Source organism: Cecembia rubra, from assembly GCF_003014575.1.
GTDB lineage: Bacteria > Bacteroidota > Bacteroidia > Cytophagales > Cyclobacteriaceae > Cecembia_A > Cecembia_A rubra.
On sequence record NZ_PYGF01000001.1, the window covers coordinates 172,507 to 230,177 of the forward strand.

Here is a 57,671-nt window from a genome sequence, read left to right on the forward strand (position 1 = left end):
CTGCAACCCATATTTTGATCACCCTTGGTACATCTTGGGTCTATGAATTTGGTGCCCAAGGGCAAATCGTAGCCAATTGCCATAAACAGCCCTCCAGCCTCTTTGAAAAGCGGTTGCTTAATCCCGATGAAATAAAAAAAGCATTAGGAAGCTTTTTCAACTTATTTAAACAATTCAACCCTAATGCCATTGTTTTACTCACAGTAAGTCCGGTCAGGCATATAAAGGATGGCATACCTGAAAACCAGCTGAGCAAGTCCATTCTTCGGCTTGCAGCCCACAATTTATCAGAAGACTTTGATTTTGTCCACTATTTTCCAAGTTATGAAATCATGATGGATGAGCTAAGGGACTATCGGTATTACAAAGAAGACCTTATTCATCCCAACAGTCAAGCCGAAGATTATATTTGGGAAAGGTTTAAGCACACATGGATAGATCCTAAATCCTATCCTTTGATTCAGGAATTTGAAGGTATAAGAAGGGACTTGGACCATAGACCTTTTAATCCTGAAAGTCCGACCCATCAGAAGTTTTTGGATAACCTTCAAAAGAAAATTGAAAAATACAGTAGGGATTTTGATTTTTCCAAAGAAATAGATCACTTGAGAAAGCAAACTAGGTATAGGGGAAAATAGGGGATTGGAGTAGTTTAAAACTTATTATTCCAAATAATAAGCCTGCCATCATGCCGGTTAGGACCTCAATCCTAGAATGCTTTTTTAATTCTAATCTTGACCAAGTTGTGCCCATAGCCAATATCAAGACAAGAATTCCTATGCTACAGGAAATACTTAAGAATCCCATTCCTGCAAAGAATGAAATGGCTGCATGTAATGAAGCCTTGATTTTTAAGTTAACCAAAGCCAGTAGTAACAACATCATAAAAAATATGAGGGTATTGACAACCACGGTTTTTGGGAAGTTCAAAAAATAGCATGCAAACAATAAAATCAGAAAAAGCAATACCGCAAAGGGATAGAATCCTTTTCTTTGGTTTTGATCAGATACATCAAAATTGGTGTAACTACCTTTTTTAATTTTTCTCAAATTATGAATGATAATCGGGAAGGTAATTAATCCCAAAACTAAAATTGACAATAGACAAGCCTTATCTTTTGGAAGATTGGCCATTCCCATCACAAGTACATAGGTGGTTCCCAAAATCAGAGGGTGGCCGATTATGGTCAGGAACCATGCAATTTTTTGTTTCATGAATGAATACTTCCAAGGGCTTCTTCAGCGAGTTTTTGATATCCAAGGTCTGATGGATGAATCCCATCAGCTGCAAAAAATTCTTTTGGGAAATTGTCTTTAAGAGGCAAATAAACTAAAATATCATTCTCTTTTGCTAAATCTTGGATTTCCATGGTCAGCATTTTCCTATGCCAAAACAGGAAAAATCTTATTATTGCAGGAAGTGCAGGGAAAAGATGGACCGGAGGAACGGAAGGTATAATTATTTTCTTCGTTCTATAGGTCTGTGAAAGTAATTGAATAAAGCCTTTCAGTTCTCTTCGGAACTTTGAAGGTGGGGTAAATTTGAAGCAATCATTTGCTCCGATAAGTAGAATTGCTTTTTCAATAGGGAAGGGTATTTCTTGTTTGCCATGCGCCAAAAGTCTTTTAAGTTTATTGGCCTGCTGTCCATTCTTTCCCAAGTTGTAAACCGATAATTCTTTTCCCAATAACTGGTAGAGTTGATGGGCATAGGTTGATTCTTGTTTGCTTGCACCTACCCCTGCAGCTGTGGATTCTCCAATAATGAGTAAATTGGCTTGATTTTGTTTGCCTTGTAATGACAAAAACTCAGAATGAGCAGGCAATCTGCCAATTTTCTGTCTTAGTTTTTTTCCAAATAAGTAAAGTATAGGAAAAATGGGAATCAACAAAATCAATTCAAAAAAGTAAAGAATTCTGTTTACAATCATTATTCTGCTATTATCATTTTATAACAAAAGGGTTGAATTGCTTCAACCCCCTGATTTTTTAGCTTTGTAACCTTCCTGAAGTAAAACCTGGAGAACTTTTTCCCTATGGTCACCTTGTATGAGGATATCGCCATCTTTGGCACTTCCTCCTACACCACATTTTGTTTTAAGTAATTTCCCCAATGTTTTAAGATCATCTTCCGAACCGATAAAACCTTCTATAAGTGTTACCTGTTTTCCCCCTCTTGATTTTTTATCCAACATAACTTTTAGGTTTTGTTGCTGTGGGGCTAAGGTTTCCTGTTCTGATTCGGCATCCAAGCTGTATTCAAAATCTTCACTGGTAGAATAGACTACTCCATCCCTTTTTTTCCAGTCATTGTTTTTCTTTTTACTCATTTTACTTTTTGGATTTCATGGTCCATACCGGTCTTTTGGCGGCATTGACCACGTCTTCTGCAATACTGCCACTCAATAAATGAAGGAAACCTGTCCTTCCATGAGTGGCCATGGCAATCATATCAGCATCAATATCTTCTGCATATTCCAAAATACCGTCTTCTTCGGTGGAACTGTTGTAGACAACTTTTGATGCGGCATTGATCTCAAAATCATCGATAAAATCTTCCATTTTGCCCATAGAGGTTCTAGTACTTTCAAACATGCTGGGAGTATTGATTTTGACAAGATGTAATTCTGCATCAATGGTTTCAATAGCCGATTTGAGCCTTTTGATAACATCTGATGGCACATCATTGAAATCACTGGCGAATACCACCTTTTTGATTTCTTCCGGAGATACTGGGCCTTTGATCGTTATCACTGGGCATGTTGCATTTCTTACAACTTTCTCAGTATTGCTTCCTATCAAAACTTCTTCAAGTCCTGAGGAGCCTTTACTCCCCATAACTACAATATCTGCCTTGATTTCAGCTATCTCCTTCGCGATACCCGCAAAGGGGTTCCCGAAAACCATTTTGGTTTCGAATGTATAGCCCTCATTTTTAAGCTCTTCTTCAAAAGCAGCCATCTGCTTTTTTCTTTTTTCAATGAGTTCGATCATAAAAATCTGGGTTCCTTCACTGCTAAAAGCTCCCACCTCTCCATAAGAATTAAAACTTTGCGGAGTAGGCAATTCAATCACATGGAAAAGTTTTAGTTTATTTTTGGATTTTTTTGCAAGGCCTTTTGCAAATTCCAATGCATAGCCCGCTTCTTCTGAAAAATCGTAGGGTACGAGAATTGTCTTCATATGGTTGGTTTTTGAATGATTTTGGAAAATACAAAAAATCCATCAATACATATAATCTGATGAGAATTTATGTGAAAAATATTAGTCCTAAACCAAAAAGTATTACCCAGAATAAGGTTGAGAGGGCCATTTTCTTCAAGTATGGATCCAGTTCTATAGCTATGGTTTTGGACTGTACAGCTTTGCCTACTGAAATCATTAAAGGTAATACCAATAAGGCCAATAAGCTGCCCCAGGCTTGATTTGCCCATGCAAACAAAAGGATTGCAAAATTGCCTGATAGGATGAGCAGCCAATTGTAGGTAATGGCCTTTTTCCTTCCAATCCTTACAGGAATCGATCGCTTCCCGGCTTTTTTGTCAGATTCAATGTCCCGGATATTATTGATGTTCAGGACAGCAGTACTGAAACAGCCCAAAGAAACTGCCGGCAAAAGAATGCTTGTACTAAATTCTAGGTGGTGCAGGAAATAACTACCGGCTACCCCTAATAATCCGAAAAAGATAAATACGGAAATGTCTCCCAATCCCACATAACCATAGGGGTTATTGCCTGCAGTATATGTTATGGCTGCCCAGATAGCAGCCAAGCCAAACACCAAGAATAACAAAAACAATTTGATATCCTGCAATGACAGGTACAACAATAAGAGGCCAGAAATTAAGGAAAGCAAACTCAATAATATGATGGCCTTTTTCATTTCATGAAGTTGGATGACTCCGGATTGTACCGCTCGGACAGGACCCTCTCTTTCTGCACTGTCAGCACCATGTATACTGTCCCCGTAATCATTGGAAAGATTGGAAAGAACTTGCAGGAATATGGTTGTAAGCGCTGCCAATACTAGTACTTCCCACCTAAATGCTTGATGGTAAGCCGCCAAAAAAGAGCCCATTAAAATACTGGATAGGGCCAGGGGCAATGTTCTCAAACGAAGGGCATGAAGCCAGGCCTGCTTTTTGTTTTGAAGGGTAACTTGCACTTTGTGTTTTTTTGTAAAACTAATAAAAAACCTGCATCCTTATCACAGAATGCAGGCTGAATCATATTGTAGTAATCAAGAATCAAGCTGTAACCAAATCAATGATTTCTTTATCGGTTGGTTTGACAGATGATGGGAAGAACTTCACCAATTCACCTTTTTCATTGATAAAGTATTTGCAGAAATTCCAGCTAGGCTCCTTTTCATTCCAACCGTTCAGGTCCTTATCTGATAGCCACCTGTACAAGGGGTGTTTATCAGCCCCTTTGACTGAGATTTTATCCATCATTTTGAATGTGACCCCATAATTTTCTGAACAGAATTGCTTGATTTCTTCATTGTTGCCTGGTTCCTGACCACCAAAATTATTGGCAGGGAAACCAAGGATCAATACCTTGTCTCCATGCATTTCATGGAGTTTTTGTAGGTCTGCATATTGTGGGGTAAAGCCACATTTAGACGCCACATTGACCAGAAGAAGCTTTTTGCCTTTGAATTGGGAAAAGTCAACTTCTTCTCCATTGATATCATTCAATTTAAAATCGTAAATAGATTTTTCCATAAGCAATTGCTCAAGGGTTGAGATAAATTCAGGATTTTGTTTCTGTACACTGGAGGTACAGGCAATGGAAATAACGGCTAAAGCAAATAAGATTTTTTTCATATTACATTCTGTCTGGGACTTTAATGCCTAATAAACTCATTCCTTTTCTGATTGTTTTCGCAGTAAGAGCAGAAAGTGCAATCCTGAAAGCCTGAATAGAGCTGTTTTTTTCATTAAATATCGGTAATTCTGCGTAGAATTTATTGTATTCCTTGGCCAGATCAAATAAATACTGAGCCAAAACAGAAGGTGAATATTCTTCACCAGCCTGCCTGATTTTTTTCTCAAAATCATTAAGAATTACAATCAGGTCCCTTTCGGAATCTTCCAATTGGTTGATTTCCTCAAAGCCCTTGGAAGAATAATCAACCCCTATTTGATCTGCTTTTCTCAAAATTGAAGCAATTCGGGCATGCGAATATTGGATAAATGGACCGGTATTTCCCTGGAATTCGATGGATTCCTGAGGATTGAAGAGCATGCGTTTTTTTGGATCTACTTTCAATAGGAAATATTTCAGTGCACCCAAACCCAAGATCTCATACAATTCTGCAGCCTGATCGGCAGTGAAACCATCTATTTTCCCTAATTCTTTGGTATGACTCTCGGCAGTTTCAACCATTTCCTGGATCAGGTCGTCAGCATCGACCACTGTTCCTTCTCTGGATTTCATTTTTCCGGTAGGCAGGTCTACCATGCCATAGGACAGGTGGTAAAGCCCATCTCCGTAGGGTCTCCCTAGTTTGCGCATTATTTTGAATAGGACATCAAAATGATAATCCTGCTCATTTCCTACCACATATACGGATTTGTTGATCTGGAAATCATTGTATTTTAGGTCACATGTTCCCATATCTTGGGTGATATATACCGAGGTGCCATCAGCCCTGAGGACAAGCTTCTCATCCAACCCCTCATCAGAGAGATCCACCCAAACGGAGCCATTTTCCTTTTTATAGAAAACTCCTTTTTCAAGACCTTCTTCCACAATATTCTTGCCTAATAGATAGGTGTCTGACTCATAATAAAACTTATCAAAATCTACCCCCATCTTTTTGTATGTGACATCAAAACCTTCATAAACCCAGGAATTCATCAATTTCCAAAGGCTTACAACCTCTTTGTCGCCAGCTTCCCATAGTCTCAGCATTTCTTGAGCCTCCAACATAAGGGGAGCGTTTTTCTTAGCTTCATCTTCGGAAAGGCCTTTTTCTACCAGTTGATTGATCTGCTTTTTGTATTCCTTGTCAAATATCACATAGTACTTCCCAGCTAAATGGTCACCTTTTAATCCGGAAGACTCAGGGGTTTCACTATTGCCAAAGTGCCTGTAGGCTACCATTGATTTGCAGATATGAATTCCTCTGTCATTAACCAGGTTGGCTTTGATTACTTCATAGCCGTTGGCTTTCATGATTTCAGATACCGCAAATCCGAGGAAATTATTTCTTAAATGTCCCAAATGCAAGGGCTTATTGGTGTTAGGCGAAGAATATTCAACCATAACACGCTTTCCCTTGGTTGAAAGCTGACCAAAAGAAGGATTGTTGTATAATTGACCAAAGATCTCAATCCATGAATTTTGGCTTACGCTGATATTGAGGAACCCTTTTACAACATTGAAAGCTGGCACAACAGCACAGTTTTGCAGCAAATATTCACCCAACTTTTGACCTGAAGCCTCAGGATTGAGTTTGGTTAACTTTAGATAAGGGAAAACCACAAATGTAAAAGTGCCTTCAAACTCCTTCCTTGTGGGTTGGAGTGAGAGCTCATTTATACTGATTTCTTGGTCAAACAGGTCTTTGAATGCCTGGTGTAAACTGGAAATTATTTGTTCTTCTAGATTCATTTTATTCAAATGCCTTATAGGCTATATAAATTTATTTTTAAACCGAAAATCCTGCAAAGAAAGGTTTAGAATCTTCCTAATCACCATCCATTGCGGTTTATTTTTTTTTTACCGCCAAGTCCGCAAAGGAGGTTATACATTGATTTCCTTAGCGTTCATTGCGGATTTATTTTCCGCTAAGCCCGCAGAGGAATGATCATATTCCGTCTTTCTCTAAGTCCATTGCGGTTTATTTTTTTACCGCCAAGTCCGCAAAGGAGGTTTTACATTGATTTCCTTAGCGTCCATTGCGGTTTTAATTTATCCGCCAAGCTCTCAGAGGAATGATCATATTCCGTCTTACCCTGCGTCCATTGCGGTTTATTTTTTTTTACCGCCAAGTCCGCAAAGTAAAACTTTCACTACATTTTTCCTTAGCGTTCATTGCGGTTTTGATTTATCCGCCAAGCCCGCAAAGGAGGTTTTACATTGATTTCCTTAGCGTCCATTGCGGTTTATGGTTTTCCCTTCACATCAACCTGCAAAATGAGGATTAGAAATTTTCAACCAAGGATTTGGTGGTGGCTTCAAGAATATCAAAAGCATTTTCTGCCATGATATTTTCTGTGTCCAAAGTTGGATTTACTTCCACAATTTCCCAGCAACATACCCTTTTATCCTTGATGAGTTCGGCATTCAATTTCAAAGCCTCTTCAACAGTAAGACCATTGGGAACCGGGGTTCCGGTACCTACAGAAATAGAAGAGTCCAGGCTGTCCACATCAAAGGAAATATAAATCTGTTCGCAATCCTGCAGGATATGCAAAGCTTCTTTAGCCACTTTGTCGACACCCAAAGTCCTTACATCATCAGTGGTGAAGTTCCTGATGCCATATTTTTTTATTAGGAAATCTTCCGGCTCCTCAGTGTCCCTCACAGAAATAAATACAATATCCTCAGGCTTAATTTTAGGGAATTCACCTCCGATTTTCTTAATTTTTTCCCAAAACAGGATAGTATCTTCTAAAGGGTCATTCACTTGGCATTCAATGTTATCTGCCTGAATGCACATTGCCAGAGGCATACCATGCATATTACCAGATGGAGTAGTATAGGGAGTGTGTAGGTCAGCATGTGCATCAATCCAGATTACACCCAGTCTCTTTTCCGGATTGGCAGATTTAATTCCCATGATGGTACCTGCTGCGGTAGAGTGGTCTCCGGCCAGCACGATAGGGAATTTCTTTTCCAATCTAAGTGATTCAATGGTGCTGTACACATTTTTCAATACCTGATACACACCATCAATGTATTTGGCATGAGGGTGTCTGTTGCCCTTCCACAAAAAGCTGTTGGCATCAGGTACATTAATTGGGTCAAACTGGGTAAAAAAATCTGAAGTTTTGTCCAGGCTGGCAATTTTTAACGCATCGATTCCCATGCTGGCACCTCTTGTACCTGCTGCGATTTCCGAGCGGACTTCAACCAATTTGATATCTCTCATTTTATTTCTTTGGGTTTATCTCAATCAAACAATTAAGTGCCCCAAAAGTAGCTATTTGAGCATCAAGCACCAAGCAATTGAAATATTAGTAGGAGAGAGAAAAGGTATTTTCCTTTACCATTGACAAAATTCAGCGTCGTACTGAGAATTTAACATTTAGGAAAATGTACAAAAAGAGAATGGTGTCTTATGAGCTGCATCATTCTAAGACGGAGCCTGCAGAGTCGAAGAATCTCCCATAAAATCGGCGAATCTTCACTTCACTCAAAGTAATGTACATTTCTATCATTGGTAGTTAAGTGAAGTATCCCCTAAAGTCAGGGGGACACTTTATCCTCTTACCTCGGATTCAGGATGACGACCCTATATCTTATTTCCTATCAGAATTTCATCCAATTTTCAAAAATCATTGATCGATGCAGAGAATTATTTTATTCCTAAAATTAATTGGTTAAGGTAGGGAACATTAGACCAAATTTATGCTCTTGTAAACTGCGTGGTATTTATTTCCCGAAAAATTTTAAATTGAGCCGTTAATTAATTCCCTTATTGTGAACATTAGAGATAAAATAGGTTGGAAAACTGCAGCTGGACTCGTTGTTGCCAATATGATCGGAACCGGAGTTTTTACCAGTTTGGGTTTTCAAGTTGCTGTCAGTCAGAATACATGGAGCATTATCCTTCTTTGGTTGATAGGTGGAATGATGGCTTTGATCGGTGCATTTGTTTATGCTGAATTAGGTACACATTTTAAGAAATCCGGGGGAGATTATATTTTCCTGTCCAGGTCTATTAATCCATCTGTAGGGTACCTTTATGCATGGATTTCCCTGACTATTGGGTTTCCAGCTCCTGTGGCTATCGCTTCTATGGCTATGGTCCAATATTGGCAACCATTAATCGGTCCTGAATTCAGTTTAGTGATGGGTATAGTTTCCATCATTGCCATGAGCATCTTCCATTCCTATTCTGTACATCAGTCCGGCACTGTTCAAAATGTTCTTACCGCAATAAAAGTTGTTTTTGTTTTTTCTTTGATTGTCATTGGTGTCTGGTGGGCATCAACACTATCCGTACCTTCTTTCGACTTCAGTCCAACTTGGAAAACTGAAATGTTGAAGCCTGGCTTTGCCGTATCCCTAATTTATGTGTTTTATGCCTATACAGGCTGGAATTCTGCGGCCTATATAGTAGAAGAAATAGACCAACCCAGGAAAAACCTACCGAAGGCATTGATTTCGGCTACAATTTTGGTAATGGTAGTTTATGTATTGCTTCAATTGATATTTCTTAAGCATGCTAGCATAGATCAACTTACAGGGAAAGTTCAGGTTGCAACATTGGCATTTGGCAATATTTTTGGGACTCAAGGTGTCTTTTGGGTGAGTTTGTTTATTGGAATTCAATTGATTGCCACCATAAGTGGCTATACTTGGGTTGGACCTAGGATTACCAACGCCATGGCTAAGGAATTTAGATTATGGAAGCCTTTGGCCAAGACCAATAAAAATGGAATACCTGTAAGGGCTGTTTGGTTCAATACTTTTTTAAGCTTTTTGCTGATGTTGACCGGCTCCTTTGAAACAGTCCTCTTGTATGTGGGTTTTGTGTTGCAGTTGATGGGGACCTTTACCATAGCCTCATCCTTATTGGTTAAAAAGGCAGAGGGATTCAAAAGCCCTTTGAGACCTTGGTTACAGATTATTTATATCATATTCAGCCTTTGGGTAATGATATTTATGTTTTATGACAGACCTAAAGAAAGTCTCATAGGGCTTGGGTTTATCATAATCGGATTTGTCCTGTATTTATTTGATAGCAAAACAATAAACCAAAAGATTTTAAAGAATAATGATAGGCTCTAAATTACCTGATATCGGGACAACCATTTTTACTGTGATGTCTAAGTTGGCCTTAGACTATAATGCAATCAATCTTTCTCAGGGTTTTCCAGGGTTTGACACTTATCCTTATCTAAAAGATTTGGTAGAGGAGTTTATAAACCAGGGATACAATCAATATGCACCGATGAGCGGTGTGCCTGAACTCAAAAGCAGGATCGCTTCAAAGGTTTTGAACTTACATGATGTGGAGTTCGATCCTGAAGATGAGGTCACTGTGGTCTCAGGTGCAACTGAGGCCCTTTATGCAGCAGTAACCGCAACAGTTAGGAGAGGGGATGAGGTCATAATTCTTGAGCCTGCATATGATAGTTATGCTCCTGCAGTTAGACTCAATGGGGGTATTCCGGTATTTGTACCTTTAAATATTCCGGATTTCTCTGTGGATTGGCAAAAGGTCAAGGATGCCATCACGGAAAAAACACGTCTGATCATGGTAAATACACCCCATAACCCTTGTGGTTATGTCTGGACACAAGAAGATTTAGATCAGCTAGCCGAAATAACCAGAGATAAAGAAATATACTTTGTCAGCGATGAGGTATATGAGCATATTGTGTTTGATGGAAGAAAACATTTGCCACTTTTATCCCATCCGGAATTGAGGGAAAAGACCTTTTCATGTGGTTCCTTCGGAAAGACTTTTCATATTACAGGATGGAAAATCGGTTACTGCCTCGCCCCCAAACCATTGAGTGTTGAATTCAGGAAAATTCACCAATTTCTCACTTTCAGTACCAGCACTCCAATGCAATATGCCCTTGCAGAATTCCTGGAAGATCCCAGCAGGTACCTTTTTTTAGATCAGTTTTATCAAGAGAAAAGAGACTTATTTTGTAATGGTTTGAAGCAGACAGCATTTAGGTTTACTCCCACCCGGGGCAGTTTTTTTCAGATTGTCTCATATGCCCATCTTTCAGAGGAAAGGGATTATGATCTAGCAGTAAGGATGACCAAAGAAATTGGAGTTGCCAGTATTCCGGTATCCGTTTTTTATCATGACAATAAGGACCACAAATTGTTGAGGTTTTGTTTTGCTAAAGGCAATGATATACTGGAGGAAGCATTGGGAAAACTTCAAAAGCTTACTTTTTGATAGTCCCCAATTGGGTCAGCAAAATAACTGTTGAATGGGCCTGGGCCAAGTATTTTCCATTTTTAATGGGTTTGGCTTCATCCCATAAACATATATCTCTGGGATAATCCTGGGCAGTATCTATCCAAGCCTTCCATTTTGTTTTGTATTTACCAATTGAAGTAGGCAGTTCAAACTCAATTTCTTGGTGGAAGGCATTAAAAATGTAATGTAAGGCCATTTCTCTATTGATTGAAATGACTGTTACAGCAATACTGTGGGAATTATAGGACCAATCTGGTTGATGGAGTTTAGCACCATGCCAAGTGATCAATGGTTGATTGAGGAGGTCTTTTAAGCTCATATTGAATTCTGGATGAGCCGTTCCTCTTTTGAGGCGTGTCTGTATAAGCATTTTAGTAAAGCGTAACATGTCAGGATGCTTTTCTATAAGACTCCAATCAAACCATGCAATCTCATTATCCTGACAGTATGCATTATTGTTGCCCAATTGGGTACGGCAAACCTCATCACCCATGAGGATCATCGGCGCTCCCATAGAGAGTAGGTTGACCACATGGAAATTTTTTATCTGCCTTTTTCTCAAGGCTAAGATTGTTGGATTGTCCGTGGGCCCTTCTGTTCCAAAATTCCAACTCAAATTTTCATTATGCCCATCCCTGTTTTCTTCCTTGTTGGCGAGGTTGTGTTTTTCGTTATATGAAACCAAATCATTTAAAGTAAACCCATCATGACAGGTGACAAAGTTGATGCTTTGTTCGGGGATGCTGTCTTTTTTCTGGTAGAGATCAGGACTACCTATAAGCCGGGTCACAAATTCACTTACCTTTCCTTTGTAACCGTTTAAAAATCCCCTGATATCATCTCTGAATTTACCATTCCATTCCTTCCAGCTGTCCCCAATGAATTTACCTACTTGGTAGAGACCTGCCGCATCCCAGGCTTCTGCAATCAATTTGGTGCCTGCAAATACCGGATCTGATTCAATGTCCCATAAAATTGGGGGATTTTCAACTGGATTGCCATTCTCATCTCTGGAAAGGATGGATGCCAGGTCAAATCTAAAACCATCAACGTGCATGTCCCTTACCCAAAAATGAAGGCTGGAAAGGATTAATCTCCGTACAATGGATTGATTGGCATTTAGGGTATTTCCTGTACCGGAATAGTCCAAATATTTGGACTTGTCCCCATTGAGGAGGTAATAGACACTGTTGTCGATGCCTTTAAAAGAATAAGTCGGCCCATCCTCCTTGTTTTCGCCCGTATGGTTGAAAACTACATCAAGTATTACTTCTATTCCAGCTTTGTGAAATGCTTTTACCATATCCCTGAAATCATCCAATACCTGCAAGGGATTGTCAGGGTCAGAGCTATAGCCTTGATGCAATGAAAAGAATGAAACCGGACTATATCCCCAATAATTACTTAACCCTTCAGGAGCATCCTGGACATCAAATTGGAAAACAGGCAAAAGCTCCACAGCGGTTACTCCCAGTTCTTTTAAATAGGGAATTTTCTCAATTAATCCCAGAAAAGTACCTCTTTTGAAGGAATCAACTCCTGAATTTTGGTTTTTGGTAAAGCCCCCAACATGAAGCTCGTAGATGATAGTCTGTGAAAAAGGAGTTTTGGGATGATGATCATCTTCCCAATCATATTTTTCAAGGTCCACTATAACGCTCTTCATGCTTGGAACCTGATCCAGTCCAAATTTTGCCAAGGCCTTTCTGTCATAATTTTTAGGAATGGATACCGATTTCCCATAAGGGTCTAATATCAACTTTGATGGATCAAATCGATGGCCCTTTTCAGGTAGATAGGGTCCATAAATTCTGTAACCATACAATTGGCCTGTGGGGACACCTTCAATAAAAATATGCCAATAATGGTAAGTTTTGTTTTTTGATTTATCAAGATTGAAAACTTGGGAAGGATTGATATCATCAACATGGTCAAAAAAGAGTAAATCTACTCCTGTAGCATGTTTGGAATAAATTACAAAGTTAATCCCACCGTCCAATTTTGTGGCGCCAATAGGAAAACTTTGTCCGAATTTTGCTTCAAAATTTCGATTCAAATTTTTGTTCTTCAATGGTAAAAAATGGTTGACTCTGCATGCATTTATTTTTCAAAGTGGAAATTAAGAAAAATTATGGGCTTGAAGCCAGCTTTTCAATATTTATAATCAATCTGCATGATTGTCCGCTTTCTTGTCAGTAGAATAATCACAATAGAATAAACCTTCGATTTCAAACCAATATCAATGAATAACTTGTCCGCAGAGGCGGATCCAATATCTGTTAATATCAGATTGATTCAAGACCCAATTTAAATTGGTTACTGGTCTAATTGCGGATTTACATATCAATCTGTATGATCCCCCTTATAAATGATTACCCTGAAGAAATAAGGATTTCTATTTAAACTACTCACATAATGTTAAAAATTGCTTTTTTTGGCTAAGAAAAGATGCTCAGGTTATGGAAAGGAAGTGGGATCTTAATTGTTCCTGCCCTAAGATCCCACCTGTTTCTTTGGTTTAATTGAAAATATACCTAAGTCCAAGCTGCATTTGCCAGACGTCACCAATGTTTGCTGTTCTTACAAATGACCGGGAAGTAAATCCATTTCCTGCAAGGTTTAGACGGTATGTTGGCACATTGCTGACCGGATCAATCTCAACTATTCCGATAGGGCTTTCGTTCGCTAAGATTTGTCCAACTCCCCAATTGTTATTCAGTAAATTGGTGAAATTGAAAATATCTGCCCGAAGTTGTAAAGTGTTTCTTTTGCCACCTGAATTAATAAAAAACTCCTGCATAAAGGACAAATCCATCCTGCCTACTAATGGAAATTGAACAGCATTCCTTATAGCGTACATTCCCCTTCTGGAACTTAAATGAGCGTCCTGCATTATAAAATCATTGAAAATTCTCCTTTGATCGTCAGCAGATAGGGTAGTTCCATTAAGGCTCAAAGGGGCAAACTGCATTTCCTGTAATTGTGTCTCTGTCGGTACAAAAATCAGATCATTCCCTGCGATCAAGTCCCCATTGATATCTGTATTGTAAACATAAGAATCTACCCCCTGATTTCTTAACTCATAGAACAATGATAATGCAGTCGCATAATTTTTGCCATACTCTTTTCTATACCCTATTGAACTGATCAGCCTGTTTCTTTGATCATCTAAAGAAAATCCAAGCTGAGGAAAATTACCACCTCTTACCGAATGGATGTTTTCGTAAGACAGGAAATGCTGGGTATTGCCATCTACCATATTTTTTGCGACGGCATAAGTATAGGCTGCCATTGCATGAAGCCCATTATCAAAGTATTTTTTCAACTGGAATGTCAAGCTGTAGGAATATCCCTGAGAGGTATTGTCCATTACTACAGCATTGGTGATGTTAGGGTTTCGTCTATTGGCCTCATCTGAAAATCCATACAGAGGCCTATTATCCGGACCGGCCATATTTCGGCTTGGAGGCAACAGATTGGAGTCATAAAAAATAAGATCATTAACTTGGGCTGTATAAATCCCTTCAAGGGTACCCACTATGCCACCAAAGATTTCTTTATCAATACCGATATTAGTTCTCCAAACCTGTGGATTTCTGAAACGTGGGTCGATGTAAGCCAGATCATAGGTTTCAGGAGAACCGCCATTGACAGGAATATAGGCGTTAGGATCTGGGTTAAAGGGAAAATTGGTTGTATTATCTTCTCTTATCTGGCCTTGCAAGATTCCGTTGGTATTGACCATGTTTGAAATATTGACATATATCGGTCTACCTGAGAAAAGCCCTGTACCACCTCTTATCTGGAATGTCCTGTCCCCGAGTACATCCCAATTGAAACCCAGGCGCGGGCTCCACATAAATTGTGGATCAGGCAACCTGTCTGTCCTTATCGAAATAGGTTCTCCATTGGGCCTTCTAAAGTCAAGGTCAGCAGCTTCAGGATTGAACCTGGCAGTTTGGTTATAAAAAGGCACATCCAATCTTAGGCCCAAGGTCAATTTGAAATCAGTGGAAAGGTTGATTTCATCCTGGATGTAGGCACTTGCGATGTGAGCTCTGGTAATAGCTGTAGGTATGGACCCATCAGGTAATGCGGAATATTGTCTTTGGAACCTCCTTAATTCAACCTCTTCTCCTGCTACATCCCTATAAAAATCTTCTAGAGAATTGTATACATAATGGCCAAAAAATGTGGGAGTGAAGGTATATTCAAAATTAAAAAACTCATAATTTATACCCGCTGTGATGCTGTGGTTATTTAGATAAGCTGAGAAATTGTTTTGAAATTGCCAGACATCTGAATCCAATGCCCTGTTTGGGGATAATAAATCAGTTCCAAATGTAATATAGTTTCTTCCATCCTGAAGAATGTCCACCATTGGGAAATTACCTCCTTCCCAGCTTCTGAAATTTCTATTAGAGGTAAGTCCAAACCGCAGTTCATTAGAGAATTTATTTCCAAACGAAGAATTGAGCTCAATTATGCCAGAGTAAATGTTGTCATTGAGTAGATAATTGGAGTTTTGGAAATTTAGGGAAAAAAGGTTTTGGTTTCTTCCTCCAAATCCGAGGGAAGTTCTTGCCACTGGCCGGTCTCTCGAAGAGATCAAGGTGTTGAACCTGGCGCTGAGCTGATGTTTTTCATTGATGTTATAATCGAATTTGATCAAGAATTTATCAGAAATAGTAGGCAAGTTGTAATCTTCATAAAGTCCAGGGTCATAATTGAAATTGCTGACCAAAAAATTCCTGAGTTCATCCATGTCAGATTTTAAAACCCTGGTCACATTGGCACCGGTCCTACCGGGGGCATCGGCAATAAAAGGGGAATTGGGATCTGATCTCCTTTCGGATTCTCCTGATACAAAGAAAAAAAGTTTGTTTTTGATAATTGGACCACCTAACCTGAATCCGAACTGTTGGACCAGAAAATCATCTGTCACCACATCAGAGCCTCTGGCATTATTGCCCACCATGCGTTCATTTCTTGTATTAAAGAAAGCAGAACCTCTGAACTCGTTATCTCCAGAGCGTGTAATTGCATTGATGGAAGCCCCAGTAAAGCCACCCTGGGTTACGTCATATGGAGCTATATTGACTTGAATTTCTTCAATGGCATCAAGGGAAATTGGTGTAGAATTCGTGGGTGCTCCCGGTATAGAGCCGGTCAACCCAAAGGCATTGTTGAATATACTCCCATCCAAGGAAAAATTGATAGCTTTAGGATCTTGCCCTGCAAATGATTCTCCATTGGATTGTGGCGTTAATCGGGTAAAGTCCTGAACACTTCTGCTTAGGGTGGGCATTGTTGTAAGGGCTTCCCTATTGATGGTGGTTGCCGCACCTGTTCTCTCATCATTCAATAGATTATCCCTAAAACCGGCTATTGTTACAGCATCCAATTCAAATTCCTCATCACTCAATTTTACGTTAAGGACGTAACGTTGGCCCAGAGAAAGGGAAATATTATCATATATTTTTTTTTCGAAACCAATAAATGAAATCTCCACCCTATAGGGTCCACCCGTCCGCATGTTGGGAATATTAAATCTACCATTGGATTGGGTTACCATTGTATAGGAAGTTCCGGAGGGTGTATGAACCGCTTGTATAGTTGCTCCGGGTAAGGGTTCTTCCAGGTCATCTGTAATCAAACCGGTCATGCCAGCACTAGTTACGCCTTGTCCATAAGAGATGAAATAGTTAAGCTGAAAAAGTGTAAGTATACAATAGAGTATTTTGTAGTAAGTTGATTTCATAATATTAGACTTTGGTTTTAGTTACATTTTCTTAACCCAATATTATGCCTATATGGAAACAAGTGAATAAGTTGGTTAAAATGGAATTTTGAGGATAAAAAATCCATGAGTTGGGGAATTATTATTCCTCAAATTGGGGAATTTTACCCCTTGTTATGGGTTTAATGAATACTAGGCAACAAATACCACCCATAATCTTTTGGCACAGCAGATTATGTAATGGGTGAAAAAAAAAATATTAATAATCCCTATAAAACAGGTAGGAAATATAGGAATATTGTTTTTCAGATTTTACCTTTGCGGATAAATAGGGCTTTATAAAAATCATACTAAATCGATATGATATGTGTGATATAAAAGTTCCTATCAATCGACTACTTGAATAGAAATATTTATGAAAAAAAAATTACTGCTGAAATTCCTAATATTCCTTCCTGTTATCCTTGCTAATGCACAGGTGGTCATTACTGGATCAGTCCGGGATGAAGCAGGTCATCCTATAATAGGCGCAACTGTACTGATTGAGGGTACAAGTGATTATTCCATTGCTGATGAAAGCGGGAAGTTCAGGTTGGTCACCAATAAACAAGCCCCTTTTAATATTTTGGCGAGTTTCGTCGGGTTCAAGTCCTCCATTATCCAAATTTCAAATGTGCTTGAAAATGAGTCTGTTATTACACTAGTTGAGGATAATTTATTGGAAGAGGTCTTGATTACTTCTAGACGGAGACAAGAAGAAATACAAGCTGTTCCGATTGCAGTTTCGGTTGTATCGGGGGCATTAATGGAGGAAACCCAGGCTTTCAATGTCAATAGACTAAAAGAGCTTGTACCAACTGTACAGCTTTATTCTTCCAACCCGAGAAATACCACCTTGAACATTCGAGGACTTGGATCCACTTTTGGTTTGACCAATGATGGAATTGATCCAGGGGTAGGGTTTTATGTAGATGGGGTATTTTTTGCACGACCTGCGGTAACAGCGTTGGACTTCATTGATATTGACCAGATTGAGGTGCTTAGAGGTCCTCAGGGTACCCTATTTGGAAAAAACACTACAGCAGGTGCATTCAATATTACAACCCGAAGACCAAGATTCCAGCCTGATGCTACCATAGAATCTAGTTTTGGGAATTTTGGATTTATTCAGGCAAGGGGTTCGGTCACCGGAGCACTATCCAAAAAATTTGCGGGAAGGTTATCATTTTCTGGAACCAAAAGGGATGGGCTGATATATAATGTAGCAACACAGAAATACACCAATAATCTGAACAATCTTGGTGTAAGAGGCCAATTGCTTTATATCCCTTCAGAAAATGTAGAAGTTTTGGTGGCGGCCGATGTCACCAGACAAAGACCAGATGGCTATGCACAGGTGGTCGCGGGCGTAGTGGAAACCAAGAGGGCCCCATTTAGACAGTTCAACCAGATCATTCTGGATTTGGATTATGTCCTGCCCAGTACCAATCCATTTGACAGGATCATTGACCACGATACTCCCTGGAGATCAGACAGTGACCTAGGTGGTGTATCGATTAATGTAAATGCAGATCTTTGGGGTGGGACCTTGACTTCCACTTCCGCTTGGAGGTATTGGAACTGGGATCCTTCCAATGACAGGGATTTTACCGGGCTGCAGGCCTTGAGCTTGTCTCAGGCACCTTCCAGACATGATCAATGGTCTCAGGAAATCCGGTATGCAGGGGACTTTTCGAATAAACTCAGTGGAGTAGTCGGAGTTTTCAGCTTATGGCAGGATTTAAGGTCTTCGCCTTACCATACCGAGGAATCTGGAATCCATCAATGGAGGTTTGTCCAGAACAATCAAAATCCCTTATGGCGTACCCCAGGATTATTGGACGGATTTGGGATAAGGACCAGGAATAGCCTTCAATCTTTTAGCGGAGCTGTTTTTGGCCAACTGGATTGGAAAATAAATGAAAAGTTGAACCTGCTTCCCGGATTGCGTTGGAATTATGATGAGAAACAGGTGTATTTCAACAGGAAAACCTATGGTGGGCTACAAACGGAAGATCCTGCATTGATTGCCTTGCAACAATCCGTCTACAATGACCAGGAATTTGAAGCGTTTGTGGATGAGTCTAATTTTTCCGGACAGCTAACCTTAACTTACAGGCCTTCAAAAAAGATCAATAGTTTCGGGACATTTTCTACCAGTTTCAAACCCGTAGGTATCAATTTGGGCGGATTGCCAAGAGATGGAGGGAGAACCATGATTGAATTGGCAAGAATTGAACCTGAGTATGTAAGCCATATTGAATTAGGACTTAAAACTACTCCAATATCAAATACAACCTTAAATATAGTAGCCCATGTTACTGACATAAAGAATTTCCAGACACTGGTGCAAACTCCCGATCTATCAGTCAATAGGGGCTTTTTGGCCAATGCAGAACGTGTAAATGTATCAGGGGTTGAAATTGATTTTTCCATTAAACCAAGGAAGTCATTTCAAGCTTTTGGAGCTTTGGCATACACGGATGGAAAATATGTGAAGTTTACCAATGCCCCAGTTCCTTTGGAGGAAGTAGGAGGGGAGAGTTTCAAGGATATTTCCGGGGGAAGGCTTCCTGGAGTTTCCAGATGGGCAGGTTCTTTTGGAGGCGAATGGACCAAAGGAGCCAAGTTTTTGGGTCTTAGCGGCAAGTTTTTTGTAGGGTCTGAACTTTTCTTTAGGTCAGAGTTTTCCAGCAGTCCATCGCCTTCTCAATTCATGAACATTGATGGATATGGTTTGTTGAATGCGAGAACCGGATTCAGAGGGGACAATGGATTTTCTATGTTCATATGGTCCAGGAACCTTACCGATACCCAATATTTTGAACAGCTATTGCCTGGTGCAGGAAATGCCGGTCATATCGCAGCAGTATTAGGGGATCCAAGAACCATAGGTATTACATTAAAATTTAATTTTGACCTGGTACCGGATCATTAAAACAAAAACTGTCAGGAGAAATTTTGGTCTCCTGACAGTTTATTTTGTGAATTTTACAAATCCTTATTTTGCTTGCTTTTTGTGGAATTTATAACCTAATCCGACCGACCAAATCCATTCATCACTGGTATCCTTATGGAAAAATGGAGCTATCAATACCAGATTTTTGAAATCCACTCTTGGGGAAACTCCCAATCTTGCTCCTGTTTTTCCATTTAAAACATAAATAGATGGAAGGGCTCCTATTCCAACTTTTACATTTTCATTGATAACTAAGAACAATGCTGGTCCACCCACGTTCATAGCGTAAAAATCTTTTCCAAAGGAAACCCCCAACATCCCTTCAAGACTTAATTCTGGTTTGGATTTTTCAGGTTTTAAATCCTGACTTTTGACCGGATAAAAAAGTGAAAATGTTACAATCATTGATAGTAGTACTTTCTTTTTCATGCTAATGAATTTGTTTCTCTGAATAAACGAAGTTACAAAATTTATATTATCCTACAAAATTAATAGGATATATAGGAATTGTGAGTTATTTTTACGCAGTTAAAAATTAAAACACATTGGAGAAGTTAATTTTGAAACTTAGGTCAGAACCAGTTTGGTCCTTTTTCTTTGGATTGAGTTTGGTAATATTGGTGCTGGTAGCCTACAAATCATTCTTTACTTTTGTAGGGGGAGGGGAGAAATGGGATATAGAAATGTTTTTATGGTTTTTACTGGTAGGTTTTATAGCACAGACTATTGATGGAGCACTTGGGATGGCCTATGGTGTTTCTTCCAATTCTATATTGTTGGGGATTGGTATTCCTCCAGCAGTTGCCAGTGCTTGGGTCCACTTTGCCCAAGTATTTACCAGTTTGGCATCTGGAATTTCACATTTGAGGATGGGTAATGTCCAGTGGTCTTTGGCAAAAAGGTTGATGATACCTGGGGTTTTGGGGGCTATTATAGGAGCTTATTTTCTTTCCAATGTGGATGGTATGGCTATCAAACCTTTTATTGCGGTCTATCTTTTTTTTATGGGACTCTTGATCCTAAAGAAAATATTTAAAAAACAATCTAAGCCCTTTGACGCCAATGGGAAAAGCCTTCCTTATCTGGCTAGTATTGGTGGTTTTGCGGATGCCATAGGAGGCGGAGGCTGGGGGCCTGTTGTAAATTCTACTTTAATGGGAAAGGGGCAGCAACCAAGGTTTGCCATAGGGACGGGTAATTTTGTCGAAATTTTTGTCTCATTGGCAAGTGCCAGTACTTTTGTTTTTTTTATAAAAGAACTTAATCTGGCCCCGATACTAGGTCTTATTATTGGTGGTGTAATAGCCGCTCCGTTTGCAGCGCTATTTGTTAAAAAGCTCAATCCAAAAATCCTTTTATTGATGGTTGGGCTTTTGGTGATAGGTTTGAGTATCCGGACATTTTATCTAGCTATTTTCTGATTCAAACCACTTCCTTTCTCTCAATTTAAATTTTCGTATTTTAGCCCAAAAAAAAGATTTATGCTTTCAAAAAGGGCTAAATATGCTATCAAAACAATTTTGTTTTTGAATGAATACCAGGACAACAAGCCTATATCAGCCAAAACAATTTCTTCAGAAGAGAGAATTCCATATAAGTTTTTAGAAAATATACTTCGGGATCTCAAATCCAATCAAATCGTAAAAAGCATTAGAGGAGCTGAAGGTGGATACGTATTGGCAAAGAAACCAAGTGAAATTTCAGTAGCCCAAATCATGCGGATTATTGATGGGCCCATAGCACTGATTCCTTGTGTTTCTGAAAAATTCTATGAGCCCTGTTTGGAGTGTGAAGATGAGGAAACTTGCAGGATCAGGAAGCTTTTTGCCATGGTAAGGACAGAAATGGTTCATATTTTGGACAAGTCAATAACAGATTTGGCAGGGTTGTGAAAATTTTTTATTTATTAACCTATAAAAACGATAGGGTAATTAGGAAAATAAAAAAAACTCTTTTACATTTGAAGCCATGTTGAATTACTTAGTAGAACCGATATGAAATCAAATTTTGCTTATCAGCCCCTGTATCCAGATTCTGAGATAACCTTGAAGAAATTTTACGATCCAATCATGGGGACTTCGATGCCTGATACCCAATATCCATGGTATGAGCAGGTTGAATTGTTTGATATCATTGAGGTATGTAGCTTTGATTTCCCTAATTTCCCTGAATCCGAAAAAATATTTAAGGTGGTTTACTTTAAATTGAATCATTCAGAAATTAGAATGAAACAGCTTTTTAATGGATTGATCAGATTAGGTCAACCTCAAGGCGTGATATTAGAATACCATAAGGAAATAGATACATATACTTTGAAATTTTATGTCCATGAGGAGTTAGATGCCTTTAGTTATGTGTCCGGACTGCAAAGAGAACTGGAAAAAGATCTGAGATTCAGACGGGTTTTGGCTGCTGTAATTTCACAGGAAGAATTGTTTGAAAACAGCCAACGATTATTGATGAAGGAACTTTTCAATTAAGAAATTACAAACTCCATTAGGAGCTTTGGGGGGAAATTCTATTTGGATTTTCCCCTTTTTTGATTGTATTTCCCAATATTAAAAGCAAATTTTGCGCTAGTTTTCAAAAACAAGCTTTCTGAAAGAATGAACAAATACATTGATCTCATCAAGCAAACATTTGATTTTCCCACCAAAGAGTTTCATGTAGAAAATAATGAGCTTTATTTCAATGGGGTAAATTTGATGGAAATTATCAAGACTTATGGAACCCCCCTTAAGCTTAGCTACCTTCCCAAAATATCTGAGAATATACAGAATGCCAAGACCTATTTTGGCAATGCTATAGAAAAGCATGATTACAAAGGTTCTTATACCTATTGTTACTGCACCAAATCTTCCCATTTCAGTTTTGTTTTGGATGAAGCGCTTAAAAATGATATCCATATAGAGACGTCTTCCACTTTTGATATCACCTTGGTCAAGAGTTTATATCAACGGGGAAAGATTTCAAAAGAAACCTATATTGTCTGTAATGGCTTCAAAAGAGAGTTATATAAGCAGTATATAACTGAGTTGCTCAATGATGGTTTTGTTAACTGTATCCCTGTATTGGATAACCTAACCGAAATAGATTATTACCTTGAGCATGTAAAGGTACCTTTTCAGGTAGGAATAAGAATTGCTGCTGATGAAGAGCCAAAGTTTGGGTTTTATACTTCAAGATTGGGAGTTAGGTACAATGATATTCTTAGCTTGTATGAAGAGAAAATCAAAAACAATCCCAATGTCAGCCTAAAAATGCTTCACTTTTTTATCAATTCAGGCATCAGGGATACCGCATATTACTGGTCTGAATTGACCCGGTTTATTCAAAAATATGTCGATCTGAAGAAAATAGCACCAAGTCTTGACACCATGGATATAGGGGGAGGCTGGCCAATCAAATACAATGTTTTTTTTGACTATGATTACCAGTACATGGCAGAACAGATTGTTAAAAATATCAAATGGATGTGTGCCAAAAACCATACTGAAGAGCCGCATATTTTCACAGAATTTGGCAGTTATACAGTAGGGGAGAGCGGTGCAGTGCTTTATTCTATTTTAGAAGAGAAACTCCAGAATGACAAGGAGCTTTGGTATATGATTGATGGTTCTTTTATCACACAACTCCCTGATAGCTGGGGACTTAACCAAAAGTATATTATGTTGGCTATCAACAATTGGGAAAATGAGTACCACAATATCAATTTGGGTGGATTGACATGTGACAGTATGGATTATTATAACTCGGAGGCTCACCAATTCAATATCTATTTGCCTAAAATTGAGCAAGGTAAAAAACAATTCATTGGATTTTTCCATACAGGTGCCTATCAGGAATCATTAGGGGGATATGGGGGTATTCAGCATTGCCTGATCCCTGCTCCCAAACATGTAATCATAGACAGGGAAAAGGATGGAAGTATAAAACATTGGCTCTTCGCACCGGAACAGACCAGTGAAAGTATGATGAAATTACTTGGTTATCAATAAATAACGAAAGCATGATTTGAAAAAATCATGCTTTTTTTTGCCATTTCTGTTTTATATTAGCAATATATAACATGACTTAAGTCATATAGATATGGATATTAAATTCTTAGGTATTATTCTAAGTTTGTTTTTTATCCTGGAAATTTCAGGAAAGGACATTCAGGTAGTTTACAAATATGAGGAGCCGTTAGACAAGTCGGGTATGACATTTTATAGGAAAACCTCAAAGGATTACCTTGATAGAGGGGATATGATTTTAAGAAACGCAGAAAAAGATTTATTAAAAATAGCCAAAGAGAAAAGAGCCAATGTAGTGGAGATTTATGTTTTAGAGAAAGTGAATGGTGAAATTCCTACCGAATCACAGATCGGAAGGTTTGGATTTGTTTCTTTGCTTTATGTGTTGAAAAAGTCAAATTGAGTGTTGTATATATTATATTTTTTAATTAAAAAATCTTAATTTATCTTAATCTAATCGTTTTTTTGTTTTAAAACTTTGGGAATTCATTTCAAAAAATTGGTTATTTGTAGCAATCGATTTTGAAAACCAGTAATAGATGATGTTTAGGTTGGATCTGATTAAAGTGCCTGAAATAGTGTTTAATTATGTTAAAATAGAATTTTTTTATCTTGTAAATTCTACGGATAAAATCTCTGGATTATGGAAGAAACTATTTGTTTTTTTAATGATGATTATACTTTTTCCGACGATTTTGACTGCGCAAGAAGTATACAAAGGGGAATATACTTTTAATGGTCTAAAAGGTGAAGTCTCTTTTGAATTTGTTAAGGGTGATGGTGAATCCCTCATTAAGCAAGGGGACTTTAAGTTCCAAAGACTTGAAAAAGACAAAGAGGACAGGACTACAATTTTTAAGTCAATAGTTGAAGGCTTTTATGAACAAGACAAAAAAACCGGTCTTTGGAATTATTTAGAGGAGAAGCACTTTGTCGAGCTAAATGATGTAAATAATTTTAGATTGGATTATAGTGTTCAAAGTGAACAGATCAAGTTGAAATCATCTTATAAAAACGGTGTTCCTGATGGTAGATGGTCTTTTGAAAGAAGTGAATACAAAAACGGAAAACTCAATCCTAAATCTCAGGCAGAAGAATTTTTATTTCGGGAAGGAGATTTGATAGGAAAGTTTCAATACAAATCATTTGGGAATATTCGAACTCATTTTATTAGGGGTGAGCTGAACCAAAATGGTTTTATGGATGGGGAATGGACATTTGTTTATAGAGATGGATCCGTTTTAGTTTCAGAAAACAGGAATTATGTAGACGGCTTTTTATTAGGCGTCGTCAAGCGTGACTTGGAATCTGATGAGATATTGGAAGAAGAGGTATTTTATCAGACCATCAAAAAATTAAATCAAGCTAATAGGAAGGAAAATAAGGGCTTTAAAGTTGCTGAAGATAGATTTGGACTATTTTTTAATGATGGATTTTTAAACGATTCCAAACTTGCCACAATTCAGAACTCCGGAAACAAGTTTATTACTGAATTTTTGACCGATGTTCTTAGGTATGACGGTGATTATGTCAACCAGAAAGGTGAGTTGATAAATTACCCAATCCACACCAAAAGATTTGTTTTTGAACTGAGCAGGCAGCAACAACGAATTGTGGAGGATTTACCATTGGAATACGAGCGCTTGTTTGACTTGGTAAGCAATTATAATGAGCGCAACTCTCTCCGACTTAACCGACAACGGTCCGATACCCTTTCTTTTGCTTATGCATTTTTTCAGCACCAAGCAGAAAAATTATCCAAGTTTAACGAATTGATTGGCTTATTCAGGACTAAGGAAATCCAGTATTTTGATTTGGAATTTTTGTATTCAGAGGGTTTATCTTTCCTAACAGAAAAAGATGTTGTCAAATATGATTTAGGAGACAGTATAAGAACCAGGGAAATTGTTTTCCAAAAAATGGAATTTCAGGAAGATTTTTATGTTGCATTAGCCAATTATATCAAACAAATGAGTGAGAAAACTCAGGAAGTGAAAAAACTAGTTGATGGAACATTGGCTAAAATAGAACAAGATGAAGATTTAAGGGAAATCCAAAATCAAATACAAGAAAGAAAGGACAAAACTGAGGCTATTTATTTACAATCCTCAGGTTTAGATTCCAGGACCTTGGATCTAGTTACTTCTATTAGGAAAAATATTTTGGGAAATGGCTTTGACAAGATCAATGAGCGATTTGCCAAAGAAGATGATTTTAACAATAAAAAAGATTTGGCAAGGATTATGATGGACCTATTGGAGGAGTTGGAGAACAAATATCCAAACATCATCGAATTGTATAAAAAAGCTGAAGAGTTGGATAAATTGTACATGGAGGAATTGTTTAATCCTTTTACCTACACCCGTTATGATCAGCGTTCAAAAACCAGATTATATGAAAGTGCTGAAACTCTCCTTAATTTTTATTTCGAAGGATTGGCATCAGAACAAGATTACACCGAATTGAAGACCTGGCTTAGTAAAATAGAAAAGTTATTTGAAAGAATGGAAGCTTTAAGGGAAGATGATACGAGGAGGCTTGAGCGGCGCATAAGTAGGAGAATGTCGGTAAGCAAACTTGAATCTTTGTTGGAATTATAACCAGGTTTTGAATGGCAGAGATATTTATAAAAACTAGATTGCTAGGAATATTAGTATTCTTCTTATCCTTTTCAAATCAAGCATTGTCCCAAGGTCAGGTAGTTCCAGATGGGAAAATTAATTTACCGGCAACAACAGAAAACTGGAATGGACTATATTTGAAATTGAGACTTACCGAAAAGTGGTGGTGGTATCAGGAAAACCATTATAGAAGAAGAAATAGTATAGATAACAGATCGGATTTTATTGGCCGAATGAGCCAACTCTATAATAGGTTTGGGTTTACTTATCTGTTCACAGATAATTTTGAAGTGACATTTGGCCCAACCATTGTTTGGCAATTTTCACCTGAAAGAGGGAATCCCCGCTATGTGGATTCGGTACTTGATACCAGATTTTGGCATCAGTGGCTATTGACCCAAAGTGTAGGCTCTGTTAAGGTTTTGCATCAGTTCCGTTTCGAACACCGATACCAACGAGACAACGAAGTAGGTGCTGAATATGAGTATAAAGACCGGTGGCGATATAAGATAACAGCTTATGTACCGATCAACAAACCTAAAATGGAGAATAAAACGTTCTTTATTGCACCTTCAAATGAATTTTTCTTTCAGACAAACAGGGAAACCTGGAATATTTTTGAAGAAAACAGGGTTTATACTGCAATTGGTTATACCTACAACAATTATATGTTTTTTGGTGGCCATATGTGGACGTACGGTCCCACTAATACTCCTGGGACTTTCCGAAACCGTCATATCATTAGATTGAATGTCATGTACACCATTGACTTCAGGGACAGGAGAAGACCATTGACAAGGGATTTTGCATTTTAATCAACTGTTTTATAAGTGAAAATGAAAAAAACATTTGCCTTCTTAGCATTCATGATTTTGTCAAATCTGGCATTTGCTCAATATAAAGGCCAGTGGAGAGCAATTCACGGCTATGAAATGACCTCAGGTACAGGCTTTTTTGGCTTGAATTTTTATGGTGAATACTTCCCTTTGAACTATTTTTCTATTGTTCCTGGCTTTACATTTTATACACCTGCTTCAGGAAATGCCCGTGGCGTTGATATCAATGCCAGGTATTATCTCACTGAGAAGAACAGGCAATGGTACGGAACTGTGGGACTAGGACATTACACAAGGGTTTTTGAATTTAATCCAGAAGGGATTAGAAGACATAATTCTATTAACTTGGGTGCAGGAGGTATGCTTAAGTTAAGAGAGGAGTTAGGGATAAACCCAGAGATAATTTACCAACCTATCGGTAGAAATGAGGTCATTTTTAAATTAGCCATAGTCTATTTTATAAATTAGAGAGGAAAAAACCTTAATTGGTTAATCGCCTTCTGCATGATCAATTTGTTGACCATTAATCCCCAAATAGCTTCCCATGCAATCTGCAGTCATGCAGCTATGAATTGGAAGAATACCTAAAATATCCCCAATTTTGACTTTGGAGAGCAGATCATCAGAAGCTTTGATAATCCCGTGTTCTTGGGAAATGCTTTTGAGGTAGGATCGTTGCAAAGGAATTTCCCATCCGTTTTCTTTCAGATAAACCACCTCCCCAAAATTCTTGCTTCCATCCAGCTCAGTAAGTACATCCTTTGACAAGTGGACACCTCCTCCATGTACCAAAATCTCTTTTTTGTCTTTTTTGATATCTACTACCGGTACTGCTAGAGCTACAGCAATATCATCCATTTTGCAGCTTCCCAAATTGACCTGCATCATATCAAAAAACACAAAATTGCCAGGCCCAATTTCATCAATGTCCCCGAAATCTTCCATCACTGAACAGCCTGGAGTATCACCAGTTCTGGTAATAAGTTGAGGGTATTCTGTAATGTATTTATTTTTAAGCATTGAAAGTGCCGCTCTGGTTTGTTCATAAACGGCGTTTTTGTCAGGTTCATAGTAGGTATGCCCGGCATGGAGATAAAAGCCTTTGAATTTCAGTTTTCCAGAGACTTTTGCTGCCCTCATAATTGACTCGATCATTCCAAAATCACTGACTTCTACACCCGTCCTTCCATATCCTGCATCTATTTCAATAAAGAACCCTACCGGGAATTCCAATTCTGCCGCTAGTTTTTTGGTCACTTCTTCATTGATCAATTGTACCGAGATGGACTGGTTTTTTGCCAAGTCATTCAGCTTTTTTGTTTCCAAAGGATTAAAGGGAAAGGCAATATGTATATTTTCCCAGCCCTGTCCACAGAAGTACTCTGCCATTTTGATGGACGAGACGGTGATCTCTTTGATACCATATTCCTTTGCCCATTCACCAACAATATGTGATTGCGCAGTTTTGAAATGGGGCACCAGATTCAACCCATGTCTTTTGGCTTTTTCTGCCATTTTCTGAAGGTTGATTCGACAGATTCTTTCGTCTAATAGCAGGGTTGGGGAAGTAATTTGATCAAGATAGGACATGTGACGGCTTGTTTACTGATGGGAAATTAGGAAGAAAGATAGACTTCCCCAACTAGCCTTTGATAGAAGGATTAAGGGGAGGGGGAATTGCACCAAGAACATGTACCATGTACCAAATTGTAGGAATATAAAGAAGTGCAATCATATTGGGCAAAGATTACCAGGAAGGTATGTATGTTTTTAATTGGAGAGAGATTTGATTTCAAATTGGTCTTTAGTTCTTTTAACCAAGGGTTGACAATTATTCTTGTCAATAAGTTTTATTCATCACCTCAATCAACCAGTTAAAAAGTTTGCTTGAATTCAAGAATAGTTGAAAAGAAATTTTTCTGTTTTTTATATATATTTCAATTTCAATCCAAAAACCTGAAATTAACCTATGAAAACTATTGTAAGATTCCTTCCATTCAGTATGATGGCCGGACTGTGTATCTTTATTTTTTGGTCATGTAAAAATTCCCCTTCGGAACCTGTTGATTTAATGATAAAGCAAATGGATCATGAGGAAGTCAGGAGGATGGCAGAAGAACTTGAGTCTGTATCTAGTCCAACCCTAAAGGAAGGTCTTAGCATGTCCATATGGGCAGTAGATTCACTTATTGTAGATCCTATTTCGATTGATATGGACGAATTCGGAACGCTTTATTATACCAGTTCAGGTAGGTTGGGGAAAGTGGAATTCGATATCCGTGGGCATCAGGATTGGGAAATAGAATCCATATCACTGCAATCGATAGAAGAAAAGAGGGCATTTTTAAGAAAAGAACTTTCACCTGAAAGAAGTGAAGTCAATAAATGGCTCAAGGATTACAACAATGACGGTTCCCATGATTGGAGAGACATGTTGGAAATCAAAGAGAGTGTATATAGAGTAAAAGATACCAATGGAGACGGACTTGCAGATTGGTCACAAAAAATGGTTGAAGACTTCCATGAAGAAGTAACGGATATTGCAGCTGCAGTTTTAAAGTTCGAGGATAACTTATATGTAGGTGTTGGCCCGGATTTTTGGAAATTGAAAGACAAAAACGGAGATGGTATCATGGATGAAAAGGAGTCCCTTTCCCATGGATATGGTATACACATCGGTTTTGGTGCCCATGGCATGTCCGGTGCTACAGTTGGACCGGATGGCAGGATTTACTGGGCTATTGGGGACATAGGTTTCAATGGGGTGGATAAAACAGGCAAGCAATGGAAATATCCCAACAGGGGTGTAGTGGTGAGGGCTAATCCAGATGGTTCAGATTTTGAAGTTTTTGCCATGGGGGTCAGGAATACCCATGAATTTGTGTTTGATGATTACAATAACCTGATATCGGTAGATAATGATGGGGATCATAGGGGAGAGAGTGAGCGTTTGGTTTATTTGGTAAATGGTTCTGACACTGGCTGGAGGATCAACTGGCAGTTTGGAAAGTACAGAGATCCTGACAACAATTCCTATAAAGTCTGGATGGATGAAAAACTCTATATTCCCCGTCATGAAGGACAGGCTGCTTATATCACTCCCTGTATCATCAATTACGTGAATGGACCAACAGGTATGTTGTACAATCCTGGAACTGCATTGGGTCCAAGGTGGAAAAACAGCTTTTTTGTTGTGGAATTTGTGGGAAACCCCGCAAGATCTGGAATTCATGCTTTCAAATTAAAACCTAAGGGAGCCACATTTGAGCTGGCAGAGACAGAAATGATCCAAAGCGGCATGTTGCCCACCGGAATTGCATTTGGTCCTGATGGTGCACTTTATGCTGCTGATTGGATCAATGGATGGGGGAATAAAAATTATGGAAGGATATGGAAGATCGAAGATGAAGAAGGTAAGAATTGGGAAGCAAGGAAAGAGACCCAGCGTCTGATTACAATGGACTATAGCAAAATGACGGATGTTGAATTAGAAGACCATTTATTTTATGAAGACCAGAGAATCAGAAGAAAAGCCCAATTTGAACTTGCCAAGAGGGGAGATAAAGGTGCTGCTGTTTTTGCAAAGGTTATGAATCAAAAAGGTAACCAATTGGCTCGGATCAATGCCATAGTAGGCATGAGTCAAGTGGCTCGAATGAAGGATATGAAGCATGCCAAAACCCTCATTCCTTTGCTTAAAGATGCTGATCCGGAAATTAGAGCCCAAGCTGCCAAATGGTTAGGAGACATTAGATTTAAGGAAGCGGGGGAGTATTTGTTGGCACTGTTGGTTGATGATTATCCAAGGGCTACATTCTTTGCGGCGGAAGCGATAGGAAGGGTAGGATATAAGCCGGGATTTCCTGCATTGGTAGCACTTTTAGAAAGGAATGAAAATCAAGACGCTTACATTAGACATGCTGCTTCTTATGCTATGGCCAGCTTGGATGAACCAGAGCAATTGATTGAGTTGGCAAATCACTATAGCAAAGCTGTACGCCTTGGTGCTGTGTTGGCTTTAAGAAGAATGGAGCATCCCGGTATCAAAGAGTTTTTGAGAGATAATGATGAATATATCCTTACAGAAGTTGCCAGAGCCATCAATGATGATTTCTCAATCGAAGAAGCCCTACCTGAACTAGGGAATTTGTTGGTCAAAACCAAGTTCAGTAATGAGCCTTTGATCCGTAGAGCAATCAATGCCAACCTCAGGGTAGGAACAGAACAGGCTATGCAAAATCTAATTGCCTATATGCTAAAGCCAGAAGCTCCTGTGGTGCTAAGACAGGAAGCAATTGATGCTTTGGGCACTTGGACCAAGCCATCTGTATTGGATAGGGTTGATGGAAGGTACAGAGGTGAAGTGAAAAGAGACGGGGCATTAGTAAAGACTGCTGCCAAAGATGCCCTGATACAATTATTGGCAGATAGCCAGGAGGGTCTTAGGTTGAGTTCTGTCAATGCTATTGGAAGGTTGGCGATTATGCCGGCAGAAAAAAATCTTTTGACAATGGTAGCCAATGACAGGTCCCCTTCTGTAAAAACGGCGGCTTTACAAGCCTTGGCCAAAATGCAGTCTGAAAAGACCCCTGAAGCCATCGAAAAATCCATTGCAGATGCAGATAAGTCAGTAAGGGTTTCCGGATTGAAACTTTTGGATCAATTGGATATCGATAAGTCGCTTAAGGTCAATCTTTTATCAGATATAATTGTTAGAAGAACTACTGAGGAAAAGCAGGCTGCAATTTTGGCATTGGGAAAAATTCCAGCCGAGTTTTCTGGTCCTACTTTTGAGCTCTTATTGGACCAAATGGGATCAGGTAAATTGGATCAGGATGTTTTATTGGAACTGATAGAAGCTGTAGAAAAAAATGCTGCTCCTTCCATCTCCCAAAAATATAAGGAGGCATCTGAGAAATTATGGAAAGGAGATGTTTTGGCATCTTACCAAAGTAGTCTTAATGGTGGAGATGTGATCAGTGGCCGGAGGATCTTCTTCCAGTCCCAGACTGGTCAATGTATGCGTTGTCATGCATATGATGACATGGGCGGTAATGTTGGGCCAACTATGAATGGAATAGGCAGGAAATTAAGTAGGCAACAACTTTTGGAATCTTTGATAGATCCCAGCAAGCGGATTGCTCCTGGATATGGTATGGTGACATTAGACTTGAAAGGAGATAAAAGGGTCATTGGAATTCTAGTGGAGGAAAATAGTCAGACGATGTTGGTTTCCAGAGGCAATCAACCTGATACCTTGATACGGAAATCGGACGTGACAGAAAGAAAAAATGCTCCTTCGAGCATGCCTGATATGAAGGCAGTGTTAAGTCGACGTGAGATCAGGGACTTAGTGGCTTATTTGGCTACCCTCAAAGAAGACTTTTAATGAAACATATCGGTCTTATATTGGCAGTAAGTATCCTTGTAATTATGGTACTTACTGCTTTTTTTATGCTGTTTGCAAGGTTTATGATTCAGGATTCGAGTATTCCGGTGAGATCAGGATTGATTGATTCCTCATCTTCTAAAACCATCATGACATTTTTTGCCCATCCAGATGATGAAATAGCGATAGGAGGTACTTTGCTGGATGCAAGCAAAGCTGGTCATAAGGTAGTACTGGTTTGTCTCACTAAGGGAGAGGCTGGCCCTACAGGGGGGATGGTAGAAAGAAACCAATTAGCTCAAGTACGTGCAGAAGAACTTAGAAGGGTGGCAGGAATTATTGGTGCTGAGGCATTGGAGATTTTTGATTTTCCTGATTCAAAACTGGATCAGGTAGAATTTCGGGAGATTAAAGAATTGGCTATCCATATGATTGAAAAATATCAGCCGGATTATTTGATCACTTATGACAGCAGGATAGGTCTATATGGTCATAAAGATCATAGGGTTGTTTCTAAAGCCATGGAAGAAATTTATTTAGAAAGGAAAGGAAGCCATGCTTTTCCTGTTAAACAATATTTTCAGGTCACACTTTGCAAAAAACAGATTGAGATAGCAATGAAGTTATCCTCAGGATTTCAAAGAAACTATCCTAAAGAAGGGCCTGGTCTGCCGGTTCCTGATTTTGCTGTAAGGACGACACAATATTTTCCTGACTTATTGAATATGATTTCGGCCCATGCTACTCAACATGAGGTTTTGGGAGACTTTTTTCCTTATTATGACAAAATTCCAGTTTGGATATATGGGAGGATTTTTGACAGGGAATATTTTTATCAGTTCAAGGAAAACGAATAATTTATGGGTTGGTTACCACAAATATAGCCTGTAGAATAATTGCAACTGGACCGCAATGTCTGATTTCACTCTTTTTTGCTGCCTACTGTTTCCTTCCATATTCGCAAAAGGGCTGATAAGCATGGCACTTTCAAGACCGATCTCACCATTCATGTTTGGAACTTCAATAAATGCCCCGGCTCTCAAAGGAAAATAGACCCCTGTGTTGCTTGCATTAGAAATCACCGTTGTATAACTATCTTCTGAATAAATTCTAGTTTCGTCTTTTCTAATAGAATGAAAAACTCCCAAACCAGCTCCAGCATATACTTTGATTAAGGAAGGAAGAAAACCTCTCCTGTCTGGGTTAAAAATAAATGTAGGCATTGCATCAGCAAAAATCAAACTTCCATTAAAAGCAAATGGATATCCTGCTTCTGATATTCTTCTTTTGGCCCTTTCATTATAAAAATCACCACTTCCAATCATTTGCCAGCCTAAAGTTCCCCGGAAATCCCAATAGGGCCCCAAATATTTTGTAAAGTCAAGACTTGCAGCAGGTAATATTTTAAATTTAAAATCACTCATTACACCTGTATTGTCACCATATAAAAAGGAAGGTCCAACACCTATTCCAATTTTATCTGCTCTGGCCATTGATCTTTGGGCATAAGTGGAATAATTTATGGATAAAAAAAGACCTAAAAGGGTAAGGATTTTTTTCATTGTACTTTTGAAATTTCAAATAAAGAGATTAACCTTCTGCCCGAAATCGCAATAATTAAATTGTGCAAAGGTTAAGTTTTAATTTTATCACAACTATCTAATTTTTTGTGATTTTTTCTATAAATTTTAGATTGATAGACAAATTTTCAATTGTAATAATACCACAATTTCATTGGAGTTTCAACAAATTAATGACTAGCATGGCATAACCATTCAAAAACTCCATTTTAAAGCCATTGCTATCAAACTTCCAGCCTCGGAAATGATGGACTTTTCCTCCGGGGAAAAACTGTCCTAAGAGTAAAATATCCTGGTTTTCTACCAAATTCCCTGTGAAACTTGGACTTATAAAACGGCATTTCCGCTGGGAAAATAAAAACCAGCCAAACCAATATCTAAAATCGGTGAGAGTGGATATCCCGCCTTTGAAAATATAGAATGATCAATTATCTGCCATTAAAGGTTGACTAGAAGAAATTATTTTGTTCCTTCCTTCTTCCTGCGGATTGTTCAATTATTCAACAACAAAATTAATGTTATTGGGGAAAATCTGATCAAGGAAATTAAAAGCATAATCTCTTAAAAATAGATACTGTATGTGAAAGTGAAAAGAGTGAAAATGGCTCAATCCCATTTACCTTTACCATCTCAGATCGATCACCGCTCCAAAGTCTTACTAAAGACAGTTCCGAAAATGCCAAAAGAAATGACCAGTGGATGACATAATAATCATAATTTCCCTGTTTTCCGTTCGTGAAAGGCTATGGTTATAATCTTCCACCAATGAACTTTCCTTCACAAGATTATCATTGGAAAAATCTGAACCCATCCAGGATTGGGACATCATTGAAAGAGGCAATTAAATGGTCCTTAAAAATTGGGTAGCCAGTTCCAGATTTCCTTTTGTCTTTTCAAAAATGAAGTTCCTTTGTCCCTTTCTGTTTTCAGGAGAAGTGATTTTAATCATAGCAAAATATCTTCCTTTGGACTAGCTTTTAATGCCTAAGGTCCGGGAAAATCTTGGGTTGACAATTTCCAGTTCCATAGCAATGGTCGTTGTTTCTGCCTGCATTTTTGTCCATTTCCAAAATAATTGAACCGGCATCCTAGCTATATGAAAAAACACGGTAAAAATAAGGGTATTAACAATTCTAAAGACTTGTTTGCTCAATCCAGAGAGAGGTTTTTCAAGGGATTGTTTTTCAAAAATTTAAGATCTGAATATTACTCGATGAAAAAAATTACTTTTATCATCTTACATTTTATTAGATCAAATCTTTAAAGCCGGCATTAGAATTCAAATTCTGGATTTCCTTTATTTAATCAACATTCCTAAGTGAACAAATTGTCAGTTTAAAACATCTTCAAAAAATTGGCCATGAAAAATCCAAGATAATTGCCTATAGCATAACCTACAATGCCAATTGTTATTCCTGATATAATGATGTTTTTATTGCCCAAAGCACCTGCAATTACTGGGACAAATGGAGGAGAGCAGATAAAAGAAACCGAGGTGATCATGGTGGTATCTGCATCAATTTTAAATATCCTACTCAATAATAAATGCAAGGACAGTGAACCAAAGACAGCTAATGAAATATAGCCAAGCAATTCAGGATTGAACTCAGTTAAGGCCCGTATATCCGCCATTGAAGCTACTACTACACTAAAAATCAATATAAAGTACATCCCTGTTTCAAAAGTAAGTGGTATTTTATTTATTGCATTTACGGTAGAGGCAAGAATGGCCAGAGTCGTTATGGTTAAGATAGTAACTACCATCAACATGCTTTCAGGAACAGATAACCCCAAGCCCGCACCTAAGACTACTATGAGTAAAGCATAGCCTATACCAAGTAAGATGTGCTTGGCTTTATTTCCTGACTTAAATGTGCTCATGTTTCTATCAGGTATTTCACCTATTTGGGAAGGATTTTTGGGGAATTGAGGTAGGAATTTGCCAAAAAGATTTTTTCCAAAAGTCACTAGAAAGCTTAAATAAAAGACCCCAATGACCAGATCATATGTATGGGTGAGAATATATGTACCTGGATCCACATCCAGCATCATCTTTAGAGAAGCCAAATTGGGAGTCCCACCGGTATAAACTCCGACCAAAAGGCCTGCTATTTTCCAGAAATCAGGAATTTCACTTTGACGGAATAAAAAATATCCCAGGCAAATCATGCTGATCACAGAGAAAAGTCCAATGAATAGTGATGCCAAGGTTTTGCCGGCAAGGCTTTTCCATTGTTGGATATTGGAAGAGAAGAGCATAAGAGGGATGGCCAACAATACAGAGACACTCAGCAGGGCATCTTTCAAACCATAGATTTTAAAAGCCAATAGGTTATTTTCAGTTATTTGACCATTAAAGAAAAGTCCTTCGATTTCTTCCTGACTTGCCTTAGGATTAATAAGGATAAATTCATTAAGGAAGCTGCCCATCTGGGGCAGAAGGTTAGAATTGCCCAAAATCAGTCCGAAAATATAGGCAATGATAACAGGTCCAAGTTTCTCCAAAAAAGGAAATTTTCTGCACAGCCATAAAATTAAGGCTGGACTAAGCATGTAGAAAAACAATAAAACTAATAAGGTTAGGGTCATGGGCTAATAAATCAATTCAGCAATTTATCAAATGCAAATAAAATTCATTCATTATTACCTTTAAAATGATTTTACATTACACTTCATTAAGGAGGCTGTTCTGACAAAATAAAGTTCTGTGAACAAAAAAGTATGAGATTTATCTCTTTTGATTGCTAGATATTTGAATAATAATATCTTTGTCGGATCGAAAATTTGACAGTAAACGCAAAATAAGTTTTATGGAACAAATGTTTATTTATTTGGTGCCCTTATTGGGGATTATTGGCCTTATTGTGATGGCTATCAAATCTGCTTGGGTGACTAAGCAGGAAACAGGAGACGAGAACATGATGGAATTGGCCGGGTATGTGGCCAAAGGTGCCATGGCTTTCTTAAAAGCTGAGTGGAAAATCCTATTCTATTTTGTTGTCATAGCCTCAATTATCCTAGGTTGGTCTGGGACTTTGGTTGAAAATTCCAGTCCGATCATTGCCATTTCATTTGTAATTGGCGCTGTCCTATCTGCGTTTGCCGGTTATTTGGGGATGAACATTGCTACAAAGGCCAATGTCAGAACTACCCAAGCTGCAAAGACTAGCCTGAAAAATGCATTGAATGTTTCCTTTACAGGTGGAACTGTAATGGGACTTGGTGTAGCGGGCCTTGCCGTATTAGGTATGGGCTCCTTGTTCATTGTATTCTATAACATGTTTGTCGTTTCTACCGGAGGAGATGTAAATGGGGCAGCCATGGAAACAGCTCTTGAAGTATTGGCAGGGTTTTCATTGGGAGCCGAGTCTATTGCTTTGTTTGCCCGTGTAGGAGGAGGTATTTATACTAAAGCCGCTGACGTTGGTGCTGATCTTGTAGGAAAAGTAGAGGCAGGTATTCCAGAAGATGATGTAAGGAACCCAGCTACCATTGCCGATAATGTGGGGGATAACGTAGGTGACGTGGCAGGTATGGGTGCAGACCTTTTCGGATCTTATGTAGCCACAATTCTAGCCTCCATGGTATTGGGTAGAGAAATAGTTTCAGCTGACAATTTCGGTGGAATTGCCCCAGTGCTATTACCTTTGGTGATTGCTGGCTTAGGCTTGATGTTCTCTATTGTTGGGACCTTCTTTGTGAAAATTGCAAATGATTCTTCCAGTGTTCAGGCAGCCTTGAATAGAGGTAACTGGATTTCAATATTGTTGACAGTAGCAGCATCCTATCCGCTGATTATGTATATGTTGCCTGAAGGTGACTTGGTACTTTCTAGAGGTGGTTCAATTGCATTTACCAAAATGGGTGTTTTTGGAGCAGTAGTTATTGGTTTGATCGTAGGTGCCTTAATGAGTATGATTACGGAGTATTACACTTCTATGGGTAAAAAACCTGTGAACTCCATCATCAAGCAATCTTCAACTGGACATGCCACTAATATTATCGGTGGGCTTTCAGTAGGAATGGAATCTACTGTAGCACCTATCATAGTCTTAGCTGCTGGTATCTACAGTTCCTTCCTTGTTGCTGGCCTTTATGGTGTGGCCATTGCAGCTGCCGGTATGATGGCAACCACTGCAATGCAATTAGCGATTGATGCTTTCGGTCCTATAGCTGATAATGCAGGTGGTATTGCTGAAATGTCAGGATTGCCTAAAGAAGTGAGAGAAAGAACCGATATCTTGGATGCAGTAGGTAATACGACAGCTGCCACAGGGAAAGGTTTTGCCATTGCTTCAGCTGCATTGACCGCTTTGGCCTTGTTTGCTGCATATGTGGGGATTGCCGGTATTAATTCCATAGATATTTACAAGGCTGATGTCCTTGCAGGTCTTTTTGTTGGCGCTATGATTCCATTTATTTTCTCTTCTTTGGCCATCGCTGCTGTTGGACGTGCTGCGATGGATATGGTCAATGAAGTTAGGAGACAATTCAGAGAAATTCCAGGTATAATGGAATATAAAGCAAAGCCCGAGTATGAGAAGTGTGTTGAGATTTCAACCAAGGCATCTATCCGCGAGATGGTAGCTCCAGGTGCGATTGCATTGTTAGCTCCGATGATTGTTGGATTTGCTTTTGGTCCTGAAGTATTAGGTGGGTTGTTAGCGGGTATTACTGTGTCTGGTGTATTGATGGGAATTTTCCAAAACAATGCAGGTGGCGCTTGGGACAATGCTAAAAAATCATTTGAGAAAGGTGTAGAGATCAATGGTAAAATGGAGTACAAAGGTTCAGATGCACATAAAGCTTCAGTAACAGGAGATACTGTAGGTGATCCTTTCAAGGATACTTCAGGTCCATCTATGAATATTTTGATCAAATTGACTTCTATAGTGGCCTTGATCATCGCTCCACATATTTCAGAGGGAGATGCTCACCGTCATGGTAAATTGGAACAGGAAAATGTCAAAGAAATCACTTTGGAACCTGCCAAAGAAATTGTTAGCATCGAAGAGCTTAAAGTTGATTAATTAGCCCGGAATCAAGAATGCAAGAGGCTGTTTCACATATGAGACAGCCTCTTTCTTTATTGGATCTACTAAAATTTGATACCGAAATTTTTCAGTATTTTTTACGCTGTTGATTTAGCCTATATTTTTACCTTCTTGCAACACCGATTTCCTTCTGCCAATTATGTAATTTTTTCAGATAATCTTGGTTGGAGTTGGACACATTTTTATGAAGCGATTGATGAAATAAAATGCTGAAATTCAAATTTTTGATTGATCTATAGTGAAGAGAATTTGAATTTAGATATTTTTTATTTGATCTGGTTAAAAATGTTTTTAAAGAAGGTTCTTGTTTTACAATGGATTACTTTATACTTTGAATTTTAAATTTTTCCTGTTTAAATTAAACCAAATCCTGAAAATGACTTAAAATACTGGTTTAAAGTTTAATTTTTTCAGGAAATATTTTGATTGCAGTTGGTCTGAATGTTCCTCATTCGGTTTGGTTCGATTCTTTCATTTTCTTCAAACAAAAACAATCATTTATGAATCAAAAATTTACTGTTCCTATTCTCCTCTTTTTGCTTTTGGGTCTGGTTTTAAGAAGTCATGCCCAAACTCAGGTGAGGGGTAAGGTTGTGTCTCAGGAAGACGGGCAACCGCTTCCAGGGGTTACTATTTTGGTACAGAATACTACAATAGGTTCTGTCACGGATGTTGATGGTAATTATACTATCAATGTTCCAAGTGAAAATTCAGTTCTGACTTTTTCATTTATAGGATTTAAGCAGCAGGTTATCCCTGTCAATGGAAGATCTGTTGTCAATGTTAACATGGTCACTGATACGGAACAACTTTCAGAAGTTGTGGTCACTGCTTTTGGCCTGACTCAAGAAAAGAAAAAGATTTCATTTGCTGCACAGGAAGTTCGTGGAGATGAAATCCTGGCATCCCGTGAACAAAACGTCATTGATGCTTTGAATGCTAAAGTGGCAGGGGTTCAAGTAACAAGGCAAGGTGGATCAGCTGGTGCCGGTTCCAGTATAGTTATCCGAGGGATTCAATCTATTTCCGGGCAAAACCAACCTTTGATTGTAGTGGATGGTATCCCGGTAAACAACTCTTTCCGGGCTTCCATTGGAACTTCTGCAGGTGTTGATTATGCCAACAGGGCTATTGATATCAATCCAAATGATATCGAAAATATCACTGTTTTGAAAGGGCCTGCAGCCACATCCCTATATGGTATCCAAGGTGCTACAGGAGTAGTTTTGATTACCACCAAAAAGGGTTCAAAGCAGAAAGGCTTCACAGTTGATATTTCAACCAACAATTCTACAGACCGCATCATGAATTATTTCCCACAACAATTGAGGTACAGTCAGGGAGATAATGGTATTTTCAATGGAGGTACAACTTTCAATCATTATGGAGCTCCAATGTCCACTTTGAGATATGATGAGTCTACCCCAAATATTAAGGATCCTAGGGGAACTATAGTAGACATGAACCATCCCAACGCAGGTCCAAGAGTTCCTATTTATGACAATCAACGCCTTTTTTTTCAGAATGGATTTACTAACGATACCCATGTAGCCGTATCTTCTTCCAATGATAAATCCAACTTTTATCTTTCTGCAGGCAATATGTTTCAGCAGGGTATAATTCCAAATAATACCTTTAACAGGACTTCTATCAAATTATCGGCAGATTCTAAGTTGACCGAGCGTTTTAAAATCGGAGGTTCCGTGAATTATGTCAACAGTACCAGTACAAAATTTGGCAGGGGTGATAACTTCTCAGATGCCATTCAGGGACTTTATAGGACCCCTCCTTCATTTGATAATTCCGCTGGTTTTGTTTATCCCAGTGGGGTTCAAAGAAACTTTAGGGGAGCTGTAGATGGTTCTGTTCCCTTCAGTCCTGACAACCCTTTCTGGACAGTCGAAAAAAACCCGTACAATGATAATGTCAATCGATTTATTTCATTTCTGCAAACTGACATCAAGGCAACGGAATGGTTGAATATTACCCATAGACTTGGTTTTGATTTCACTTATGATGCCCGTACACAAGTCTGGGCGCCCTCCTCATCCGGAGGGGCAGCTATTTCTGCAAGTGGTGCTTTGGGAGGAAGGATTGTAGAGGATACTTATACAGATAAAATCCTTAATTCCGATTTCATCATTACTGCAAATAAAGATGTTAGTGAGAAAGTCAACCTATCTTTCCTTGTTGGTCATAACATGTTCTCTTCCAATACCATGAGCATGTTTATGAACGGGACTAATTTTGCAATACCGGGTTTGACTAATATCGCAAATACACAAGAAAACCCAATTTTCACAAAGACTGATTTTCGAAGAATGACCCAAGCGGTATTTTCGAGGGGTTCTATTGGATATTTGAATTCGATTTTCCTTGAACTTTCGGTCAGAAATGAATGGGCTTCTACCTTACCTGCCAATAACCGATCATTTACTTATGGTAGTGCCGGTCTAAGTGTAGCGGTTACAGATCTTTTCAAAATTGAAAGCCGAGCTTTGAGCTTTGCAAAACTTAGAGGTTCCTATGCCGGTGCCGGTAATATTCCCCCTGCATATTCCACAGAGACTTTCTATAACATTGCCACTACCAGCACGCGATATGCTCCAGGTGTAAGATTCCCGATTGATGGAGTGGGAGGAGTCTTATTGAGTCCTTCAGCTGGTAACAATAACCTTAGAGCAGAATTTACCAATACGTATGAAATTGGTGCCGATTTAAGGTTTTATGAAAACAGGTTCGGACTGGATGTGACCTATTACAATGCTATCAGCCGTGACCAGATAGTTTCTGTTCCAATCCCTGCTTCCACAGGATTTACTTCTCAATTGATTAACTCTGGTGAAATCCAGAACAAAGGGATTGAAGCTGTATTGACAGCAACTGTTGTAAATAAAGGTGATTTCAACTGGGATATGGTATTCAATTTTACCCGCAACAGAAATTTTGTGATTTCTCTACCCAATGATGAGCCAATAGTCAATAACCTTTTTGGGGCCCGTATCCAAAGCCGATTGATACCCGGTGAGCAGTTTGGGGTATTTTACGGAAATGCATTTTTGAGGAATGCCAATGGAGATGTTCTCATCAATCCACAAGGATTTCCAATTATGGACCCTGTTCAAAGGATGATCGGTAATCCCAATCCCGATTATCTGATTGGATGGAGGAATAACTTTACTTACAAAAATTTCAATCTGACTTTCCTTTGGGATATCCGTAAAGGTGGGGATATAGTAAATGTAACAGCTTTCTGGATGGGTAATGGTTCGGGAGTGGCCGAACATACCTTGGATAGAAATAAAGTAGCCATCTTCAGAGGAGTAATCGAGAACCCAAATGGAGACAACCATGGCCAAGTGAACAACATACCTGTTACCTTGAACCAAGCAGCTTTCCAAGGAGTTGGTCCAGCCATGTCTTTTGGTAGAGAATTGACAGAGCGGTGGGTACAGGATGGTTCCTGGATTCGCCTTCGGGATGTCAACCTGACTTATCAGATCCCAATGAGCGTTTCGAGGAAAATGGGAATGAGCAGAGCTTCTGTGGGTATCTATGGACGAAACTTGCTTCTATTTACCAATTATGGAGGTATTGATCCAGAGACCAATCTAAATGGCCCCAATGCCCCTGTTGGACTTGATGCCTTTACAACTCCGAATATGAGAAGTTATGGTGCTACTATAAACGTTTCTTTTTAACCTCTAAACTTGAACGAAATGAAAAATAAAATCATATCATTTATACTTCTGTTGGCGGTTTTTGTATCCTGTGATAGTTTTGATGAAATCAACACCAATCCTAATCAGGCAACAGATGCCTCTATTCAGGTAATTTATCCAGGGGTTACTGCAGCATTTGTATATGGTATTGCAGGGGAATCGGCACAGTTTACCAGTATTCTGATGCAATATTTAACTGGTATATTGGGTGATCAGCAACAAGTAAATAATTATGCATTCATAGCAGATATGAGTGATGCAACTTGGAACAGATTTTACACCAATTGTCTGAATAATATTCAAACAATCAAAGCCAAAGCTACAGAACAAGGTGCCAGCCACTATGCAGGTGCAGCCAAAATCATGGAAGCAGCGATTCTTGCTTATTCTGTGGATTTATGGAATGATATCCCATATTCAGAAGCATTGCAATTAGATAGGATTTCCCAGCCTAGGTTTGATGATGCTGCAGGAATATATCAAAGGGTTCAGCAATTATTGGATGAAGGTATCGCTGATCTAAATGCCAACAGTACTACAAGTCCTAGTACCAATGATTTGGTCTATAGGGCCAATAATGAAAACCTTTGGAGACAAAATTCTAGACCCAGATGGATTATGTTTGCCAACGCACTCAAAGCAAGGTATTCCAACCATCTCTCTAAAGTTGATCCTCAAGGTTCAGCAACAGCAGCTTTGGCGGCGATTGATGCGGGATCTTTCAACTCAAATGCTGACCATCCAAATGTCGTATTCGGATCGGAATTTGCAGGTCCTTGGTTTCCATTTTTCCAAACAACTTTTGGTGAAAATAACGTTGGAATCAGCCAGCGTTTCATTGACTTGTTGAGAGACAGAGTGGCACCTGGTACAGATGATCCACGTTTGGTGTACTTTGTGAGACCTACCACTGCAGGCCTTTATGTTGGTGTGCCAAATGGCGCAGCTTCAAGACCATCTGGAAATGTATTACCTGGGCCATATATCAATAGGAGAGAGGCACCAACTCCTGTTTTTAATTATTCAGAGCTGAAATTTATTGAGGCAGAAGCCGCTTTAAGGTTAGGTCAGAACCAAAGAGCTGCCAATGCCCATAATGCAGCAGTTTTGGCATCACTTCAAAGAATCACAGGAGGAACCAACCAAGCCTATATTGATAGGTTCGGAGCCGAGACAGCTGCTACTATCAGTTTGGAAAAAATAATGGTAGAAAAGCATATCGATATGTTCCTCCAAGCGGAAGCTTGGACGGATTGGAGAAGGACTACACCATCTGGTACTCCTAACACAGCTTCGGGAATTCCGGCTTTGGTCCCTGCTCCTTCCAATACAACACAAGGTAACTTCCCGCGAAGGTTTATTTACCCAAATAGGGAAGTTGTCAATAATTCTGCAAATGTTCCAAATGTTACTAACCTTGACAGGGTTTTCTGGGATAGGTAATAAATTTAATGAATAAAGACTTATGAAAAATTTCATCAATATTCTAGCAATCTCCTTAATTGCGGTATTCCTTTCCTCATGCATTCTTGAGGACCAAGAACCGGAGTATGATGTTGTAGGAGCAGTAGGTACTATTGCAACTTTAACGGCTTCTAATAGCAACCCCGCTGTTGGAGAAACGGTTACCTTTACCTTATTGATCTATTCTGAACATGAACCAGCTACTGAGTTGAGAATGAATAGGGTTCAGGGGTCGACGGTTACCAATGTTGAAACAAAGACTTTTACAAGTTGGAACACAGACGATTCTTACCAGGAAACCTTTCAATTTCAGGTTCCAGCAGGAACTGCGGGTACTGCCCTCACTTTCCAATTTGCATTGGTAACCAGAAGTAATTTTGTGACAACGAGAAATATTACAATCAACGTCCGTCCTTAAATTTTGCTTTAGAACTGATAGACTCTCCTGTATTGTTTACAGGAGAGTTTTTTATTTACAGAAAAGCAAAGCCCATTCTTTGTTTTTATTTGCTAAATTATGTGCTGCTAACATTATGGATATGAAAAAAGTAAAGCTGTCAATCTTCATTTTTCTATTAGGTTTTAACCTTTTCGCTCAAAGCTTCACCATGGAGCAGGTGACTTCTTTCCCATTTCCTTCAGAGCTTACAGCTTCCAATTCAAAAGATTGGATTGCCTGGGCCATGAATGAAAAAGGCCTAAGGAATATCTATTTAGCACAAGCACCTCATTTTGATACTAAAAAGGTTACAAATTTCTCCGTCGATGATGGTCAAGAAATCAGCAGCTTACAATTTACGCCGGATGGGAACAACTTAATTTTTGTAAGAGGAGGGGAGCATGGCAGTAATTGGGACTGGAATGTAGGGATCAATCCCTCTCAGTCCACATTTATGCCGAAGGTTGAAATATGGAAATTGGCATTGGTTAATGGAAAGGTTGAAATGATCACTGAAGGTGATGAACCTATAGTATCCCCAGACAGCAAAACAGTTGCCTACATTAAAAACCGACAGGTTTGGACTTTTGACTTAAATGATCCAAAACCCGCACAATTATTTGAGATCAAAGGATCGGTTGCTAACTTGAGCTGGTCACCAAGTGGGGATCTTTTGCTTTTTATAGTCAATAGAGGTACACATTCCATGGTTGCTGTTTTTGATCTTCGGGAAAAAAGTCTTCGCTACCTTTCCCCTTCCTTCAGCAGGGATACAAGTCCAAGATGGTCACCTGATGGCAGGAAAGTAACCTTTATCAGAAGGCCTGGTGGAAAACCAGAACCACAGCCCATTTTGGAACAGCGACATAATCCTTGGGAAATTTGGACAGCTGACATTCAAACGACAGAAGGAAAGATGCGCTGGAAAGCTCCGGAAACCTTAAGAGGTTCAATTTCCACAACCCATGGTGGAGCCAATCTTCATTGGGCAGCAGATAACCAATTGATTTATTTGTCTTATGAGGATGGTTGGCCTCATTTATATGCCATGGATGCTGAAGCTGGCCTTTCAAGGCAGCTAACCAAAGGAAATTTCATGGTTGAACATGTACTATTGACACCGGATAAAAAATCTCTGCTTTTTACAGCCAATACCGGTCCACTGAAAGATGATATAGATAGAAGACACATTGGGAGGGTGGATATTCTCAGCGGGAAAATGGATATTTGGTCACAGGGTGAAAGCATAGAGACCAATCCTGTTATATTATCCGGAAATCAATTTTTAGCCTGTATTTCTTCCAATTCAAAAAGGCCAATGCTACCTACCATTTTGTCTTTGGAAACCGGACAAATGAAAGTAATTGGAGAAAGCATTTTGCCACCTGATTTTCCTTTGGAACAAATGCTAACACCAAAGCAGGTCATTTTTAAATCTCCAGATGGTTTGAATATCCATGCACAAATCTTTGAAAAGGAAGGAGGAGAAGGCAAAAAGCCTGCTGTTCTATTTGTACATGGTGGGCCACAAAGGCAAATGTTGCTGGGATGGCATTATGGAGATTATTATTCCAATACTTATGCAATCAATCAATACCTGGCCAATATGGGATTTGTAGTCCTATCGGTCAATTTCAGATTGGGAATTGGATATGGCCATGAATTTCATAAACCTGAACGAACTTATTGGCAAGGTGCTGAAGAATATTTAGATGTAAAAGCGGCTGGTGAATATTTGGCTTCTTTACCCCAGGTAGATGATCAAAGAATTGGAATTTATGGCGGTTCTTATGGCGGATATCTTACAGCCTTGGCACTTGCCAAGGATTCTGGTTTATTTAAAGTGGGGGTAGATATCCATGGGGTCCACGAACTGTCAAGTAGATTGGAAATGCCGGAAGGATTTGAAAAAGCGCCCGACTTTGAAAAAGCACAAAAAACGGCATTCTATTCATCTCCCTTAGCCTATTTGGATACCTGGACTTCTCCAGTTTTATTTATCCATGGAGATGATGACAGGAATGTTCAGGTCAGTCAGACTGTGGATTTGATCAGGAGGTTTGAAGAGCGCAAGATGCCATTTGAATATTTGATAATTCCTGATGATTCACACCATTGGATGAAATATGCTAATTTGGTAAAGGTCAATACTGCAACTGTAGATTTTTTGCAGAAACATTTGAAGCCCTAATGAGAAAATATTGCTCGCTTCTAATTTTGATTTTGGTATTTATTGGATTGGATACCCGTGCTCAAAAACTTACAGAAAGAAAAGTCCGAAAACTTTTTGATAAATCTTCTTTGATGCAAGAACACTTTGTAGGTTTTATCCTTCAGGAAGAAGGAGGGAAGATAGTGTTTTCCCAACATGAAGATATACATTTTGTTCCTGCATCCAACACCAAATTGCTTACCTTGTATGCAGGGTTGCAGATTCTCGGAGACTCGATTCCAGCATTTCACTATGAGGTTTCCGGGGATTCATTGATAATTTGGGCTACAGGAGACCCATCTCTTCTTCATCCAGATCTTGACAATGGGAAAGTTTTTCATTTTTTGAGGAATACACCATATCAGATTTTTTTGGCTGAGCAGCATCCCATAGTATTTGAACCAAGCTATTGGCGTTCTGACCCTGCACTTTTTCCGATTTATGGAAATACAGCTACTATTTCAAAGGATAGTCAGGCAGGTTTGCAGGTGAGTCCCAAAGCAATGGGTAGTTTCATTAAACCTGATTCCAGTCTTTTTCAGAACAAATTTAATATTGTACGCAGCAAATCAGGGAATGAATTGATCTATCCCCATCTCCCCATACCCGATGGATTTCAGGATAGGGTTCCGTTTCCTATGGATCTACATATGAGCAGGTATTTATTGCAGGATACCTTGAAAAGGACTGTTAATCTTGTAAGAAGGCAAAAAGGGAAAAATATAAAGACATATTACAGTATCCCATCGGATAGCCTATATAAACATATGATGCTTCCCAGTGACAATTTCCTGGCTGAGCAGATTTTGATTCTTTGTTCTGGGATGATAAGTGATACATTGGATGCAAAGAAAACCATTGACTATCTCAATGAATATTGGTTGAATGAATTGAAGAATGTCCCAATTTGGGAAGATGGTTCAGGTCTTTCAAGGTACAATCTGTTTACGCCTATGACAGTACTGGAAATTTTGAATAGACTGGAAGGGATTGTAGGCAACAAAGAAAGATTAAAATGCTTTTTTCCTGCAGGTGGAGTTTCAGGTACATTAAGGACAGCATATAAACTTGATGAGGGGAAACCATTTGTCTGGGCAAAGACAGGTTCACTACGGAATATGCACTTGCAAAGTGGATGGATGGAAACCAGAAAAGGAAAGACTTATCGGTTTGTTTTTATGAACAATAATTTTGTGCGGCCAACTTCAGAGATTAGGAATGAAATGGTAAGTATTATCACATATCTTCATGATAATTATTGATGGAAATTGAAAATTACTTTATCAACTTCAAACTCAGCCCATGTCCAATCCCCTGATTCCAGCCGCCAGGTTGCGGTGCATTGGGAAGGGAGAATAATTCCATCAAATTCCCTATGAGCGAGGACTTGAACAAACCATTCCATTTTCACTGCATCTTCGCCGCTTCCCATATAACGCATTGCAGTAAACCGGATCAATTTCCCCTCTTCGTCAAATTCAAAAATCCCGGATCCTTCTGTCTGAAGGTAGGACATTGTGGCTTCAGCAGTATTTTCATCAATCTCTCTCCATTTAAATTGATCCAATGTGCAGGCAGAAGGATACCATACCAATTCTCCAATGTACCTTTGTAATGCGCTTTCATTGATTTTTGGATTGGGGCCATCTTTAGCTACAGGCAAAAAAGAAAGCAACTTGATCAACATTTCCCCTTCACCTTGGATAAACCTATCACGGCCGTAGGTGAAGACCAATGGCATCATTTGCATATCTACCGTCCAAACAAAAGCGGGTGGGTCTGAAGTTGAGGTTTGGCTAGCTTTTGCATGATACCAATTCTCTTGTTCTGGTTTGAGTTTTATTTTGTAGGATTGTTCCATATATAGATTTTCAATTCCTGGTTTTCCGATCACACCGGAAAATTTAAGCCAGCGCTGAACTGCTTTCGGTAGACCATCAAGATTTTTTTCTTCAATGGGTTTTACAGGTTTGGAGGCATTCAAAATACTTTTGATTTCTCCATCGGCTTTTCTTTCGAATTCAAATTTGGAGAAAGCAATGATAACTATAAGGAAAAGAATGATATTTGGGATACTGCCAAATTTTGCATCAGTCCATTGGCCAATAATTAGGATTTGGGATAAAATCAGGCCTGCAAAACCGAATAGCCACCAAAAGGGATGTCTGATGAGGTAAAATACTATGGTAACTGCTAATATGAAAAATGCACCCAACCAAATCAACCCAGTGGATTTGGAAATTTGTAAAGGAAAATCCTTTAAATCGAATACCTGAAATCCTTTAACAAATCCTAAAAGGTGTATAAGAGCGTGGAGCCCAATTATAATAAGGAAAGCATATCTCATCGGAGATGATTTTATTGAAAACTTTTTAGTTTACTTGAATAAAGATAGTGTAATTCTATTAAATTTTTCATGACCTAAATCATATACCGTTTTGATTTAAATTATGATGAAATTTTTTCACATCCGGTATTTTTATGGTCTGATAATCAAGGTTATGATTATACCGATTTTTTATATTACCCTGATTTTTCTTTTGGGATGTAACACGGATAAACAAAACAATGCCATGAAAACACCTCCAGCCTATTATAAGCAAGAAAATTTACCGCTTTATCTACCTTTTTCATTGCATGTAGATCCCATGGAAAAGCTTTTACTGGTTAATTTTGAAAAGGACCCTGATAGAGTTTACATAGGTTTTGAACCGCAATATTTCAAAGATCCTGAGAATGGTGAAGGACTGCTGGTAATAGCTTGGCGAAAAGATATGCATATAGATGTTTATCATGAATCAACACTTTTTCCTGATCCCTCCAAATTTGATATTGCCGGGAAAGGACTTGGATGCATGCAAGTGGTGGAATTTCAAAAGAAAAAATTTGAAATATTTGATAATGGTGTAAGTGTGGATATTGCCTTTACTGACAAATTTCAAAGAAAAATCCAAGTCCTAATTTCCGAGTCTAATGCCAAAAAAAGAAAGCCCTTTGGCTTATTGGCACCTATGGGAGACGCTGCAAGTAATCCATCTTCCATGCCTTTGGTTTTCCTTTATGATTTTTATTTTGTAAGAAGAAATCAGACTTTATTTAATGTAATAATTGATAATAGAGAACACCATCCAGACAAGTTGCCCATTCCCATGGATGGGGCTTGGATGTATTTTGTTAGATATTCTCCCGACCCTTTTATTGTAACTTTCAATCCAGCTCAAGCGGGGAAAATTTATCCTGTATTAGAGAGTGAATATGTAATCGAACTTGAAAAAAATGGAAATGGTAAAGAAATCAAAAGCCTGAAAAAAACAACAAAAGGTCATCAAATTAGTCTCACTTTCTTTCCAGCATTTCCACAGTTTAATTTAATCCAGGATGGAATAATGACAACTGGAAAATTTGAGATAATGGCTGAGGAAAGCACTGGGAAGGTAAAAGGGACCTACAGGATCAAGACTGAAGAAGGTAAGGTTCATATTTCAATAAATCCGGATGCTGGCTGGGAACCAAAGGCAGATCGACTTTCTTTGAAATTCCTTTACGCTTTTGCCAAGACTTTCAAGAACTGGCCGAAATCATATGAGTGGTCTGCAACTTTAAAAGAAGAAAATGGAAATTGGCATATGGATTCCCATTGGAAAAAACTTTGACTTAATTCTCCCTTCAGTAAAGCCTCAAGGTTTCACCGGAAAGAGTGGGCAGGTCTTGGGGAGTTTTAAAATTGAAATTACTTTTATAGGTAAGGTTGTTGTTGAGCAATTGCTGCTTCACTCTCTGCGAAAAGTCTTCTAATATATTTCTAAAATTGATATAAGATTTCACAGCTGATTCTGGTTTGCAATAGGATGGATCCGCCTCAAACTCCAATTGACTGAAATTGCGATTATCCTGAAGGCAGAACCATGTTTTTAAGATTTCTTCATCCTTTGTTTTAAAAACATCATCCCGCATGGCGTTTAAAATCTCCAATATTTCAGATTGTAGATTGTTCATTTTAACACTTCCTTCCTTTTTTGATATTCCTCTTTTATTTAAAAGAAGAAGGGAAGAGTTGAATTTATTGCTTCCTTGAAGTTCACTTGGGGTGAAAAACTCAATACCTTTGTCCTTGGCAAATGCAGGAATATTTTTTAAAAATTGAATAAGCTTTTCAGTTTTAGGTTTTGTAATGTCCAAATCTGCATAATTTAGCAAAATGCAGACCATCTCATATTTCTTGAAGGTCATTTCTATTCTTTTTAAGGCTACTTCATGCGATAAATCTATTTCTTTAAATTGTTTGCTGGATACAAATAGATTTTGTTCAAATAGATGGCTTGCCATCAAAATTTTCATTATTGGCGTTGCAACAGTTTGATAGAAATTAAATGATTGTCCAAAGGGGATTTTATTTTCCAGCTTTTGTGGTTGGACCCAAACCTTAAAACCCATTTCACTTAATATTTTGCAAAGAAAGGAAGGAGAATAACCTGTAAGGTTGAGAAATGCTCTGGGTAATTGTCCGAAAATATTGAAAATTTTTTGCTTTTGTGCTAGGATTTGTTCTCTGAACTCTTGCTTTGATTTCAAAGATAGGTTGGATTGGGAATAGGTTTGGGATAGAAATTCCACATTGCCCAAATCATTCATTTTTTTTAAATTCTTGATTACAGAAGGACAAAAGGTTTCCATCAAATCCAATGTAGATCCTGAGAATGAAAAACCTATTTTGAATTTAAGATCCGTTCGCTGAAATATTTCAAGTAAAACCTTATTGATAGGTCCAAAGCTATTAGTCTCAAGGCTTTTAATGACTTCAGTATTGGAATTGGTGTTGAAATAGTCGTGACCTTTACCAATTTCAAAGAAGCGGTAATTCTTCAATAAAATGGGTTGATGCATGTAAAATATCAAAGACAAAGCTTTCACCGAATTTGACGTTTAAAGGTTATCTGTTGCCAATAAATGCGCTGATTTCCGGTCATTTGTGGCCGGAATCAACTTGCTGTCAGGACGGTGGTTTTGTTGAATTGAAAAAATGTTTTTTGAAGAAGCTAACTTATTGACATGAAATTAATAGATAGATAAGAATATTCAAATGATATTGGTCATGCATTAAAAAAAAAAACTGCTTATACCATATCGATATAAGCAGCCGGTTATTTAAACAACGAAAATTTTTGATTCGTGCTTATTAGTTTACTAATTCCACCACTTTGCTCAGCTTTTCTTTAACCGCTTCTGCTAAAGGGGCAATTGAATCATTTCCAAATCCACTCATCGCAACCATAGGATCAATAGCAGATACTTCCATTTCTCCATTTTCCATTTCTCTTATGCTTACATTGCAAGGTAAAAAGGCACTTATATGTGGGTCAATACTTAAAACTTTATCTGCAAAAATCGGATTACAGGCACCTAATATTACAAATGATTTATAGTCCTTATCTAGCTTTTTCTTCATAGTTGCCTGAATATCGATTTCTGTAAGTACCCCAAAACCTTCTGCTTTAAGGGCTTCTATGACTTTTTCTTTCAGTTCTGCAAAGTCCTGTTTTCCAACGGTTTTTGTTATATGATATGCCATGGCTTATTTGTTTTAATTGGAACCAATTTACAAAAATTCCTACCGACATTCTGTGATAAAAATTACCATTTCCACAGCTACCTCAATATACTTTTTCTTTCTTCATAAACCTCCCCTGGGATAATTGGATTGGCACTGTTTCCAAATTGATTTCGTATAAAAGTCAACAGATCTGCAATTTCCTTATCGCTGAGATGGTCAAAAGCAGGCATTTCCTGGTTATATGTTTTGCCATTGACCAGAATAGGACCTGATATTCCAGTAAGAATGAGACGGATCAATCGGCCTTTGTCACCGGTTACCCAATCTGTTTTGGAAATAGGAGGTATAAGATCCTCTGAACCTTTTCCTTCAGGACCATGACAGAGGAGGCAATGACTGGTGTAGAGTTTTGCTCCTTCTTCTAATTCCTCACCTACTTTGAAATTCCAATCTTCATCCTTGATTTCATAGGCAGCAGGATCTTTTTTATATATGGGCTTTCCAGGTACTAGCTTTTCATTTTGCTCCAATATCCTGATACGCATTATTCTGTCAGGCCCTGAAGGCAAATCATCATATAGCCAAGGTTGGAAACGGGGATGCCAATCTTTATTACTGGTGCAATAATAAATACTTCCATCAGGTCCTACTGAAATGTCCCGAATTCTTCCAAATGTTTTCTGAAGGAATATGTCCTCAGATAGGATCTGATCTCCGGATTCGTTAAGGTGTAATACTCTTATGGACATTCCTTTCATGGTGGCTAGCAAGAGGCTGTTTTCCCATTCCGGTATATGATCAGTAGGGTAGTATGCAAGTCCTGCAGATGCTATGGTAGGTGTCCACGCTATCAGAGGCTCTATCACTGTATGATTTCCGGCATACGATTTTTCTTTCACTTGGTCAATATAGCCATGGACTTCAGGCCATCCATAATTTCCTCCTTTTTGAATGAGGTTTATTTCATCATCTGTAATCGCTCCGTGGTCAGAGCCATAAAGCATGTTGTTTTTACCAATAACCAGACCCTGGGAATTTCTAAATCCTTTAGCCCAAACACTGCTTCCGGGAATTGGATTATCGGTAGGGATACTACCGTCAAGGTTCAGGCGGTGGATCTTACCTCCTACAAAACCATCATCCAAAACTGAATCGATGATTCCTATATCACCCAAGGAAAAAAATAATTTTTCATCTGGAGAGATCACAATCCGGGACCCATTGTGGTATGTAGCACCTGGAATACTATCCATTAAAATAAGTGGATCAATTAGGGTATTCCCATCAAAACTATATCGGACCAATCTTGAAAGAATCTGTTCATCAATTTCCCCTTTATTTAAAGCAAATGTATAATGAAGGAAAACCCAATCCTTAGCAGGGTATACAGCCATTCCCAATAAACCATAAGATTTTTTGGCGATTAGATCGGTTATTGTGAATACATTTTTTTGTTCTCCGGTAGCTAAATCCAAAAGGTGAACCGTCCCGCTTACCTGAGTAAACCAAAGTTTCCATGGTACAGCTGCATCAATGTCCCAAGGTACTTCCAGATCAGTAACAATTTCTGAAATTTCCAAAATAGAATTGCCATTCTGGATATAGCCCAAGACTGGATATTTTGGAGACTCCTCTTTTTTTGACTGGCAAAAAGTGAGTAAAATCAGAGATAGATACAGAAATGCTTTATTCATGCCTAAATTTAAAAATATAAAACAGTTCTCCTATTTTGTTTTTATGGATCGCATTGCTTTGAAGGCAATAAAACGCGCTGTTTTATTAGTTAAACCTTCATGCTCTGTTAAAAATTTGACCATTTCATCCTGATTGTCAAAGTTCAATACTTTGATCATGGAAATCCAGTCTTCCAGCTGCATGCCAGTGTTTTTATACAAGATTTCCACTATGGAAGGGCCTTTTTCATCCATAAGTAGTTTTGTTCAGAAAGAGATTGGTTCAATTTGTTGATGATCAGCAAGATATGGAATTATATTGAAACTTCGGCTGAACATAAGAGCTCTTATCTGAATGGAAATAAATGGGAACAGACCAAGTTATTCTTGATTTGAACGGAAATTGGATATTATATAAAATGATGATTGAAGGTGGATATTACTGATTATCGGAAAATAGTACTTGGTGATAATCAATTTTTTAATATGCTGATTATCTGTTTAATATTTTCGAGTTGATGAAAATTTGGATGCTCAATGGAATGGCTTATTTCCTCATGGATCCATGTGATATGATAAGGAATATGTACTGCATATCCACCCAACTCCAGCACAGGTAAAACATCTGATTTCAATGAATTCCCAACCATTAGGAAGTTTTCAGGAGCACAGTCCAAGTGTCGCAAAAGCTTTCTGTAATCATTCACCTTTTTATCACTCATAATCTCTATATGGTGAAAGTGTTTTTCAAGCCCTGATTGGATCAGTTTCCGCTCCTGGTCCATAAGGTCCCCTTTGGTAGCCATGACCATTCGATAAGAACCGTTTAATTCTTTCAAAACCTCTTCTACACCTTCCAATAGCATTATAGGTTTGGATAACATTTCTTTTCCTATCATTAGGGACTGTTCTACCAAACGGACATGCCCGGTATTTTCAGTGACTTTGAGTATGGTTTCGATCATGCTGAGCATAAACCCTTTGATGCCATAGCCATAAAGGGGTAAATTTTGAATTTCGGTTTTAAAAAGTTCCTGATTCACAGTATGATGGGGTAAATAATCCTCCAGCAAGGAACAGAATTTATTTTCTGCTTCCCTGAAATAGGGTTCATTTTCCCAAAGTGTATCGTCTGCGTCAAATGCTATTACTTGGATTTCTTTCATGGAAATTAATTGACAAGAAAAGTGATTATATATTATGTATATCCGCAATTAGACCAGTAACCAATTTAAATTGGGTCTTAAATCAACCTGATATTAATAGATATTGGATCCACCTCGGCGGACAAGTTGTTCATTGATATTGGTTTGAAATCTTAGGTTTATTCTATTGTGATTATTCCACTGTCATGAAAGCGGACAATCATATTATATATTTACCCAAAGTTAAAGATTTGGGTAAAGATCAATTTTTTTGGAGTAAATTTTTCCCAAGAATAGGATTGATCAATGCACCATTGATACTTTCCTTATTCTGGACCAAAATATCCCAAGGTTCCATTCTTGGCTCATCAGAAAGGTCCAATGTACCGAAATGCATGGGAATAAAATATTTTCCATTTAAGACATTGAATGCATCAATGGCATCATTTGGACTAATATGTGCCTGATGCATAAACCATTCCGGTTTGAAGGCACCCACTCCCATAAGGCAATAATCAGGAGGTCCAAGTGTATTTTTTATATCCTCGAAATGTGGTCCATTGCCGCTATCTCCCATAAAATAAATACTGTAATCTTCGTTTTGGATAAAAAATCCACCCCATAAGCTTTTATTATCATCCCAAATCCAGCGCCTGGACCAATGCCTACTGGGGACATAAGTGATTTGAATGGCGGAATCCAAAAGGGAATATTGTTGATACCATCCTGCTTCTTGGATAGGATGGCCATTTGACCAGGATTTGATTATACTTTCAATTCCCAATCCTGTAAGGATTTTTAAATTATTGTTTTTCTCTGTAAGGTATTTTATGGATTTTGAATCAAGATGATCCCTATGGTTATGGGACAAAAGCAAGTAATCCAGGGCTGGTAATTTTTCAACCGGAAAAGGAAGTTCACTTTCTCTTTTAAGGAAAGCATTATCAAATAAAAACGGATCAATTAGAAAAACTTTGCCATGAATTCTCATTAAAAAGGTAGCGTGACCAAGCCACATCAAATAATCTTCGTTTCCATGAAAGACAGTTGAATCAAAGTCAACAATCAATCTTCTGGATTCATTTTTTTTAAGTTGTTTCTGTGGGTTTATACTGGTTTGCCATTTTAATAATTCCACAAAACTCGATTCAAATGGTATATATAAATTGGAGAACCTACCATTTTCATCCAAAGGTGTACCCTTCCAATCTGGATAGGGATTTACGGTAACCAAGTCAGGATTAGAAACAAATCTTTGGAAAGTTTTTTTGTCGATTGAATAATTGGCCACAATAAAGAGTAAAAGGATAAGTGAAAAAAGAGTTGGTAAGATGTTTTTATTCATATTTCATCCAATAAACAGTCCCACTCGGTAATTAGTTCTTCCTCAAAGAAATAGAATGCTTAAAAAGAAATTGGCCCAGATATTTGAGATTTATTGCCTATCCAACATATATGAAAAAGATTGGAAACTATTGATTACCAGGTTCTCTGCATCATTGACTTTAAGTAAGCTGGAGCGGTCTCTGATTTTTAAAGTTACCAAACCATGTAAGCTTGCCCATATAGCATAAGTTGCATTATCAGCATTTTGCCCCCTGAAATACCCTTTCATTATACATTCTCTTACATTTTTCTTCAACATTTCAAAAATACCTTCCCCTTCTTTCCATGTTTTTTCATCCTCCTCAAGTATATGTTCCATTGGAGCTTTTAAAGTAAACATTAGGTCATATATGATTGGATTTTCAAGGGCAAAGAGGACATAATTTTTGCACAGGGCCTTTAACCTTCCCATGGGATCAGCTATGTTCATCACAGACTCCATTTTGATTTTAAGGTTTTCAAAACCCTCTTGATGCAAGGCATGAAAAATCTCATTTTTGTCTTTGAAGTAATGGTAAATAATTCCAGGGCTGTATTCTATTTGTTCTGCAATATTTCTAATGGATGTTTTTTCAAATCCATGTTTGAAAAAAAGATTTCTTGCAGCATCTAAAATTAATTCTCTTAGCTGCTCTTTTTCCCTTAATTTTCTTTCGGCAATTCCCATAAAGATTTGTTAAACAGTCTAATATAAGTAAACGTTGTTTAATAAACCAAGAA

44 protein-coding genes (1 of these 44 running past the window's edge) are annotated in these 57,671 nt (G+C 38.4%); 21 read left to right on the forward strand and 23 right to left on the reverse strand.

What is annotated here, in order from left to right:
• A protein-coding gene (locus tag CLV48_RS00710; RefSeq protein ID WP_106565329.1) for a GSCFA domain-containing protein crosses the window boundary here: on the forward strand, positions 1-638 show its 3' portion. Its footprint begins 349 nt before the window's first position; only the last 638 of its 987 coding nucleotides appear in the window; its start codon lies off the left edge, out of view; its stop codon occupies positions 636-638.
• On the opposite strand, the gene CLV48_RS00715 is transcribed toward CLV48_RS00710, so the two are convergent.
• The 8 genes from CLV48_RS00715 to rocF all read right to left on the reverse strand — a co-directional run bounded on the left by CLV48_RS00715 (position 619) and on the right by rocF (position 8,104).
• Positions 619-1,215 (reverse strand): phosphatase PAP2 family protein, encoded by a 597-nt coding sequence (locus CLV48_RS00715; protein WP_106565330.1) that lies wholly within the window; start codon positions 1,213-1,215, stop codon positions 619-621. The two genes, CLV48_RS00710 and CLV48_RS00715, sit on opposite strands and share 20 nt — an antisense overlap.
• Positions 1,212-1,931: an SGNH/GDSL hydrolase family protein gene (locus CLV48_RS00720; RefSeq protein WP_106565331.1), complete on the reverse strand. Its 720-nt coding sequence runs from the start codon at positions 1,929-1,931 to the stop codon at positions 1,212-1,214. Before CLV48_RS00720 ends, CLV48_RS00715 begins: the two co-directional genes overlap by 4 nt.
• Positions 1,932-1,973: 42 nt before the next feature.
• Positions 1,974-2,330: a translation initiation factor gene (locus CLV48_RS00725; RefSeq protein ID WP_106565332.1), complete on the reverse strand. Its 357-nt coding sequence runs from the start codon at positions 2,328-2,330 to the stop codon at positions 1,974-1,976.
• Between the two features lies 1 nt (position 2,331).
• Positions 2,332-3,183 (reverse strand): universal stress protein, encoded by an 852-nt coding sequence (locus CLV48_RS00730; RefSeq protein WP_106565333.1) that lies wholly within the window; start codon positions 3,181-3,183, stop codon positions 2,332-2,334.
• Between the two features lie 67 nt (positions 3,184-3,250).
• A complete protein-coding gene (locus tag CLV48_RS00735; RefSeq protein WP_106565334.1) occupies positions 3,251-4,165 on the reverse strand; it encodes a 1,4-dihydroxy-2-naphthoate polyprenyltransferase in 915 nt (304 codons plus the stop codon).
• A gap of 82 nt (positions 4,166-4,247) precedes the next feature.
• On the reverse strand, positions 4,248-4,829 hold the full coding sequence (locus CLV48_RS00740) for a glutathione peroxidase (RefSeq protein WP_106565335.1): 582 nt from the start codon (positions 4,827-4,829) through the stop codon (positions 4,248-4,250).
• 1 nt (position 4,830) lies between these two features.
• On the reverse strand, positions 4,831-6,621 hold the full coding sequence (gene argS / locus CLV48_RS00745) for an arginine--tRNA ligase (protein WP_106565336.1): 1,791 nt from the start codon (positions 6,619-6,621) through the stop codon (positions 4,831-4,833).
• 532 nt (positions 6,622-7,153) lie between these two features.
• Positions 7,154-8,104: an arginase gene (rocF, locus tag CLV48_RS00755; protein ID WP_106565338.1), complete on the reverse strand. Its 951-nt coding sequence runs from the start codon at positions 8,102-8,104 to the stop codon at positions 7,154-7,156.
• Positions 8,105-8,655: 551 nt separating this feature from the next.
• Between rocF and CLV48_RS00760 the strand changes: the two genes are divergently transcribed.
• Positions 8,656-9,969, forward strand: a complete 1,314-nt coding sequence (locus tag CLV48_RS00760; protein WP_106565339.1) for an APC family permease — start codon at positions 8,656-8,658, stop codon at positions 9,967-9,969.
• A gap of 34 nt (positions 9,970-10,003) precedes the next feature.
• Entirely contained in the window at positions 10,004-11,101 is a 1,098-nt protein-coding gene (locus CLV48_RS00765) for a methionine aminotransferase (RefSeq protein ID WP_281261099.1), read from the forward strand.
• Here the strand turns inward: CLV48_RS00765 and glgX are convergent.
• Together glgX and CLV48_RS00775 are read right to left on the reverse strand one after the other, a co-directional pair.
• Positions 11,091-13,181: a glycogen debranching protein GlgX gene (gene glgX / locus CLV48_RS00770; protein WP_245889440.1), complete on the reverse strand. Its 2,091-nt coding sequence runs from the start codon at positions 13,179-13,181 to the stop codon at positions 11,091-11,093. The genes CLV48_RS00765 and glgX overlap by 11 nt on opposite strands.
• Positions 13,182-13,643: 462 nt before the next feature.
• Positions 13,644-16,886 carry a TonB-dependent receptor gene (locus tag CLV48_RS00775; protein WP_106565342.1) on the reverse strand — a complete coding sequence of 1,081 codons (3,243 nt, stop codon included), beginning with the start codon at positions 16,884-16,886 and terminating at the stop codon, positions 13,644-13,646.
• Between the two features lie 394 nt (positions 16,887-17,280).
• Here CLV48_RS00775 and CLV48_RS00780 point away from each other — a divergent pair, with 394 nt between their 5' ends.
• Positions 17,281-19,842 (forward strand): TonB-dependent receptor, encoded by a 2,562-nt coding sequence (locus CLV48_RS00780; RefSeq protein ID WP_106565343.1) that lies wholly within the window; start codon positions 17,281-17,283, stop codon positions 19,840-19,842.
• A gap of 63 nt (positions 19,843-19,905) precedes the next feature.
• Here CLV48_RS00780 and CLV48_RS00785 read toward each other — a convergent pair whose 3' ends face one another.
• Positions 19,906-20,292, reverse strand: a complete 387-nt coding sequence (locus CLV48_RS00785) for a hypothetical protein (RefSeq protein ID WP_106565344.1) — start codon at positions 20,290-20,292, stop codon at positions 19,906-19,908.
• A gap of 116 nt (positions 20,293-20,408) precedes the next feature.
• On the opposite strand from CLV48_RS00785, the gene CLV48_RS00790 reads away from it, so the two are divergent.
• From CLV48_RS00790 to CLV48_RS00825, 8 genes are all read left to right on the forward strand, one after another.
• Positions 20,409-21,284, forward strand: a complete 876-nt coding sequence (locus CLV48_RS00790; protein ID WP_106565345.1) for a sulfite exporter TauE/SafE family protein — start codon at positions 20,409-20,411, stop codon at positions 21,282-21,284.
• Positions 21,285-21,344: 60 nt separating this feature from the next.
• Positions 21,345-21,755, forward strand: a complete 411-nt coding sequence (locus tag CLV48_RS00795) for an RrF2 family transcriptional regulator (RefSeq protein WP_106565346.1) — start codon at positions 21,345-21,347, stop codon at positions 21,753-21,755.
• Between the two features lie 102 nt (positions 21,756-21,857).
• Positions 21,858-22,343, forward strand: coding sequence for a hypothetical protein (locus CLV48_RS00800; protein WP_106565347.1), 486 nt, complete (start codon positions 21,858-21,860; stop codon positions 22,341-22,343).
• Between the two features lie 126 nt (positions 22,344-22,469).
• Positions 22,470-23,861, forward strand: a complete 1,392-nt coding sequence (locus CLV48_RS00805) for an arginine decarboxylase (protein ID WP_106566063.1) — start codon at positions 22,470-22,472, stop codon at positions 23,859-23,861.
• A gap of 91 nt (positions 23,862-23,952) precedes the next feature.
• Positions 23,953-24,282 (forward strand): hypothetical protein, encoded by a 330-nt coding sequence (locus CLV48_RS00810; RefSeq protein ID WP_106565348.1) that lies wholly within the window; start codon positions 23,953-23,955, stop codon positions 24,280-24,282.
• Positions 24,283-24,547: 265 nt separating this feature from the next.
• Complete coding sequence (locus CLV48_RS00815; protein ID WP_106566064.1) at positions 24,548-26,479, forward strand: hypothetical protein; 1,932 nt, start codon at positions 24,548-24,550, stop codon at positions 26,477-26,479.
• 11 nt (positions 26,480-26,490) lie between these two features.
• Positions 26,491-27,315 (forward strand): DUF2490 domain-containing protein, encoded by an 825-nt coding sequence (locus tag CLV48_RS00820; RefSeq protein WP_106565349.1) that lies wholly within the window; start codon positions 26,491-26,493, stop codon positions 27,313-27,315.
• A 21-nt stretch (positions 27,316-27,336) separates the two neighbouring features.
• Positions 27,337-27,804 (forward strand): hypothetical protein, encoded by a 468-nt coding sequence (locus tag CLV48_RS00825; protein WP_106565350.1) that lies wholly within the window; start codon positions 27,337-27,339, stop codon positions 27,802-27,804.
• A 21-nt stretch (positions 27,805-27,825) separates the two neighbouring features.
• On the opposite strand, the gene CLV48_RS00830 is transcribed toward CLV48_RS00825, so the two are convergent.
• Positions 27,826-28,926, reverse strand: a complete 1,101-nt coding sequence (locus CLV48_RS00830; protein ID WP_106565351.1) for an alanine racemase — start codon at positions 28,924-28,926, stop codon at positions 27,826-27,828.
• Positions 28,927-29,305: 379 nt separating this feature from the next.
• Between CLV48_RS00830 and CLV48_RS00835 the strand changes: the two genes are divergently transcribed.
• Both CLV48_RS00835 and CLV48_RS00840 read left to right on the forward strand, forming a co-directional pair.
• The gene (locus CLV48_RS00835) at positions 29,306-32,725 is read left to right on the forward strand and encodes a DUF7133 domain-containing protein (protein WP_106565352.1); all 3,420 of its coding nucleotides are present in this window, start codon (positions 29,306-29,308) and stop codon (positions 32,723-32,725) included.
• The gene (locus tag CLV48_RS00840) at positions 32,725-33,582 is read left to right on the forward strand and encodes a PIG-L deacetylase family protein (RefSeq protein ID WP_106565353.1); all 858 of its coding nucleotides are present in this window, start codon (positions 32,725-32,727) and stop codon (positions 33,580-33,582) included. The genes CLV48_RS00835 and CLV48_RS00840 overlap by 1 nt, the downstream gene beginning before the upstream one ends.
• Positions 33,583-33,594: 12 nt before the next feature.
• Here CLV48_RS00840 and CLV48_RS00845 read toward each other — a convergent pair whose 3' ends face one another.
• From CLV48_RS00845 to CLV48_RS00850, 3 genes are all read right to left on the reverse strand, one after another.
• Positions 33,595-34,287: a hypothetical protein gene (locus CLV48_RS00845; RefSeq protein ID WP_106565354.1), complete on the reverse strand. Its 693-nt coding sequence runs from the start codon at positions 34,285-34,287 to the stop codon at positions 33,595-33,597.
• 676 nt (positions 34,288-34,963) lie between these two features.
• Entirely contained in the window at positions 34,964-35,134 is a 171-nt protein-coding gene (locus CLV48_RS20880) for an outer membrane lipoprotein-sorting protein (RefSeq protein ID WP_425430707.1), read from the reverse strand.
• Positions 35,135-35,640: 506 nt separating this feature from the next.
• Positions 35,641-36,810 (reverse strand): DUF819 family protein, encoded by a 1,170-nt coding sequence (locus CLV48_RS00850; protein WP_245889441.1) that lies wholly within the window; start codon positions 36,808-36,810, stop codon positions 35,641-35,643.
• 305 nt (positions 36,811-37,115) lie between these two features.
• Between CLV48_RS00850 and CLV48_RS00855 the strand changes: the two genes are divergently transcribed.
• From CLV48_RS00855 to CLV48_RS00880, 6 genes are all read left to right on the forward strand, one after another.
• Complete coding sequence (locus tag CLV48_RS00855; protein WP_106565356.1) at positions 37,116-39,335, forward strand: sodium-translocating pyrophosphatase; 2,220 nt, start codon at positions 37,116-37,118, stop codon at positions 39,333-39,335.
• A gap of 524 nt (positions 39,336-39,859) precedes the next feature.
• Positions 39,860-43,060: a SusC/RagA family TonB-linked outer membrane protein gene (locus CLV48_RS00860; RefSeq protein WP_106565357.1), complete on the forward strand. Its 3,201-nt coding sequence runs from the start codon at positions 39,860-39,862 to the stop codon at positions 43,058-43,060.
• Between the two features lie 18 nt (positions 43,061-43,078).
• Entirely contained in the window at positions 43,079-44,524 is a 1,446-nt protein-coding gene (locus tag CLV48_RS00865) for a SusD/RagB family nutrient-binding outer membrane lipoprotein (protein ID WP_106565358.1), read from the forward strand.
• A gap of 22 nt (positions 44,525-44,546) precedes the next feature.
• Positions 44,547-44,963, forward strand: a complete 417-nt coding sequence (locus tag CLV48_RS00870; protein WP_106565359.1) for a hypothetical protein — start codon at positions 44,547-44,549, stop codon at positions 44,961-44,963.
• Positions 44,964-45,084: 121 nt separating this feature from the next.
• On the forward strand, positions 45,085-47,175 hold the full coding sequence (locus CLV48_RS00875) for a S9 family peptidase (RefSeq protein WP_106566065.1): 2,091 nt from the start codon (positions 45,085-45,087) through the stop codon (positions 47,173-47,175).
• On the forward strand, positions 47,175-48,458 hold the full coding sequence (locus tag CLV48_RS00880) for a D-alanyl-D-alanine carboxypeptidase (protein WP_106565360.1): 1,284 nt from the start codon (positions 47,175-47,177) through the stop codon (positions 48,456-48,458). The genes CLV48_RS00875 and CLV48_RS00880 overlap by 1 nt, the downstream gene beginning before the upstream one ends.
• On the opposite strand, the gene CLV48_RS00885 is transcribed toward CLV48_RS00880, so the two are convergent.
• Positions 48,452-49,543, reverse strand: a complete 1,092-nt coding sequence (locus tag CLV48_RS00885; protein WP_106565361.1) for a DUF6544 family protein — start codon at positions 49,541-49,543, stop codon at positions 48,452-48,454. The two genes, CLV48_RS00880 and CLV48_RS00885, sit on opposite strands and share 7 nt — an antisense overlap.
• 103 nt (positions 49,544-49,646) lie before the next feature.
• On the opposite strand from CLV48_RS00885, the gene CLV48_RS00890 reads away from it, so the two are divergent.
• Positions 49,647-50,849, forward strand: a complete 1,203-nt coding sequence (locus CLV48_RS00890; protein WP_245889442.1) for a hypothetical protein — start codon at positions 49,647-49,649, stop codon at positions 50,847-50,849.
• Between the two features lie 13 nt (positions 50,850-50,862).
• On the opposite strand, the gene CLV48_RS00895 is transcribed toward CLV48_RS00890, so the two are convergent.
• The 7 genes from CLV48_RS00895 to CLV48_RS00925 form a co-directional block, all read right to left on the reverse strand.
• On the reverse strand, positions 50,863-52,107 hold the full coding sequence (locus tag CLV48_RS00895) for a polysaccharide deacetylase family protein (RefSeq protein ID WP_170068971.1): 1,245 nt from the start codon (positions 52,105-52,107) through the stop codon (positions 50,863-50,865).
• Between the two features lie 265 nt (positions 52,108-52,372).
• Positions 52,373-52,765, reverse strand: a complete 393-nt coding sequence (locus CLV48_RS00900) for a DUF302 domain-containing protein (RefSeq protein WP_106565363.1) — start codon at positions 52,763-52,765, stop codon at positions 52,373-52,375.
• A 77-nt stretch (positions 52,766-52,842) separates the two neighbouring features.
• Entirely contained in the window at positions 52,843-54,441 is a 1,599-nt protein-coding gene (locus CLV48_RS00905) for a PQQ-dependent sugar dehydrogenase (protein ID WP_245889443.1), read from the reverse strand.
• Between the two features lie 30 nt (positions 54,442-54,471).
• Positions 54,472-54,675 carry a hypothetical protein gene (locus CLV48_RS00910; RefSeq protein ID WP_106565364.1) on the reverse strand — a complete coding sequence of 68 codons (204 nt, stop codon included), beginning with the start codon at positions 54,673-54,675 and terminating at the stop codon, positions 54,472-54,474.
• Positions 54,676-54,893: 218 nt separating this feature from the next.
• On the reverse strand, positions 54,894-55,586 hold the full coding sequence (locus CLV48_RS00915; protein WP_106565365.1) for an HAD family hydrolase: 693 nt from the start codon (positions 55,584-55,586) through the stop codon (positions 54,894-54,896).
• 241 nt (positions 55,587-55,827) lie between these two features.
• Positions 55,828-56,910 (reverse strand): MBL fold metallo-hydrolase, encoded by a 1,083-nt coding sequence (locus CLV48_RS00920; protein ID WP_106565366.1) that lies wholly within the window; start codon positions 56,908-56,910, stop codon positions 55,828-55,830.
• Between the two features lie 90 nt (positions 56,911-57,000).
• The gene (locus CLV48_RS00925) at positions 57,001-57,618 is read right to left on the reverse strand and encodes a TetR/AcrR family transcriptional regulator (protein WP_106565367.1); all 618 of its coding nucleotides are present in this window, start codon (positions 57,616-57,618) and stop codon (positions 57,001-57,003) included.
• Positions 57,619-57,671: the final 53 nt, after the last annotated feature.

Coding starts and splice junctions, on each gene's coding strand:
- CLV48_RS00820 (WP_106565349.1), top strand. CDS start 26,491: ATGGCAGAGATATTTATAAAAACTAGATTGCTAGGAATATTAGTATTC.
- CLV48_RS00765 (WP_281261099.1), top strand. CDS start 10,004: ATGTCTAAGTTGGCCTTAGACTATAATGCAATCAATCTTTCTCAGGGT.
- CLV48_RS00730 (WP_106565333.1), bottom strand. CDS start 3,183: ATGAAGACAATTCTCGTACCCTACGATTTTTCAGAAGAAGCGGGCTAT.
- CLV48_RS20880 (WP_425430707.1), bottom strand. CDS start 35,134: ATGATGTCCCAATCCTGGATGGGTTCAGATTTTTCCAATGATAATCTT.
- CLV48_RS00740 (WP_106565335.1), bottom strand. CDS start 4,829: ATGAAAAAAATCTTATTTGCTTTAGCCGTTATTTCCATTGCCTGTACC.
- CLV48_RS00810 (WP_106565348.1), top strand. CDS start 23,953: ATGGATATTAAATTCTTAGGTATTATTCTAAGTTTGTTTTTTATCCTG.
- CLV48_RS00825 (WP_106565350.1), top strand. CDS start 27,337: ATGAAAAAAACATTTGCCTTCTTAGCATTCATGATTTTGTCAAATCTG.
- CLV48_RS00830 (WP_106565351.1), bottom strand. CDS start 28,926: ATGTCCTATCTTGATCAAATTACTTCCCCAACCCTGCTATTAGACGAA.
- CLV48_RS00890 (WP_245889442.1), top strand. CDS start 49,647: ATGATGAAATTTTTTCACATCCGGTATTTTTATGGTCTGATAATCAAG.
- CLV48_RS00815 (WP_106566064.1), top strand. CDS start 24,548: ATGATGATTATACTTTTTCCGACGATTTTGACTGCGCAAGAAGTATAC.
- CLV48_RS00920 (WP_106565366.1), bottom strand. CDS start 56,910: ATGAATAAAAACATCTTACCAACTCTTTTTTCACTTATCCTTTTACTC.
- CLV48_RS00885 (WP_106565361.1), bottom strand. CDS start 49,543: ATGAGATATGCTTTCCTTATTATAATTGGGCTCCACGCTCTTATACAC.
- rocF (WP_106565338.1), bottom strand. CDS start 8,104: ATGAGAGATATCAAATTGGTTGAAGTCCGCTCGGAAATCGCAGCAGGT.
- CLV48_RS00855 (WP_106565356.1), top strand. CDS start 37,116: ATGGAACAAATGTTTATTTATTTGGTGCCCTTATTGGGGATTATTGGC.
- CLV48_RS00780 (WP_106565343.1), top strand. CDS start 17,281: ATGAAAAAAAAATTACTGCTGAAATTCCTAATATTCCTTCCTGTTATC.
- argS (WP_106565336.1), bottom strand. CDS start 6,621: ATGAATCTAGAAGAACAAATAATTTCCAGTTTACACCAGGCATTCAAA.
- CLV48_RS00725 (WP_106565332.1), bottom strand. CDS start 2,330: ATGAGTAAAAAGAAAAACAATGACTGGAAAAAAAGGGATGGAGTAGTC.
- CLV48_RS00860 (WP_106565357.1), top strand. CDS start 39,860: ATGAATCAAAAATTTACTGTTCCTATTCTCCTCTTTTTGCTTTTGGGT.
- CLV48_RS00785 (WP_106565344.1), bottom strand. CDS start 20,292: ATGAAAAAGAAAGTACTACTATCAATGATTGTAACATTTTCACTTTTT.
- CLV48_RS00715 (WP_106565330.1), bottom strand. CDS start 1,215: ATGAAACAAAAAATTGCATGGTTCCTGACCATAATCGGCCACCCTCTG.
- CLV48_RS00800 (WP_106565347.1), top strand. CDS start 21,858: ATGAAATCAAATTTTGCTTATCAGCCCCTGTATCCAGATTCTGAGATA.
- CLV48_RS00900 (WP_106565363.1), bottom strand. CDS start 52,765: ATGGCATATCATATAACAAAAACCGTTGGAAAACAGGACTTTGCAGAA.
- CLV48_RS00905 (WP_245889443.1), bottom strand. CDS start 54,441: ATGAATAAAGCATTTCTGTATCTATCTCTGATTTTACTCACTTTTTGC.
- CLV48_RS00840 (WP_106565353.1), top strand. CDS start 32,725: ATGAAACATATCGGTCTTATATTGGCAGTAAGTATCCTTGTAATTATG.
- CLV48_RS00795 (WP_106565346.1), top strand. CDS start 21,345: ATGCTTTCAAAAAGGGCTAAATATGCTATCAAAACAATTTTGTTTTTG.
- CLV48_RS00925 (WP_106565367.1), bottom strand. CDS start 57,618: ATGGGAATTGCCGAAAGAAAATTAAGGGAAAAAGAGCAGCTAAGAGAA.
- CLV48_RS00775 (WP_106565342.1), bottom strand. CDS start 16,886: ATGAAATCAACTTACTACAAAATACTCTATTGTATACTTACACTTTTT.
- CLV48_RS00865 (WP_106565358.1), top strand. CDS start 43,079: ATGAAAAATAAAATCATATCATTTATACTTCTGTTGGCGGTTTTTGTA.
- CLV48_RS00915 (WP_106565365.1), bottom strand. CDS start 55,586: ATGAAAGAAATCCAAGTAATAGCATTTGACGCAGACGATACACTTTGG.
- CLV48_RS00870 (WP_106565359.1), top strand. CDS start 44,547: ATGAAAAATTTCATCAATATTCTAGCAATCTCCTTAATTGCGGTATTC.
- CLV48_RS00720 (WP_106565331.1), bottom strand. CDS start 1,931: ATGATTGTAAACAGAATTCTTTACTTTTTTGAATTGATTTTGTTGATT.
- CLV48_RS00875 (WP_106566065.1), top strand. CDS start 45,085: ATGAAAAAAGTAAAGCTGTCAATCTTCATTTTTCTATTAGGTTTTAAC.
- CLV48_RS00880 (WP_106565360.1), top strand. CDS start 47,175: ATGAGAAAATATTGCTCGCTTCTAATTTTGATTTTGGTATTTATTGGA.
- CLV48_RS00845 (WP_106565354.1), bottom strand. CDS start 34,287: ATGAAAAAAATCCTTACCCTTTTAGGTCTTTTTTTATCCATAAATTAT.
- CLV48_RS00835 (WP_106565352.1), top strand. CDS start 29,306: ATGAAAACTATTGTAAGATTCCTTCCATTCAGTATGATGGCCGGACTG.
- CLV48_RS00805 (WP_106566063.1), top strand. CDS start 22,470: ATGAACAAATACATTGATCTCATCAAGCAAACATTTGATTTTCCCACC.
- CLV48_RS00910 (WP_106565364.1), bottom strand. CDS start 54,675: ATGGATGAAAAAGGCCCTTCCATAGTGGAAATCTTGTATAAAAACACT.